This window comes from Caballeronia choica (assembly GCF_001544535.1).
GTDB lineage: Bacteria > Pseudomonadota > Gammaproteobacteria > Burkholderiales > Burkholderiaceae > Caballeronia > Caballeronia choica.
On record NZ_FCON02000040.1, the window covers coordinates 1 to 55,202 of the forward strand.

Genomic DNA, 55,202 nt, shown 5'->3' on the forward strand with positions numbered 1-55,202 from the left:
TGCTTGCTGCATGCTTCAATTCACCGCTTAGCGAACCTGTCGTCGGGCACGAAGTGCCAGGACGGATGAATGACTGCTGTTCCACTCCCTGTAGCGGTGCGACGTGCGCGCCTTTTCTACATGCCAACAACGGGGAAACCTCGCTAACGACACTCCCCCGGTTGGACCACTCCGAGGGAGCGGTCTGGAGGCGACTGGCAAGAATTGGCGTTGGAAAGCTGCTTTCTTTGCTTACTTTCTTTGCAGCAGCAAAGAAAGTGAGTCCCGCCCCGGACAGGGGCAGAGCAAATAAACCGCAAAGAAAACAAGTTCCAAAGAAGCGCATCAACATCAAACGGTGTAAACAACAACCCCACCCCCAAGCGCCAGCGCCCTACCCTGCCACTACATCGATAAGCTCCATCTCCTTGCTGGTCATCAGCTTCTCGATGTCCATCAAGATCAGCATGCGTCCATCGACAGTACCGAGCCCGGTGAGGTATTCCGTCGTGAGCGTTGCGCCAAACTCCGGCGCCGGCATGACCTGCTCGGCAGTCAGCGTCAGCACATCCGAAACCCCATCCACCACCATCCCCACCACCCGATGCGCGACGTTCAAAATGATCACAACCGTCTGGTTGTCATACTCGACGCGACCCAGGTTGAACTTGATCCGCATATCGACAATCGGCACGATGATGCCGCGCAAATTGATCACGCCCTTGATGAACGACGGCGCATTCGCGATGCGTGTAACGTTGTCGTAGCCGCGAATCTCCTGCACCTTGAGGATGTCGATGCCGTATTCTTCGGCGCCAAGCGTGAAGACGAGAAACTCCTGCCCCGCGGCTTCGGCGTGCTGCGCATCGCGACGCTGCGACGCGGCGGAATGAATGGATTGAATGTCTGCTGCCACATGAGCCCCCGGATATTCGTTTGGGTGTTGCGAAAGTTGTTCGTTACGAATGCGTATGCGATCCATGCTGCGCACGCGATTCGCGATTGAGCGCGGCCACGTCCACAATCAACGCGACACGGCCGTCGCCCAGGATCGTCGCGGCGGAAATGCCGTGCACCCTGCGGTAATTGGTTTCGAGGTTCTTCACCACGACCTGCTGCTGGCCCACCAGTTCGTCGATCAACATCGCGAAGCGGCGTCCTTCGGTCTGCATGATCGTGACGATGCCCTGCGTCGGCTCGGTGCGCGCTCCCTCCACCGAGAAGACATCATGCAGCGCGACCAGCGGCAGATATTCGCCGCGCACGCGCACGACGCGCTCGCCGTTGGCGACGGTGTAGATGTCCTCGGCAACCGGCTGCAGCGACTCCATCACGAAGTTGAGCGGCAGGATGAAAATCTCCTCGCCGACCTTCACGGACATGCCATCGAGAATCGCCAGCGTGAGCGGCAGCACGATCTTCGTCGTCGTGCCCCGGCCCTCGCGCGAGCTGATCTCGACGTGTCCGCCCATCGCCTGGATATTGCGCTTCACCACGTCCATGCCGACGCCGCGCCCGGAGATGTCGGTCACTTGTTCTGCGGTCGAGAAGCCAGCCATGAAGATCAGTTGCCAGACTTCCTCGTCGGGCATCGACTCGCTCACCTGCATGCCCTGCTTCTGCGCCTTCGCGAGAATCTTGTCGCGACGCAGGCCCGCGCCGTCGTCGCTGACTTCGATCACGATGTTGCCGCCGTGATGCGCCGCCGACAGCACGAGTTGCCCCGCCGGCGACTTGCCCGCCGCACGGCGCGCTTCCAGCGTTTCGATGCCGTGGTCGAGCGAGTTGCGCACGAGGTGCGTGAGCGGATCGATGATGCGTTCGATCAGGCTCTTGTCCAACTCGGTCGCCTGACCGAACGTGACGAGTTCCACTTCCTTGCCGAGCTTGCCCGCGATGTCGCGAACGAGGCGCGGGAAGCGGCTGAAAACGTAATCCATCGGCATCATGCGGATCGACATCACGGCTTCCTGCAAGTCGCGCGCGTTGCGCTCGAGTTGCGCCATGCCGTTGAAAAGCCGGTCGTGCAGTGCTGGATCGAAGGTGCTGGTGGTTTCCGCGAGCATCGCCTGCGTGATCACCAGTTCGCCGACGAGGTTGATCAGTTGATCGACCTTCTCCACGCCGACGCGAATCGAACTGCCTTCCGCCGATGCCGCTGCGGCAGGGCGTGCTTTTTTCTCCGTGTCGGTCGCCGGCACGCCTGGCTTCGCGGGCGCTTGATCGAGCGCCTGAGCCTGAACCGGCCCCTGAGCGAGGCGGTTCCCGGCAGCGGCTTGCGCCGCCGCCGGTGCCGCTTCTTCTCCCTTGGGCGCTGATACCGCCGCCTCTTGCATCGGGTCATGCCTCGCTGCCGTCACCTCCGCCGCGGCCGGCGCGCTGTCCTCTGCCGGCTCGGCCGCATCCGCTGCGTTCCCCCGCCCGACCGTGATCTGCGACTCGTCGATCACGAAACAGCACACGGCGATGATGTCGTCGGAAGACACATCGGAGTCGAGCCACAACACGAGGTCGCCGCCCGACTTCTTCTCACCGACGATACTGCCCAGATTGCCAAGCTCTTCCGTCAACAGAGCCTGGTCCTTCTCGCCCACCCCCCGTAGCGTAATTTTCAGGTGGGGTCCTGCTTCCGCGCCGACACGGCCGATGTGCCCCGGCGTTGCGTCTTGCGCGGACCCTGCATCCCGGGCCGAACCGGCGACTTCGAACGCGCCGTCCCAGTCGCCGTCGTCTTCGATGATTTCCCGCGCCTGCGTGAGCACATGCGCGGGCGGTGCGTTCGGGCCTTCGTACGCCGGTTCTGCTTCGACGCGCGTGACCCCATCCGGAAAGCGCAGTTCGAGCGCGGGCAGCGCCGAATTCAACGCCTCGCCGCTCTTCAGGCGTTCGAGCTTCGCGCAGATCGCGGCGGCCGCCGCCGCATCCGGCTCGGCGCTCGCGCGATACGCGGCGAGCTGATCCGAGAGCACGTCCTTGGTCGCGAGGAACGTGTCGATCATGTCGCGCCGCAGAACGAGTTCGTTGTTGCGCGCGCGATCGAGCAGCGATTCGAGGATGTGCGTCGTCTCGGTGAGCGCGGTGAAACCGAAGGTCGCCGCGCCGCCCTTGATCGAATGCGCCGCGCGGAAGATCGCCGCGAGGTCTTCGGGATCGGGATTCGCGATGTCGAGCACGAGCAGCAATTGCTCCATTTGCGCGAGCAGTTCGTCGGCTTCGTCGAAGAAGGTTTGATAGAACTGGGTAATGTCGAGTGTCATGCTTGATTCGCCGCAGGAATGCTGGTCAGCCGGCGCCTTGGCTTTACGTCTGGCGCGTTGAGTTTCGTGTCTGGTACGTTCGGTACTACGGTCGTTCGTCGGAATGCTTTAGCCCTGCGGCTCGACTTCCGACAACGCCGCGACGAGTTCCGTCAGGAGGTCCGGGTCGAGCGGCTTTTCGATCCAGCCGGTCGCGCCCGCCGCCCGCGCGGCTTCCTTGAACGGCTCGCCGTCCTCGGTGGTGAGGACGAGGATCGGCGTCGACTTGTACGCGTGATTCGCGCGCAGTTCGGCGATCAGATCGAGACCGCTCTTGCCCGGCATGTGCTGGTCGGTGAGCACGAGATCGAAGCGCTCGGCGAGCGCCGCTTCGAGCCCTTCGATGCCGTCGGCCGCGACGGTCACGCCGTAGCCGGCGATCGTCAGCGTCGCCGAGAGGATCTGCCGCATGGCGGCCGAATCGTCGATTGCCAGAATGTGCTTGATCATGAAAATCTCTTGCTCGTGATGACCGAACGGGTTTGTGCCGTCACTGCTGCGCAGTCGCTACGCGTTGCACCGGCGTGTCGATCGCGGCTTGCTGCAACGGCTTCGGCGCGACCGTTGGCGCGGGCGCCAGCTTGTCGAGCAGCGGCTTGGCGCCCGCGCCCGGTGAGTTTGCCGATGCACCCGGCGACGGTTTGGCGCCCGCTCCGGCGGCGTTGTCGAGGAGCGTGGTCGCGGAGGCGTCGTCGTGCGTCATGGCTGCTTCCGACTTGCGGTTCAACACGATGATGCTGATGCGGCGGTTCTCCGGGTCCAGCGCGTCCTTCTTGTTCAGGTTCTGCGTCGACGCGAGGCCGATCACGCGCAGCACCTTCGCTTCATCCATGCCGCCCGAGATCAGTTCGCGCCGCGACGCGTTCGCGCGATCCGCCGACAGTTCCCAGTTGCTATAGCCCTTTTCGCCGCCCGCGTAGCGCACGGCGTCGGTGTGTCCCTGCACGACGATGCGGTTCGGCACGTCGTTCAACGTCCTGCCGATCTCGCGCAGGATGTCGCGCATGTAAGGCTGCACATTGTCGCTGGAGAGCGCGAACATCGGCCGCTTCTGCGTGTCGACGATCTCGATGCGCAAGCCCTCCTGCGTCGAATCGATGCGGATCTGCTGCCTGAATTGCCTGAGTGTCGGGTTCGCTTCGATCGCCGCCATCAGCTTCACCTGGAGGTCGTGCAGGCGCACTTGCTCGCGCCGTTCGAGTTCGGTCGTCGCGTCCTTCAGCGCCTGCTCGTCGGGACGCATCGACATGCGTCTGGCCGAAATCGTGCCGTCGCTCATGCGGGTCGTGCCCGGCTCCGGACTGGAGATGTCACGCCCGCCGCCCGTCACGATGCTCGAATCCATGCCCGTGCTCTGGCCGCCCAGGATCGCGGCCTTGAGCGGCATGTTGAAATACTCCGCGATGCCGCGCCGCTGCACCGGCGACACCGAACTCAGCAGCCACATCAGCAGGAAGAACGCCATCATCGCGGTCATGAAGTCCGCGTAGGCGAGCTTCCACGCGCCGCCGTGGTGCCCCTTGCGGCGCCCGACCACGCGCTTGATGAAGATCGGACGGTTTTTGTCGTTGCTCATCCCGGTGCCTTTGTGGTCACGCAGCCAGCGGCCGCGTCACTTTCCCTTGACCCGGCGCACGTGCTCTTCCAGTTCGGAGAACGACGGACGCTCGGTGGAGAACAGCACCTTGCGGCCGAACTCGACTGCAATGGCGGGCGCGTAGCCGTTCAGGCTCGCGAGGATCGTCACCTTGATGCACTGGAACATCTTGGTCGACTCGGCGACGCGCTGTTCCGCCACGCTCGCGAGCGGCCCGATCAAACCGTACGACAGCAGAATGCCGAGGAACGTACCGACCAGCGCCTGCGCGATCATCTCGCCGAGGATCGCGGGCGGCTGGTCGGCGGAGGCCATCGTGTGCACGACGCCCATCACGGCCGCGACGATGCCGAACGCCGGCATCGCGTCGCCCACCTTGTGCAGCGCCTGCGCGGGACCTTCGCCTTCGGCGTGATGCGTTTCGATCTCCTCGTCCATCAGGCTTTCGATCTCGAACGCGTTCATGTTGCCGCCGACCATCAGGCGCAAATAGTCCGTGAGGAATTCAATGATGTGGTGGTCCGCGAGGATCTTCGGATACTTGTTGAAGAGCGGGCTTTTCTGGGGATCGTCGATGTCGGATTCGAGCGTCAGCGTGCCTTCCTTGCGCGCCTTCGCGAGCAGCACATAGAGCAGCGCCATCAGCTCCATGTACACGTCCTTGTTGTACTTCGAGCCCTTGAACAGCGTGGGGATGACTCTCAGCGTGGCCTTGATCGTCTTGATGCCGTTGCCGAGGATGAACGCGCCGACGCCCGCGCCCGCGATCATCAGGATTTCGACCGGTTGCACGAGCGCGCCAAGGTGTCCGCCTTCGAGCGCGTAACCGCCGAACACGGACAACAATGTCACGAGTGTTCCCACGAAAATCAGCACAGTCGAGTCCTCACGTTTCGATGCGGCAAACCCGCCGTTAAGTGGTTTACGGCATGGAGCGCGAAAACTTTGGGGGAAAAATCGACGGGTGCGGACGGTCAAACCCGCATGGGCGCGGGTTTGGGAGATGCGGGACGGGCGGGTGCGGAGTGCTCAGGCCGCCAGTTCGGCGTCGCCGGCTTCGCCTGCTTCACCGAAGCGCGCCGAGCGTGCAGCGCTCGCCTTGCGCGTCTTGCCCGCGCGCGACGGCGGCTGGCACAGGCCGCAGATGAAACCCTGCCGCAAGTCGTAGGCATGCGCGACGAAAGGGCCGCCGCAGCGCGTGCAGGTATTGGTCTGCAACATGCCGGAGTCGAAGAAGCGCACCAGCGTCCAGGCGCGCGTGAGGCTCAGGATCGGTTCTTCGCCGTGCAGTTCGTTGTGTTCGAGATACAGCCGGTAGCCCTTCACGATCGACTGGATCGGTTCGCAGCCGCCATGCTGGCTAATGAAGCGGTAGATGCCGTAGAACAGCGACGAATGAATGTTCGGCTGCCAGGTCATGAACCATTCGGTCGAGAACGGCAGCATGCCCTTCGGCGGCGAGACGCCCTTCAGCTCCTTATAGAGGCGAATGAGCCGGTCGCGCGACAGGCTCGTCTCCGCTTCGAGCAGTTGCAGCCGCGCGCCGAGTTCGATCAGCTCGATCGCCAGGGTGATTTCACGGACTTCCGCGACCACGCTCTTTGTCGCCATGTAGACGGCCCTGCCGCGTTCAGCCGATCTGTCCGGCGGGCTGGTTCGCCATCAGGATCGCGGCATGGGTGTGCGCGAGCGCGGCGCTCTTCTCCTTGTCCGCGAGCGAGGACAGGATCGCGTGATCGTCGAAGCGGAAGCGGCACAGCAACTGGCTCGATGCCGCGACCTTCACGACTTGCGCGAGATTCAGCGAGGCGAGGATGTCCGCGAGTTGCTCGGAAAGTCCCATGCGGAACATCGCGCTCGGCCGGTCTTCCTGCAGCAGGCGTTGCGCGAGCAGCAAATACGAGAGGTTCACCTCGCGGATTTCCGCGAGCGTGCTGGCGTTACTGGTCGTCATCTTTTCCCCCGAGTCGATACCGTGGCTGGTCAGGCCCAAGCGGAGAAACGTTTGCTCGAATTCCAGAACTGCAGACGGAATTTCGGCCCCGCTCCTTTAATGTTCAGGCCGATTTTCGTCGAATGAATAGCGGACCGGTATCGGACAAACATTCCGATTTACCGACGGCACCGCGAGTAAATCCATGTAGGAAGAATTCCTACACGCTTCTTATTGGCCTGCTATTGGTGATCTTTGCCGGCGAACTTGCCGGCGTATTTTCCCGATTAACGGCAGCGATCCCCATTGCTGAAGGGAAATTTTGCGCTGGGGCTTTCGACCGTGCGCCGGGCGAACGCCGCCTGCCTTGGCGTGGCGCGAAAAGTGCTGAAGCCTTGCGATGCCCGCGTGAATACAACTGCCTGAAAAAGTCTGGAAGTCCCCCGCGTATTGGCTTTTCGCGCGGGTTCAGCGCTTCGTAACAGCCGGTGTTTCGTCCTGTAACAAGGTTAAGCGATTGAAAAATGACTCGAAATACCGGCCTCGATACCGATAATGAACATAAGGGATAACCCGGTCGATATCCGGGCCGATCTCGGGCGGCGGCAAAACGCTGTCCGTCCGACAGGCATTCGCTGAAGCGCTCGACCGGGGCGTGATTGTGCGATGCCCTCATGAACAGGAGAGTTACGTTATGCGAATCGCACAAATTGCACCGCTGCACGAAGCAGTCCCCCCGAAATTTTATGGCGGCACCGAGCGCGTGGTGTCCTACCTCACCGATGCGCTCGTGGACCTCGGGCACGATGTGACGCTGTTCGCAAGCGGCGACTCCGAAACCCGTGCGACGCTCGAAGCCGCATGGCCGCGCGCGCTGCGCCTCGATCCGTCGATCCGCGACGCCCTCGCGCCGCACATGCTCCTGCTCGAAAGCGTGCGCCAGCGTGCGCATGAATTCGATGTGCTGCACTTTCACCTCGACTACATGCCGTTTCCGCTGTTCTCGCAGCTCGACACGCCGTTCGTCACGACGCTGCACGGCCGCCTCGACCTGCCGGAACTACAGCCGATCTTCAACACGTTCACCAAGGCGCCGGTGATCTCGATCTCCGACTCGCAGCGCCTGCCGCTGCCGCAAGCGGCGTGGCTGAATACGATCTACCACGGTCTGCCGGAAAACCTGCTGACGCCGCAGATTCACAAGAAGCCGGAATATCTCGCGTTCCTCGGTCGTATCTGCCCGGAAAAACGCGCCGATCTCGCCATCAAGATCGCTGCCCAAAGCGGTCTGCCGCTGAAGATCGCCGCCAAGGTGGACAAGGTCGACCAGGAATACTTCAAGTCGACGATCGAGCCGCTGCTGTCGCAGGCGCATGTCGAATTCGTCGGCGAGATCAACGAAGCGCAGAAGCCGGAGTTTTTGTCGGGCGCGAAGGCGCTGCTGTTCCCGATCGACTGGTCGGAGCCGTTCGGCCTGGTGATGATCGAGGCGATGGCTTGCGGGACGCCGGTGATTGCGTTCAATCGCGGTTCGGTGCCGGAGGTGATCGATCATGGCGTGACCGGTTATATCTGCGAAGACGTTCAGGGCGCAGTAGGCGCGCTGCAACGCCTGGATGAGTTGTCGCGGCCGGAAATTCGCGCGCAATTCGAACGTCGCTTCAGCGCGAAGACGATGGCGCAGAATTATGTCGACAGCTATGCGTCGATGCTTCAGGCTGCGAAGCGCCCGATTTTGCGTCAGGTTGCAATGGGTTAATGGCGGATTGAATGCTGTTTAAAATCCGCGTTTTATAAACGCCGCAATTTAAAATGCCGCCCCCATCGGGCGGCATTTTTTATGCAATATCTCATGCGTTTCAGGTCCCGCGATGCGTAGCAAGGTCGCCGCCTCGGCACGTAGCGCCCGTTTCGCGATCCTATCTACGACCAACCTTGGCGCCCCGCTTTTAGCGACTTTTAGCGAACGTAAATCCCATATTCATGGCCCTTCGTCAATCTACCGATCAACAGCAGTGAACCGCGCCGCGACGGGCTTGTGACCACCTCGGCCCCTCCGCCAGCATTCCAGCTATCACGGCCTGTGCGCTCTTTCCTTCCACTCAGAACCAGATGAAAGACGGCCCGCGCCGATTAAACACTCCGATTTAAATCGACCAATAACTTCAAATCCCGATTTGCCAAAGATTAACGCTGCTACCCGCTATCCCGAAAAGATTCCACTCTTTTCAAAGCCAGTTAACCATTGTTGACAAACTCGCGCTACCACCGACATTAAACTTCGCACCCGAATGGACGCGCATTGAGTCCGTCATGTCGAATACCCGGCTTTAATCAATCTTTTTAGGATAGGCAGAATCATGCAATTGGGAAAGCGCCTCGGCGCTGAAATGTTCGGAACGTTCTGGCTCGTGCTCGGTGGCTGCGGAAGCGCCGTGCTCGCGGCTGCATTTCCTCACGTCGGCATCGGCCTCGCGGGCGTCTCGCTCGCGTTCGGCCTGACGGTGCTCACGATGGCCTATGCCATCGGCCATATCTCCGGCTGCCACCTGAATCCGGCGGTCAGCATCGGCCTGACGGTCGCTGGCCGGTTCCCGGCGCGCGACCTCGTGCCGTACATCGTCGCGCAGGTGATCGGCGCGACGCTCGGCGCGTGTGTTCTGTCAGTGATCGCCGGTGGCGCGCCGGGCTTTGACCTCGTCGCCAGCGGTTTCGCGACGAACGGCTTCGGCGAGCACTCGCCGGGTCACTATTCGCTGATCGCGGCGCTCGTCTGCGAAGTCGTGATGACGTTCTTCTTCCTGTTCGTGATCCTCGGCGCGACCGACAGCCGCGCGCCGGCCGGCTTCGCGCCGATCGCCATCGGCCTGTGCCTGACGCTCATTCACCTGATCTCGATTCCGGTGACGAACACGTCGGTGAACCCGGCGCGCTCGTTCGGCCCGGCGCTCTTCGTCGGCGGCGCGGCACTCGAACAACTGTGGCTGTTCTGGGTTGCCCCGATCATCGGCGCGATGATCGCGGGCGTGGTTTATCCGCTGCTCTCGCGCGAAAAGAAGGCGACGTCCTTCGGACGACAAGAAGTCAGCGCAACGCGATAGTTTCGCGAAATCGCACCGAAACGGGCGCCTTGGCGCCCGTTTTTCGTTTCCGGCGCGCACCCGAATATGAATTGGCGGCGACAAATGTAATGCGCGTTTACAACCACGACAGCAAAGCTGGTTAGCGGCTTCGTGTGGAACGCGCTGGAAGCGAGTGCTCACAAGGACTTCGACCCTATCTGGCCGGTCGAGACGCGCGATTCGAAGCCTTACGCAGCGCTTGCACACGGTAACAACTCATCGAAGCATGTAAGACGGCAGGCGCTTAAATTGGACTCATGCGACAGACGTCGCTTTCCAGGAGAAACAACATGAAGCGCATCGTCACCCATCTTCTCGTAGCGACCGGTCTCGCGATTGGCGCTGTCGGCGCCGCTCAGGCGCACACCGATCTCAGCATCGGCCTGTCGCTCGGCGCGCCCGCTTATGCACCGGCTTATGCACCCGCTTATGCGCCTGCGTATGTGCGATCCGCACCGGTTTATGCCCGTCCGGCGCCGGTTTATCGCGCACCGCAATGGCGCCACGATGAACCGCGCTGGGGCGACTATCGCCACGATAACGGCCACTGGAACCGCACCGGCTGGGACCACGGCCGCGACGGAAACAACGGGAACGGTGGCTGGAACCACCGCGGATAAACCCCGCCGCGACATGCGATGAAAACAAAGGGAGCGCCTCGGCGCTCCCTTTGCGTTGGCTAGTCCGGAATCTGCCCCGGCGAGGCCAGTTCGTCCGTGATGCCGAACAGCTTGCGCAGATGGTGCGCCACGCCCGCCTCGAAGTTATTGCCGATGCGCGGCACGCCGGGCAAGCGCTTGATCAGGTCGGGATTCGCATTGTTCATCATGAACGGATGGCCGGCCGTCTCGAGCAGGTCGATGTCGTTCATGTTGTCGCCGAACGCGACGCAGTTGGCCGGCTCGACGTCGAGCCGGTCGAGCACGAAGCGCAGCGCGCGTCCCTTCGACACATCCGCCGTCATCACCTCCAGGCAGTCCGGCAGCGAATAGGTGACGTAGAGCGCGTCGCCGAATTCGCGTTCGAGGTTAGCCGCCGTTTCCTTCAGGTCCTTCGGATCGCCGATGTAGAGCACCTTCGCGACGTCGTGGCCGTCGTGCTCGCGCAGGTCCATCACTTCGTACTGGAAGCCCGAATCCTGATGAAACACCAGCAGTTCGGGCGCGTGGCGGTCGATCAGCCAGGCGTCGTCGGCGAACAGATTGACGATCACGCGCCCCGCCCCGCCCGCCAGGTCGGGCTGCACCAGACGCCGCACCGCGGCCGGGTCGAGGTCGCGCGAGTAGATGCGCGTGTCGTCGGGCGCGTGAACCCGCGCGCCGTTCGACGTGATCAGGTAGGCGTCGATGCCGAGCAGGTCGCGGATGCCGGCGACGTCGCGATAATGCCGCCCCGTCGCGATGACGAAGCGCACCCCGCTCGCTTCGAGCCGGCGAACCGTTTCGACGGTGAATGGATCGACCTGGTGATCGCTGTTGAGAAGCGTGCCGTCGAGATCGGTGGCGATGACTGGGTACATGACTGCCTTGTATCGTTGCGCTGACGCGAAGCCTGCTATTTTAGCCTGCCCGCGCGGGCGAAATCGGCGCCGCACCGGACGCCCGCTTCGCCAGTTGCAACGCACCGGCCGCCGAATCGGCGAGCGGCGCGCGCAGCCGCGCGCGCAAACCGGCCGGCACGAACGGCTCGAATGGCGCGGCCAGTCCGCCGCACAACGCGACGGGCAGCGCCCCAGCGGGATCGAGCGCTGCGACGAGCCTTGCGATCTCCCGTCCCGCGTCGGTGAGCAACGCCGCGGCTGCGGGATGCCGGCAATGCTCGAAGACGCTCGGCGCCAGCGTCGCGTATGCCGTCTGATTGGCTCCGCTCAACCAGACGACCAGCCCGTCGCGATCGACCCCGCCGATGCGTGCGAGCAACGCGTCGGACCACGCGTCGGCGGGCGCCCGGCCGTCCAGCACTTGCTGGAGGTGCACGATCGCCCGCAACCCGAGCCATGCGCCGCTCGCCTCGTCGCCGCTCGGAAAGCCATAGCCGCCTGCGATGCGGCAGGCGCCGCCGGCGTCGAGCACCGCGGCGATGCTGCCCGTGCCGAGCGCGACGATGACGCCCGGCTCGCCGCCGTGCGCGCCGAGGAGCGTCGTGTAGGCGTCGCTTTCGACGGCAAGCGCGCGCACGTCGGGCGTCATCGCGTGAAACTGCGCGAGCCAGCCGGAGTGATTCACGCCCGCGAGCCCGCAGCCGAGCGAACATTCCGCCCAGTGGAAAGGCAACGCCGCTGCCTCGAAAGCGCGGGCGCACGCGGCTTCGATCTCGCGCCACGCGCGCTCGACGCCCAGTCCCAGCCCCGAGGGGCCGCCCGTCGCCCGTGCGAGTTCGAGCCCGTTCGCGTCGGCGAGAACGACGCGCGTGCCGCTTCCGCCGCCGTCGACGCCGATCAGATAGCCGCCTGAGTGAAGTGAATTGGTCATGTCCGCAAGCTTACCGGCGCGGCCTCGCGTCGCCAATTGGCCGAACGGGCTAGCCGAACGGCCGATGTGGCGGCCGCACGCATTCCGCTATGCTGGCGCAGTCGAAAATACGAAGGACCGAGACTATGCAGGCAAAAGAAACGCACGAACCGCATCGCTGCGGCTGGGCGTCGACCGACGCGATGATCCACTATCACGACACCGAATGGGGCGTGCCCGCCCGCGACGATCGCCACCTGTTCGAAATGCTCGTTCTCGAAGGCGCGCAGGCCGGTCTCTCGTGGTCGACGATCCTCAACAAGCGCGAGGGATACCGCGAATTGTTCAAAGGCTTCGACATCGACAAGGTCGCCGCTTTCTCGGAAAACGACGTCGCCCGCCTGATGGGCGACGCCCGCATCGTGCGCAACCGGGCCAAGATCGAGTCGGCGATTCTCAACGCCCAGGCGGTCAAGCGCATCCAGGCGGAACACGGATCGTTCGCTGCGTTCGTGTGGTCGTTCGTCGGCGATACGCCCATCGATACGCCGCGCGAGTCGTATCAGCAGGCACCGGCGTCCACGGCGGAATCCGATGCGCTCAGCCGCGCGCTCAAGCAATACGGCTGCAAATTCGTCGGCACGACCATCTGCTACGCGTTCATGCAGGCAACGGGCATGGTGAACGACCACGAGGCCGGTTGCCTCTCCCGCTCGACCACGAAAGCCGCCCCGAGGACGGCGCGCCGTAAGCCGGTAAAACCGGCGCACGAGACGAATTGATCTTTTCATAAACGGAAATTTTTGCTTTTTAGCAACGTTTCGAGGCAATTTCTCCTTCACCTAGGGTAAATCCCTATTCAGCTCGCTTTTTTTGCAGTGAAGCACGCGCTGTTGCTTATAGTGCAACGCTTCGCCGCATTCTTGCGGCGGTGCACGATCGTTCGCACCGTGTCAGAATTGCGTCGCTCGCGTGCGCTAGCGCACCTTTTTACCGGGCCAAGTCGCTATAACGAACGGTGAGACGGGGCTTTCACAGAGTGCGGAATTCGTCGCGAGCGGTAGGTGGCGCTATCAGACCGTGCGCCAGGGTGGGGAAACCGATGCACCAAGTAGATTCAGGACTCGATACATCACGCACTCTTATGTTGCCGACCGCTCCAAGGCAACGGCGTCGACGTCCGATACTGCAGGTGAAGGTTGCTCGAAATTCAACGATTGGCCGCTGCGCCGGGGCGCAGGGGGAAGACCATGAAAAGCCTGAACTTCCTGACACATCAGGAGATTTTCAACAACGCCGTGCTCCATCTGTTCAGCCAGGGGCAAGCCGCTCTGCTGCCCCACGGCGGCGGTGCGTATCGCGGATATTGCGGTGGCTGTCCGGTTGGCAGCTTGATCAAGCCGCGTGACTACATGACCGCGATGGAGGGCGTGCCCATTCGCTACATCGCGAAGGCGCCCGAAGCCGTGCCGGCGTACATGGATGTCGGTGTCGCGGCGCTCAAGCGCGCGCTGTTGCGCTCGCGCATCAACGTGTTCGATCCGACCACAGTCGAGTTGCTGAGTTGTCTGCAGAACGTGCACGACGTGTTTGGCAAATGGGAATGGCGCGAGCGGCTGGCATCGATCGCTCGTCAATTCGGCCTCTCGGCCGACCTTCTGAAAACCGCTGCCTGAGTGTTGCAGGTGTTGTGATGTTGAGCGCAAGAGACATATACGAGCGCGTAAGTGCTCATCTGCTGAAACAAAGGGCCGTGTCGGAAGACGAAAACGGCTCGTGCCGGCTGCGTAGCGCGCACGGCCGCAAGTGCGCGATCGGCTCGCTCGTTAGCGACGAGGTCTACCATCCGGACATCGAAGGCGTCGGGATTTCGTACTACCGGCACGCGCAGGATGGCGTACTACTGCGCGCGCTGTATGCATCCAACGTGAATGCCTACGATCCGGGCATTGTCGAGTTGCTGTGCGAGCTGGAGCAGGTTCACGACGACGCCGCCGTCGAACAGTGGCCGCATTTGCTCACCGCGCTCGGCAAGCGCCACGCGTTCATCTGAAACGAAAAGCCTGGCCCGAGCAAGAACAAAAAGCAAAACGGCGGTGCGCCCTTTCGGGTCGCACCGCCGTTTTGCTTTGCCGCGGCCGTTTCGGACCGCATCGGGACCGCGGCGAGAAGATGCTTAGTGCATCTTCTTCGGCAGCATCTGGCTGCGCAGACGCTTGCGCAGACGGCTTACGGCCGCTGCCTTCTTGCGCTTGCGAGCCGTCGTCGGCTTTTCGTACGACTGGCGTTCACGCAATTCTGCGATCAGGCCGTTCTTTTCGATCGTGCGACGGAAGCGGCGGATCGCCACGTCGAACGGCTCGTTTTCTTTCAAAACAATAGTGGTCATGGAATTCCTAAATCGCTAAACGTATTTGTGACTGCGGGAGACGGATCTTGCGGCCCGTACCACGCGCCGGCACTCCGATCGTCCGCCCAACACGGCGGACACGAGCAAAGCGGCCACGGAGGCCGGAAAAGAGAGAGTTGGGATTCACCGCCGAAACGGCATGCGCACTCGAGACGAAAATCTGAAATGACGCACTTTGGGCCGCCGGGCGCAGCGCAGAAACACCGCGCCGTCGGGCAAAAATCTCGATTCGGGCGCGATGTTACCAGATCATCTCGCAATCGCCAAGCATCCAACTCCCTGATGCAACTCGATTATTTGGCCGGCGCGCTGGCTTCGTCGAGCGCCGCGATGTCTTCAGCGGAGAGATTCAGGCGCGTCGCGGCAGCCAGGCTTTCGAGTTGCGCGACCGATGTCGCGCTGGCGATCGGCGCCGTCACGCTCGGCCGCGCGATGACCCACGCGAGCGCGACCGTCGCGGGCGTGGTGTCGTTGCGCTTCGCCACGTCGACGAGCGCATCGACGATTCGCAGGCCCCGGTCGTTCAGGTATTTCTCCACGCGCGATCCGCGCGCGGCGTTGCTCGTGTCGTCCTTCGAGCGGTATTTTCCGCTGAGGAAGCCGCTCGCGAGGCTGAAATACGTCACGACGGCAACCTTGTGCGCCTGCGCGACCGGTTCGAGATCCGTCTCGTAGCCTTCGCGATCGTACAAGTTGTACTCGGGCTGGAGGATCTGATACGCCGGCAGGCCCGTGTCGCTGGATACCTTCAGCGCCGCCTCGAGCCGCTCGCCGTTGTAGTTCGACGCGCCGATCACCCGCACCTTGCCCGCCTTGACGAGCTTCTGGTACGCGCCGAGCGTCTCCTCGAACGGAGTCTTGTCGTCGTCGAGATGGGAGAAATAGACGTCGATGTAATCGGTCTTCAGGCGCCGCAGCGAATCGTCGACGGCGGCCGCGATATTCGCCGCCGACAGCCCCGCTCGCGTGCTCAGCATGCCGACCTTGGTCGCGAGCACGATCTTGTCGCGCTTGCCGCTTTCCTTGAACCACTTGCCGATGATCGACTCCGATTCGCCGCCCTTGTGGCCGTCGATCCAGGCGGAATAAACGTCGGCGGTATCGATGAAGTTCAGGCCGTGGTCGACGAAGGCGTCGAGGATGGAAAACGACGTGCGCTCGTCGGCGGTCCAGCCGAAGACATTGCCGCCGAATACGAGCGGCGCGACCTGCAGTTCCGAGGTTCCGATGGGGCGTTTTTGCATGTCTGCTCCGTTTGCAAGTTGGGAAAAATACAGAAGAAGAAGCATACGCCGAGGCCGTATTTGCCGTTGTCCGTGCAACTGAAGCCAAGCGACTGATTTCATTACTTGCGCTTTCAATTCTTTTCAAAGCGCCTTGCACTGCGTTTTAGCGGCACAGGCCTATGCGGGGATAAAGTTTTTCCGCTTGCTGCCGAAAATCAGGAACCGGCGGATGCACGTCGCTTCTGGCGCACAACGCCCCTGCGACTCTGATTCAGGCCAATTACCGGCGGGGCTAAAGTTTCGGGGTGGACTGCCGAAAACCAGGAAAGGCGGCCAGCGCAACTCGTGAAGCGCGACGCTTTAACCGAATTAACGCCAATCGGCGTCTTCACTAACGAGGGACATCATGCTGAACATCAATACCAACATTTACTCGTTGACCGCACAGACGAACCTGAACAGCACGCAGAACATGCTGTCGCAAGCAATCAACCGCCTGTCGTCGGGCAAGCGCGTCAACTCCGCCGCCGACGACGCGGCCGGCCTCGCGATCTCGACGTCGATGACGTCGTCGGTCAATGCGCTGAACCAGGGCGTCTCGAACGCGAACAACGGTGTGTCGATGATTCAGACCGCATCGAGCGCTTTGTCGGCCATCACCAGCAACCTGCAACGCATCCGCCAGCTCGCCGTTCAGGCTTCGGACGCATCGATCGGCACGGACGCCGCCGCCAACCTCGACACGGAAGTGCAGGCGCGTATCACGGAAATCGGCCGTATCGCCAGCCAGACGACGTTCAACGGCATCAAGGTGCTCGACGGCTCGGCCGGCGCGAACCTGAACTTCCAGATCGGTGAATCGTCGGGCCAGCAACTGACCATCGACCTGAGCGGCAAATACGACGCGACCACGCTCGGCCTGACCGGCGACGTCAAGACGGCCACCACGGCGCAATCGATGATGGACACGATCGACACGGCGCTGAAGACGGTGAACACCGCCCAGGCAACGCTCGGTTCCAACCTCAATATTTTCCAGTCGGCGATTTCGCAAACGACCGCTCAATCGACCAACCTGAGCGCCGCAAGCGCGCAGATCACCGACGCGAACTTCGCGCAGGAAACGGCGAACCTGTCGAAGGCTCAGGTTCTGCAACAGGCCGGCATCTCGGTGCTCGCGCAAGCCAACTCGATGCCGCAACAGGTCCTGAAGCTGCTCGGCTAAGCCGGTTGATGACGGCCCGCACGCCTTCCACGGAAACGCGTGCGCGGCCATTCTCGCGGCAAACCGGATTGGAAATGCGCACTGGGAGGCTTGCCTCCCATTGCGCGTTTCGCAAACTCGACGGCATCGTGGCGCAGAAGACGCGCTACCGGCGCATCTGAATACGCATCGACGGACGAAACGGTCTCATGACGACGACAACTTCGAGCACGGCTCTAAGCACCACGCTTGCGCAAGCGGCGCAGTCCATCATCAGCGGGGTGACCAACTCGACGACCAGCACGTCGGACCTGGTGTCCGCGATGGTCACGGCCAAGACGGCCTCGCAGACGACGACGCTCACGAACCGGCAAACGACCGACAACACGACGCTGTCTGCGATCGGCCAGTTGAAGTCGACGCTCTCGGCGCTCCAGACCGCGCTCGCGGGACTCTCGGACGGCTCGGCCGTCTCCTCATTCACCGCGAAAGCGGACGGCACGGGCCTCACGGCCACCACGTCGACCGGCGCCGTCGCAGGCAGCTACGCGATCGACGTCACGCAGGCCGCCACCGCCCAGAAGCTCGTCTCGACCCAGACCGGCATCCAGTCCACCACGCAGCTCGGCACCGGCAACCTGTCGATTTCCGTCGGCTCCGGCACCGCGATGACCGTGGCGATCGGAAGCGGCAACAACACGCTGACCGGCATCGCCTCCGCGATCAATTCGGCGAAGGACAATCCGGGCGTCACGGCGACGGTCGTGAGCGGCACGGACGGCTCGCACCTCGTGCTGACGTCCAACAATACGGGCGCCGCCAACACCATCAAGGTCACGACCGATTCGACGGACGGCCTCGGCTCGCTCGCCTACGACAGCGCCAGTCCCAACAGCAATTACACGGAAAAGACCCCGGCGCAGGACGCGATTTTCTCGGTCGACGGCACGCCTGCCACGAGCGCAAGCAACTCGGTCACGGGCGTCATCACCGGCGTGACGCTCAACCTGAGCGCCGCGGCGAACAACAGCAGCCAGACGCTGACCGTCGCCACCGACAACAGCACGGCGACGACCGCCATCAACGCCTTCGTCACCGCGTATAACTCGTACGTCACCACGGCTTCGTCGCTGTCGAGCTACGACTCGACGCAGAGCGCCGGCAGCCAGGGCGGCCCGCTACTCGGCGACTCCATGCTGAATTCGATCACGAGCTCGCTTGCGTCGACTATCGCCAAGGGCGTGTCGAACGGCAGCACGACGGTGAGCCTGAGCGCGATCGGCGTCGACCTGCAGCCGGACGGCACGCTCAAGGTGGACAGCGACACGCTGTCCAGCGCGCTGACGAACAATCCGTCCGCCGTTTCGACGCTGTTCAATTCGACGACCGGCGTCGGCGCGGTGCTGAACAACAGCATCACGACGTTCCTGCAAACCGGCGGCGTGATCGACACGCGAACCACGGCGCTGAACAACGATCTGGCGGACGTCGCCACGCAGCAGGCGTCGCTTCAGACCTACACGGACCAGCTCACGGACCAGTACAACGCGCAGTTCACCGCGCTGAACACGTTGATGGCGCAGATGCAGAGCAACTCGCAATACCTGACGCAGTTGTTCGGCGGCGAGAAGAGCGCGGGTACGCTCGCAACCAACAAGTAAAACGCAACACGGAATGCCGAACATGAGCCAGCACGACATGATTTCCCAGGCGTGGGACCTTTCCCAGGCGATCGAAGTGGCGGCGGTCGGCGGCAACTGGCCGCTCGCCGCCCGGCTTGCCGAGACGCGCTCGCCGCTGTTGACGGCGCTCGCCGCCGAGCAGTCGCCCGACGCGCTTGCGACGATCCGCAAGATCCAGTCGAGCATTGCAGCGGTAACGCAGGCGGCCGAGATCGCGCAAACGGCGCTGGTCGCGAACCATCGCCGGTCGATGGAGCGTGCGAATGCGGCGGGCCTCTATCAGCAGGCTTCACGCTTCTAAAGTTTCCCCGCCGACTGCCGTTAATACGAGTAAGAACAACAAGAACAACGTGCCGATCGATGGCACGCTGCTTCGCTCTTGGTGCCCGCCTCGGCGGGCATTCTTATTTGTGCGGCCGCCTTCATCGTCTTCAGCGTCCGAGCGTCAGGCCGAGATACGCGCCGTAAAGCACGCCGTTCCCGAGCAGCGCCCACAACACCACGCCATTGCGTCGCGCATTGAAGCGCAGCCACGCCGCCGCCGCGAGCGTGATCAGCACGCCCGTCAACACTTCGATGCGAGGTTCCCAAGGCGTCAGCATGATGCCGATGGCCGGCAGCAGCGTGCCCTGAAACACCATCGCGCCAGTGATGTTGCCGAACGCGAGCGTATCCTTGCCGCGCCGCGCCCAGAGGATGCTGTTCACCTTTTCAGGCAGTTCGGTCGCGATCGGAATGATGATCAGCGAGAGCAGCAGCGCCGATATGCCCAGCACTTGCGACACGCCCTCCACGCCGTGGATGAACCCCTTCGCGCCCCCGACCAGCAGCACGATCCCCACGAAGAATTGCAGCACGATGGTGGCGAGCGTCGTCGGCAGGCCGAGGCGCGAGATGAAGAGGCGCTCGGGCGCCTCGGTGCCGTGTCCGCTATCGACGAGTGCCGCCGATGCCCTGAACGTCGAGATCACATAGACCACATAGACGCAGACAAGACCCGCCGCGAAAAGCGCGCGCACTTGCCACGCGTGGTGCGGCACGAACATCGCGCCGGCCGCGATCACGAAAGCGCACAGGAAGAAGTTGAGGTCGCGCGTGAAGCCAGTGCGCTCGGGCGCGATCACGCCACGCATCCCGCGCGACTTCAGGATCGCAAGCGTCATCAGGCAGGTGGAGAGCGTCGCGAGCATCAGCGGCGCGCCGAGGATCGCGCCGACGCCGATCTCCTCGTTGACCGTCCGGCTCGCCGTGCCGCCGAGCAGCGCGATGATCGGCACTGTCGTTTCCGGCAGCGCGGTGCCGACCGCCGCGAAGAGCGACCCGGTCACGCCTTCGGATATGCCGAGCCGCTCGCCGAGATGTTCGAGCGCGTTCGTGAACAGTTCGGACGCCACGAGAATGACGACGAGCATCAGCGCGAGTTCGAGAAAAAGCAGCGTCATGCGGCACCTCGCGTCGAGGTGAACGTGACAATGACTGCGCTTGGCGGGGAGTGTTTTATGAGTTTTGGGGACACGATGATTCCACGGTCGGACGTCAGCGAACCATGATGCACCGCGCGTCGTCCGACCAGGAACGACGCGATGCATCAATGGTCTCGCCAAACCGGACCGGTCGAACGCGCCACGGCTTGACAGCCGAGGATGTTGACGCGCTCTCCTTCCAAAGCTGGAAGGAAGGCTACTCCCCAAAGACGGGGTGAAGTGTAGCCCGCTGAAAACGATTCGGCAAGGCGCGCGTCCGGGCCGGCGCATAGGGATATGACAATCGGATCGTTGTCGCCGCGGTTGGGCTTCGATAATCTACCGGCGCGGGCGCGCCTTGCATCCGGGACGCGCGCCATCGAAAGAAAACGAATGTAAATATCAATTGACTCAAAAGGTCACGGGAGAACCTATGCGCTTCAAACTGCTCGCGCTCGCCGCACTCGTCGCTACGCCGATGCTCGCGATGTCCAAACCGCTCACCGTCTGCACCGAATCGAGCCCGGACGGCTTCGACGTCGTCCAGTTCAATTCGCTCGTCACGACGAACGCGTCGGCGGACGTGATTTTCAACACGCTCGTCGCTTACGATGAAGCCGCGAAGAAAGTCGCGCCGTCGCTCGCTCAGAAGTGGGACGTGAGCGACGACGGCCTGACCTACACGTTTCACTTGCGCCCGAACGTGGCGTTCCAGACCACCGACTACTTCAAGCCGACGCGCAAGCTCACCGCCGACGACGTCGTGTTCACCTTCGAGCGCATGCTCTCGGACAGCAATCCGTGGCACAAAGTCGCCGGGGCGAGCGGTTTTCCGCATGCGCAGTCGATGGGTCTCGTGAAGCTGATCAAGTCGGTGGGCAAGGTCGACGACAACACCGTCAAGTTCGAACTCAACGAGCCGAACGCGACCTTCGTGCCGATCCTGACGATGGGTTTTGCCTCGATCTATTCGGCCGAATACGCCGATCAGTTGCTGAAGGCGAACAAGCAGGCCGACCTGAACATGAAGCCGGTCGGCACCGGGCCGTTCGTCCTGAAGAGCTACACGAAGGACGCCGTGATCCGCTACGACGTCAATCCGGACTACTGGGGCGCGAAGCCGAAGATCGACCGGCTGATCTACGCGATCACGCCAGACGCTTCGGTGCGCGCGCAGAAGATCAAGGCGGGCGAGTGCCAGATCGCGCTGTCGCCCAAGCCGCAGGACGTCATCGAGGCGAAGAGCGACAAGTCGCTGAAAGTGAGTGAGACGCCCGCGTTCATGACGGCGTTCGTCGCGCTGAACACGCAGAAGAAGCCGCTCGACAATCCGAAGGTCCGTCAGGCGCTGAACGTCGCCTTCGATCGCACGACGTACTTGAAGACCGTCTTCGAGAACACGGCGACGCCGGCCGTCAATCCGTTCCCGCCGAACACATGGAGCTATGACAAGTCGGTGAGCGCCTATCCGTATTCGGCCGACCGGGCGAAGAAGCTCCTCGCCGACGCGGGCTTTCCGAATGGCTTCGACACCACGATCTGGGTGCGTCCGAACGGCAGCGTGCTGAATCCGAATCCGAAGGCCGGCGCCGAATTGCTGCAAGCGGACCTTGCGAAGATCGGCGTCAAGGCGCAGGTGAAGGTGATCGAATGGGGCGAGCTGATCAAGGAAGCGAAACAGGGCCAGCACGACATGTTGTTCATGGGCTGGGCCGGCGACAACGGCGATCCGGATAACTATCTCTCGCCGCTTTTCAGTTGCAACGCGGTGAAGTCCGGGATCAACTTCGCGCGTTACTGCGATCCGCAACTCGACAAGCTGATCGCCGATGGCAAGACGACGCCCGATATCGGCAGGCGCACGAAAGCCTATGTGGAGGCGCAGAAGATCATCCACGACCAGGCGCTGTGGATTCCGCTCGCGTATCCGACAGCCGCCGCGCTCACGCGCGGCAACGTGAGCGGCTATAGCGTGAGCCCTTTCGGGCGACAGAACTTCGCGAGCGTCACGGTGCAGTAAGCGCGAATGGCGTGGTCACGCGGGAGAGAAGCGAACGACGCCATCGTCATCGACGTGACGCTTCAATTCGCCGTCGAGCCACAGCAGATGAAGATGCGCGAGCGCTTCGCCAAGCGCGAATGTCATCTGATGAATATCGAGCTTGCGCTTGAACATCAGCGGCACGATTTCGGCGGCGCTTTGCGGCTTCGTCGCACAGGCTTCGCGCACCTCCGCGAGACGCGCCTTGTGGTGATCGCGTAACTGCCCGATGCGCGTATGCATGCCGCGAAATGGCTTGCCATGCGACGGCAGCACGAGCGTATCGGCGGGCATCGTTTCATAGCGGCCCAGCGATTCCAGGTACAACGCGAGCGGATTGCCTTCCGGCTCGATCCCGAACACCGACACGTTCGTCGAGATGCGCGGCAACACCATGTCGCCGGAAATCAGCAGCTTCGCGTCCGCGCAAAAGAGCGCGCTGTGCTCCGGCGAATGGCCGTAGCCGGACACGATTTCCCATGCGCGGCCGCCGATCGTGAGCGTGTCGCCGTCGCGCAGACGGCGGAATTCCGGCGGGATCGAAGGCACGAGCGACGGGTAGTAGCTGTCGCGCTTCTTCAGCGCGTCGAGCGAGGCTTCGTCGTTCAGGCCGTGCCGCGCAAAATGACGCGCAGCGCGCTCGCCGCCCGCGTTGGAGCCGTCGCCGGCTGCCATCACGCGGCCCATCGCGTATTCGCCGAGCGAAATCCAGAGGCGCACGTTCCAGCGTTGTTTGTCGCCGCCCTGGCAGATCCAGTCGGCGAGCCCGAGGTGATCCGGATGGCAATGCGTGACGATCACGCGCAGCACGGGCATGCCGTCGAGCAGCGTGTCGAAGATGCGCTCCCAGTTGGCGCGGATCGTCTCGCTCGAGATACCGCAATCGACCACCGTCCAGCCACGCTCGCCGTCGATCTCATCGCGCATCAGCCAGAGATTGATGTGATCCAGCGCGAACGGCAGCGGCATGCGCACCCAGAACACGCCGGGCGCCACTTCCATGACGCCGCCGGATTCCGGTAGCGTGTCGGTGAAGACGTAGTCGAGTTGATGTTCGAGGGCGTTCATTCGGGGGATGTCTCCGGGTTGCGGCGCCGTTGCATTTTAGCCAGGTTGACGATAACGTAAACGTACATATTAACTTCCGTAGAACAATCGCGCTGCAACCCGGCGCTCTGCGATGGATCAGCACACGCAATATACGATCACCGAACTGGCGCGCGAATTCGAAATCACGCCGCGCGCCATTCGCTTCTACGAAGACCAGGGCCTGCTCGCACCGACGCGCGAAGGCTCGGGCGGCCTGCGTCGCGTGTATTCGTCGCGGGATCGCACGCGGCTCAAGCTCACGCTGCGCGGCAAGCGGCTCGGCTTTACGCTGTCGGAGATTCGCGCACTGCTCGATCTCTACGACTCGCCGACCGGCACCGTCTCGCAACTTCATGCGTTTCTCGACACGATCGCCGCGCATCGCAAGGTGCTGGAGCGGCAACTGGAGGACCTGAACGCGACCCTCGCCGAACTCGCGGAGTACGAGCAGCAGGGTCGCGCACTGCTTTCAGCGAGCGCAGAAAAGCGCGCGCGCAAGTCGAAGGCCGCATGATGGATCACACGAACTTCGCGGCGGGCATTAAGCGTGGCCGGGATGCGAAGCAAACCGGCGACACCCCACGACGTGCAGGGTCGACATGAACCACTTCCCCAAGCTGCTCTCGTCGCAAGTCGCCTTCGACATCGCGCAGACGATGCTCGAAGGGTTCGACCGTCACTACCGCGTGTTTCGCGATGCCGCGATCAAGGCCAAGACGCTGTTCGAAACGTACAACTGGCTCGCGCTGCAACAGCTTGCGCGTGAGCGCATCGCGTCGTACGACGATCGCGTCGACGAGTGCGTGATGCTGCTCGAAGACGAATACGACGCGGAAAACATCGACGCCGAAATCTGGCAGCAGATCAAGCTGCACTATATCGGGCTGCTCACGTCGCACCGGCAGCCGGAGTGCGCCGAGACCTTCTTCAACTCGGTGTGCTGCAAGATCCTGCATCGCTCGTACTTCAACAACGATTTCATCTTCGTGCGCCCGGCCCTCTCGACCGAATACATCGAGAACGGCGAACCGGCCGCGAAGCCAACCTATCGCGCGTATTACCCGGCGAAGGACGGGCTCGCCGCGACGCTGGAACGCATCGTCACCAACTTTCAGTTGAACGCGCCATTCGAAGACCTCGAACGCGACGTGCAGTGCGTGATGCAGTCGATGGCCGAAGTCTCCGGCGACTTCAAGGCGGCGCCGAATTTCCAGATCCACATTCTTTCGTCGCTGTTCTTTCGCAACAAGGCCGCGTATATCGTCGGGCGCATCATCAATGCCGACAGCGTCGTGCCGTTCGCGGTGCCCGTGCGCCATACGCAGCCGGGCCTGCTCGCACTCGATGCCGTGCTGCTCACCCGCGAGCAGTTGCTGATCATCTTCAGCTTCGCGCACTCGTATTTTCTCGTCGACATGGAGGTGCCGTCGGCATACGTGCAGTTCCTGCGCTCGATCATGCAGGGCAAGCCGAAGGCGGAAATCTATACATCCGTTGGCTTGCAGAAGCAGGGCAAGAACCTCTTCTATCGCGACCTGCTGCATCATCTCTCGCATTCGAGCGATCAGTTCATCATCGCGCCCGGCATCAAGGGGCTGGTGATGATCGTGTTCACGCTGCCGTCGTTTCCGTACGTGTTCAAGATGATCAAGGACTACTTCCCGCCGCCGAAGGACACGACGAGAAAGAAGATCCAGGACAAGTATCTGCTCGTCAAGCGCCATGACCGGCTGGGGCGCATGGCCGACACGCTCGAATATTCGAGCGTCGCGTTGCCGATCGCGCGGCTCGATCACGCGCTGATTCGTGAACTGGAGAAAGAGGCGCCATCGATGATCGAATACGAGGGCGACAACCTCGTGATCAAGCATCTGTATATCGAGCGCCGCATGGTGCCGTTGAATCTGTTCCTGCAGAACGCCAGCGACGCCGATATCGACCACGGCATCAGGGAATATGGCGAAGCGATCAAGGAACTGATGCAGGCCAACATCTTCCCCGGCGACATGCTCTACAAGAACTTCGGCGTGACGCGCCATGGCCGCGTGGTGTTCTACGACTACGACGAAATCGAGTACCTGACGGACTGCAACGTGCGCAAGGTGCCCGCGCCGCGCTACGAGGAAGACGAGATGTCCGGCGAGCCGTGGTACACGGTTGGCCCGCACGACATCTTTCCCGAAACCTACGGCACGTTCCTGCTCGGCGACCCGCGCGTGCGCGAAGCGTTCATGCGCCATCACGCCGATTTCTTCGATCCCGCGCTCTGGCAAAGGAACAAGGACCAACTGCTGCGCGGCGAACTCGCCGACTTCTTTCCCTACGACCGTTCCGCCCGATTCTGCATCCGCTATCCGGAGCGCTTCGAGCAGGACCCGAACGCAATCGCATCCACACGCGCACGCGCTGCGTGACGAAGGCGGACTCAAACCACATCATGAATACGACTGACGACAACACCAACGCACACAACCCGCTCGCGCACCTGTTCGACAACAACGCGGCATGGGTCGAGCGCAAGCTCGGCCACGATCCCGAATACTTCTCGCGGCTCGCGCATCAACAGGCGCCGGAGTATCTGTGGATCGGCTGTTCCGATTCGCGCGTGCCGGCCAACCAGATCATCGGACTGCCGCCGGGCGAGGTCTTCGTGCACAGAAACATCGCGAACGTGGTGGTGCACTCGGACCTCAACTGCCTGTCGGTGATCCAGTTCGCCGTCGATCTGCTCAAGGTCAAGCACATCATGGTGGTCGGCCACTATGGATGCTCGGGCGTCGCCGCGGCGCTCGTGAGCCGCCGCGTCGGTCTCGCGGACAACTGGCTGCGCCACGTCGAGGACGTGCGCGACAAGCACGCGCACCTGCTCGACGAATGGCCGATGGGCAGCGCGCGGCATCGCAGGCTGGTCGAACTCAATACCATCGAGCAGACCGTGAACGTGTGCCGCACGACCATCGTGAACGATGCGTGGGCGCGCGGCCAGGAGCTCACCGTGCACGGCTGGGCGTATGGCGTGCACGACGGCCGCGTGCGCAACCTGGGCATGATGATCCACGCGACCGAGCAGATCGAATCGACGTACCAGTCATGCATCGCAGCGCTTGCACGAGGCGGCGCGCATTCCGTGGAGAACGACGTGCTCGCGTCCGATGCCGCGCGTCTCGGAGATATTCCCGCCATTGTCGAAGGCGTCATCAAGGAGTTAAAACATGAGTGAGACAAATCGTGATCCGGTGGTCATCGTATCGGCGGCGCGCACGCCGATGGCCGCTTTCCAGGGCGACTTCGCGTCGATGACGGCGCCCGAGCTGGGCGCGGTCGCCATTGCGGCGGCGCGCGAGCGCAGCGGCCTCTCGCCTGAGCAGATCGAAGAAGTGGTGTTCGGCTGCGTGCTGCCCGCGGGCCAGGGTCAGGCGCCCGCGCGGCAAGCCGCGCTTGGCGCCAAGCTGCCGCTCTCGACGGGCAGCACCACCGTCAACAAGATGTGCGGCTCCGGCATGCGCGCGGCGATGTTCGCGCACGACATGCTGCTGGCCGGCTCGGTCGAGGTGATGGTCGCGGGCGGCATGGAGAGCATGACCAACGCACCCTACCTGCTGCCGAAGGCGCGCGCCGGGATGCGCATGGGCCACGGCCAGGTGCTCGACCACATGTTCCTCGACGGCCTCGAAGACGCCTACGAAAAGGGCCGGCTGATGGGCACGTTCGCGGAACAGTGCGCTTCGTCGTATGCGTTCTCGCGCGAAGCGCAGGACGCGTTCGCGATCGAATCGCTGCGGCGTGCGAAGCGCGCAAACGAAGACGGCTCGTTCAAGTGGGAGATCGCGCCCGTCACGGTGCAGGGGCGCAAGGGCGATACGGTGATCGATCGCGACGAGCAGCCGTTCAAGGCCAACCTCGACAAGATCTCGACGCTCAAGCCCGCGTTCGCGAAGGACGGTACGGTGACGGCGGCGAATTCGTCGTCGATATCCGACGGCGCCGCCGCGCTCGTGATGATGCGCGAATCGACAGCGAGCCGCCTCGGCGTGACGCCGCTTGCGCGCGTCGCGGGGCACAGCACGTTCGCGCAGCAGCCCGCGCTCTTCACCACCGCACCGGTCGGCGCGATCCGCAAGCTGTTCGAGAAGAACGGCTGGCGCGCGAACGAAGTCGATCTGTACGAGATCAACGAAGCATTCGCCGTCGTGACGATGGCCGCGATGCGCGAGCACGACCTGCCGCACGACAAGGTCAACGTGCACGGCGGCGCGTGCGCGCTGGGGCATCCGATCGGCGCGTCGGGTGCGCGGATTCTCGTCACGCTGATCGGCGCGCTGAAACAGCGCGGGTTGAAGCGCGGTGTCGCGAGTCTGTGCATCGGCGGTGGGGAGGCGACGGCGATGGGGGTGGAACTTCTGTAGTTTTTTTTGCGAATCCGGGAAGGCAATTCGTATCTACGATGTAGATACGAATGCTTGATATTTCCGCAGGGCGTATCTACAATGAATCTACATTCGTGGAGATGACCCAATGGTACTGTCGATTCAAAAATGGGGTAACAGTGCGGCGGTGCGCCTGCCCACCACGTTGCTCGAGCAACTCAAGGTCGCCTTGGGCGACAAGCTCACCGTCGACGTGCGCCCGGAGGGCCTCATGCTCAAACCGGCGCGGCACGCCTATACGCTAGAGGAGTTGCTCGCGCAGTGCGATCCGAAGGCTCCGATGCCGGCGGACCTGACCGCGTGGAACAGCGCCGTGCCGGTCGGTCGTGAAGCATGGTGAGGCGTGTCAAGTTTGATCGGGGCGACATCGTGCGCGTGAATCTGAATCCCACGGCAGGCCGCGAACAGCAGGGCGACTTTCGCCCTGCGCTGGTTTTGTCGCCCGCCGCATTCAACTCGCTCGGCGTCGCGCTGGTCGCGCCGATCACGCAGGGTGGCGAGTTCGCGCGATTCGCCGGCTTTGCGGTGCCGCTGTCCGGTTCCGGCACCGAAACGCAAGGCGTTGCGCTGGTGAACATGATTCGTACGCTGGATCTCGAGGCGCGCGGCGCAAAGACGATAGAGCGCGCACCGGTCGAAGTCGTGGACGACGCGCTCGCTCGTCTGCAAACCATTCTGGACTGACGGGCACGCGCCAATCTCTCGGCGTGGACGGCGGAGCCCCGCCCTTGCCCGGTGAAACGCAGGAAGGGACCAAGCATGAAAACTGTATTGATCGTCGGCGCGTCGCGTGGCATCGGTCACGAGTTTGCGCGCAGATATTGCCGCGACGGCTGGCGCGTGCTCGCCACCGCGCGCGACAAGACCTCACTCCACGCACTCGATGCGATGGGCGCGCAAACTTTCTCGCTCGATGTCACGCAACCCGAGCAGGTCACGGCGCTCGGCTGGCAACTCGATGGCGAGATGCTCGATGTCGCGATCATCGTGTCGGGTGTGTACGGCCCGCGCACGGAAGGCGTCGAGCCGGTCAGCGCCGAGGACTTCGACGACGTGATGCGCACCAACGTGCACGGCCCGATGCAGTTGATCCCCGTGCTGCTGCCGCTCACCGATGCGGCGAAAGGCGTGCTCGCCGTGCTGTCGAGCAGGATGGGCAGCATCGGCACGGCAAGCGGCACGACGGGCTGGCTTTATCGCGCGAGCAAGGCGGCGCTGAATTCGGTGCTCAAGGTGGCATCGCTGGAAACGCGCCACTCCGCGTGCATCGCGCTGCATCCGGGCTGGGTGCGCACGGAGATGGGCGGCTCGTCGGCGGCGATCGACGTCGCGCACAGCGTGTCGGGCATGCGCGCGGTGATCGCCGAAGCGGGTGCGATGCGCGATCAGTTCAACGGCAGTTTCGTGCAGTACGACGGCACGAAGCTCGACTGGTGACCCAAACAAAACTTAGAGAGGACCACGCGTGACTTACCAGGTACATGGCGTTTCCGCGTCGGGCAACTGCTACAAGGTCAGGCTCGCGCTCGAACAACTGAATCTGCCATACGTTTGGCATGAAGTCGACATGATGAACGGCGCCACGCACACGGATGCGTTTCGCAAGCTCAATCCGAACGGCAAGGTGCCGGTGCTGCAAATCGACGACACCACCTGTCTTGCCGAATCCGACGCGATCCTCTGCTATCTCGCCGAGGGCACGCCGCTGCTGCCGGCGGATCGCCTCGCGCGGGCGCAAGTGCTGCAATGGATGTTCTTCGAGCAATACAGCCACGAGCCGAACGTCGCGGTGGCGCGCTTCATCCTGCAGTTCCTGAAGCAAGCGGACGACCCGCGTCTGCCGGAAAAAACGGCGGGGTCATATCGCGCGCTCGATGTGATGGAATCGCATCTCGCGACGCGCACGTTTTTCGTCGGCGAGCGCTACACCGTCGCCGATATCGCGCTTTACGCGTACACGCACGTCGCCGATGAGGCGAATCTCGACCTGTCGCGCTATCCGGCGATCCGCGCCTGGCTCGCCCGCGTGCGCGAACAACCGCGCCATGTCGAAATGCCGGGCGTCGATCAATGAAACCGGTTGAATGCCCGTGCGGCGGCGCATCGCCGGAGCGTCGCACGAGCGATCGCGCGCCGCTCTACGCTGAATGTTGCGGCCGGTTCATCGAAGACGGCGCACTGCCCGCCAACGCGATGGAACTGATGCGTTCGCGCTACACCGCCTACGTGCTCGGCAATACGCCTTACCTGCGCATGACGTGGGCTGAAAACACCTGTCCCGCCGATCTCGACGCATCCGGCGATACAGGCACGCGCTGGCTCGGCTTGCAGATCAAACGCCACGTCCGGCTCGACGAACATCACGCGGAAGTCGAGTTCGTCGCACGTTATAAAACCGGCGGGCGCGCGCATCGCCTACATGAAACGAGCCGATTCATTCGCAATGCGCAACATCGCTGGTTATACGTCGACGGCGAAATAAAATCATAAATAAGCGCTACAAACGAAACGATCGGAACTAATTCCCTGAATATGAGCTTTCATTAAGCGAGTAGTTACAGGGGTTCCTCTAATTGTTCACATGCTTTTTGTCCGGTTACTCTTCTCCTACGCTAGGTGTCCTTGCAAGCGACGCCTGAAACGTCTGTATTGAAGCCAATTGTCGTGTCTGTTCAGGGCATGACTCCCGGAACCCCGCCGTCATACTGTTCCCGAAGGTGAACAGGGAGATCGGTTTGTGACTTCAATTCGGGCCACACCGTATCTTTTTCTCCCTCAACGGCTGGAGTTCAATCGGATGGGAATCAAAACCTGGTTGGTCGGATGCAGCTTTTTGTGCGCCTTCGGGACGTTGCAGTCCGTCGCGCACGCCGAACCGATCGGGGGCACGCGCCAGTCTGAAGGACTTCAGGCTCCTGCTTTCGGGCAGATCCCCAGCGCCGCCGATGCCACCCTTCCCGCCGTCGACAATGGCCTGAACGAAACCGTCATCCGCATCCCGGAAGACGACATCACGCTCCAGACCACGGTTTTCAAGCCGAACGGCGCCGGCCCCTTCCCGATGATCGTGTTCAATCACGGCAAGCTGCCCGGCGACGCGCACGATCAGCCGCGCAATCGCCCGCTCGCCCTCGCCCGCGAATTCGTTCGGCACGGCTACGTCGTCGTGGTGCCGAATCGCCGCGGCTTCGCGGAATCGGGCGGCAACTATGCCGGCAACGGCTGCAACGTCGAAGCGAACGGCTATGCGCAAGCGCGCGACGTCGCCGCGACCGTCGCCTACATGAGCGAGCAGCCGTACATCGACAAGACGCATATCGTCGTCGGCGGCACGTCGCACGGCGGGCTGACGGCCATCGCCTACGGCGCGCACGACGCTGCCTCCGCACCCGGCGTGCGGGGCCTGATCAACTTTTCCGGCGGCCTGCGCCAGGACGAGTGCGCGGGCTGGCAGAAAAACCTGACCAACGCATTCGGCGCCTACGGCGAAAACGTGCGTTTGCCGTCGCTGTGGTTCTACGGCGAGAACGATTCCGTCTGGCAGGGCGGACTCGCCGGCCAGATGTACACCGCATTCACCGAACACGGCGCCAAGGCGCAGATGGTCGACTTCGGCGCGTACAAGAACGACGCGCACCGGCTGGTCGGCGACCGTGACGGCGTGCAGATCTGGTGGCCGCAAGTGAAGGCGTTCCTCGCGCAAATCGGCATGCCGACCGCGGTGCAGTACCAAGTCTCCGAGCCGCAGGCGCCGAAAGCGACCGGCTACGCGAGTCTCGACGCGGTCACGGCGGTCCCTTTCCTCGATGAAGGCGGCCGCGCCGGTTATCGCAACTTCCTGCACCAGTATTCGAGCCGCGCGTTCGCCGTATCGAATTCGGGCGCGTGGTCGTGGGCCGAAGGCGGCGACGACCCGATGTCGGTTGCGCTCGCGAGCTGCCAGAAGCAAAGCAGCGATCCGTGCCGGCTGTATGCGGTCAACGAAGACGTCGTCTGGCGCGATGCCAGCGGCGACACGCAGACTGCATCGCGCTAAACGCGTCCTCACTTCGAATTTTTATCGCGCCGGCCTCGAGCCGGCGCTTTTGTATCTTCACGCGCCAGAAGGCACGACAAGCGGCCGCGTTGGGCGAAGTTAGGCGCGAAGTCGGGCGCAATGACGCCCTCGCCGCCGGCTTCACGACAAGTCCGCCGACCGGCCAACCGCGCCGGAATCGAATTAAATTCCGAATTTAGAGATAATCGGTATCTCGTCGTCCACCTTGCGAAGACCTATCCATGACCGATGCGCTGAACCTGCAACGCCTCAAGTTCACTGTCGAAGGGCACGTGGCCCGCGTGACGCTCGACCGCCCCGACGTGCGCAACGCGTTCGACGACGCGACGATCGTCGAACTGACCGCCGCCTTTCGCGCGCTCGACGACGACGCCAGCGTGCGCGCGGTCGTCCTCGCGGCGAATGGCCCGGCGTTCTGCGCGGGTGCCGACCTGAACTGGATGAAGCGCATGGCGGGTTATTCGGACACCGAGAACCGCGCCGACGCGCTCGGCCTCGCGACGATGCTGAACACGATCTACACGTGCCGCAAGCCCGTGATCGCCCGCGTGCAGGGCGACGCCTACGCGGGCGGCATGGGCCTGGTCGCCGCGTGCGACATCGCGATCAGCGCGGACACCGCGAACTTCTGCCTGTCGGAAGCGAAACTCGGCCTGATGCCCGCCACGATCGCGCCGTATGTGATCCGCGCGATGGGCGCGCGCGCGGCGCATCGCTATTTCGTCACCGCCGAGCGTTTCAACGCGGACGAAGCGCTGCGCATCGGTTTCGTGCATCAGGTCGTTTCGGCGGATCAGCTCGACGCGAGCGTCGAGGCGGTCGCGGCATCGATTGTCGCGAACAGCCCGAACGCGGTGCGCGAATGCAAGCAACTGGTGGTTGACCTGGCGGAGAAGACGATCGACGAAAACCTGATCGCCGATACCGCCGATCGCATCGCGCGCATTCGTTCGTCCGATGAAGGACGCGACGGCGTGCGCAGTTTCCTGGAGAAGCGCAAGCCGTCGTGGCTTGCGTGACGTATCGGGCGTGCGCGCTCGCGCATGTCATGGAGTTGCCTTGAATACAGAAGCCAATCAGGACTGGGTCGCGCGATCGCTCGCCGCCGTGTGGCATCCGTGCACCCAGATGAAGCATCACGAGCGCCTGCCGCTCATTCCGGTCGCGCGCGGCAAGGGCGCGTGGCTCTATGACCATGAAGGGCGCCGCTATCTCGATGGCATCAGTTCGTGGTGGGTGAATCTGTTCGGCCACGCGAACGCCGACATTAACGCGGCGCTGAAGGATCAGCTCGACACGCTGGAACACGCGATGCTCGCCGGCTGCACGCATGAACCGGCCGTGCTGCTCGCGGAGCGGCTATCCGCGCTGACGCAGCACACGCTCGGCCACGCGTTCTTTGCATCCGATGGCGCGTCGGCGGTCGAGATCGCGCTGAAGATGAGCTTTCACACTTGGCGCAATCGCGGGCAAGCGCAGAAAAGCGAGTTCGTGTGCCTCGCGAACAGCTATCACGGAGAAACGATCGGCGCGCTCGGCGTAACCGATGTCGCGCTGTTCAAGGACGCCTACGATCCGCTGATCCGTCACGCGCATGTGGTTACATCGCCGGATGCGCGGAAAGGCGCCGATGCCGTTCAGAATGCGCTCGCCGACATGCGCGCGCTCTTCGAAGCGCGCTCGCACTATCTCGCGGCGGTGATCGTCGAACCGCTCGTGCAGTGCGCGGCCGGCATGGCGATGCACGATCCTTCGTACCTGACGCAACTCCGCGCGCTGTGCGACGAATTCAACGTGCACCTGATCGCCGATGAAATCGCGGTCGGCTGCGGGCGCACCGGCACTTTCTTCGCGTGCGAACAGGCTGCGATCTGGCCGGATTTCGTATGCTTGTCGAAGGGCATCAGCGGCGGCTATTTGCCGCTGTCGATCGTGCTTACGCGCGACGAAATCTACGGCGCCTTCTACGACGACGACCTCACGCGCGGATTCCTGCACTCGCATTCGTACACCGGCAATCCGCTCGCGTGCCGCGCGGCGCTCGCCACGCTCGACCTGTTCAAAAGCGCGGACGTGTTCAACGAGAACCGTCGCAAGTCGTCGCTGTTGGGCCGCGCGTTGCAACCTTTGGCCGATCATCCGAACGTGCGCAACTTGCGCGAACGCGGCACGATCTTCGCGTTCGATGCCGCCATCGAAGACCCCGCGCAAGCCCGCACCTTCTCGCGGCGCTTCTTCGAAAACGCCTTGAAACAAGAGCTTTTATTGCGCCCGATCGGCACGACCGTGTACCTGATGCCGCCGTACATTCTCAACGACGAAGAACTCATGCTGCTCGCCGAACGCACACGCGCGACCTTCGAAGCAACGCTCGCGGAGGCCGCATGAGCCACACCTCGGATGCCCTCTTCGACACGCTGAAACAAGGCCTCGCCGACATCGACCAGCGCGGCTTGCGCCGCCGTCGCCGCATCGCGGACACCGCATGCGCGGCGCACATGACCGTGGACGGACGCGCGATCATCGGCTTCGCGAGCAACGATTATCTCGGCCTCGCCGCGCATGAAACGCTGCGCGCCGCGCTCGCCGAAGGCGCGCGTCGCTACGGCGCGGGCAGCGGCGGTTCGCATCTGCTCGGCGGACACTCGCGCGCCCATGCTCAACTCGAAGACGAACTCGCCGCGTTCTCGGGCGGCTTCGTCGACAACCCGCGTGCGCTTTACTTCAGCACCGGCTACATGGCGAACCTCGCGGTGATGTCGACGCTCGCCGGTCGCGGCACGCTGGTCTTCTCCGACGCGCTGAACCACGCGTCGCTGATCGATGGCGTCAGGCTTTCGCGCGCCGACGTGCAGATCTATCCGCACGCGGACGTCGAAGCGCTCGACGCGATGCTCGATGCGTCGTCGGACGAAGCGGCCACGAAGGTGATCGTCACCGATACCGTGTTCAGCATGGACGGCGATATCGCCCCGCTCGCGCGTCTCGTCGAACTGGCGGAACGCTACGGCGCGTGGCTCGTCGTCGACGATGCGCACGGCTTTGGCGTGCTGGGTCCGCAAGGACGCGGCGCGCTCGCGCACGCGGCGCTGCGTTCGCCGCATCTCGTCTATGTCGGCACGCTCGGCAAGGCGGCGGGTGTCGCGGGCGCGTTCGTCGTCGCGCATGAAACCGTGGTCGAATGGCTCGTGCAGCGCGCGCGTCCGTACATCTTCACGACGGCATCGCCGCCAGCGGTCGCGCATGCGGTGTCGGCGAGCATCGCGCTGATCGCGAGCGACGAAGGCGACGCGCGCCGCCAGCATCTCGGCGCGCTGATCGAGACCACCCGCGCAATGCTCAGGCGCACGCGCTGGCTGCCGGTCGATTCGCACACGGCAGTGCAGCCGCTCGTGATCGGCGGCAACGAGGAGACGCTCGCGCTCGCCGCCGCGCTCGATTCGAAGGGCCTGTGGGTTCCCGCAATCCGTCCGCCGACCGTGCCTGCGGGCACGTCGCGTTTGCGCATCTCGCTGTCGGCGGCGCATAGCGTTGAGGACCTCGCGCTGCTCGGCAACGCGTTGTCCACGTTGAGCGAGCAACAATCATGAACGCGCCGGTCTCCTTCTTCGTCACCGGCACCGATACCGAGATCGGCAAGACGCTGGTCTCGGCAGCGCTTCTGCATGGGTTCGCGCAGCAGGGGCTGCGCGCCGCCGCGATGAAACCGATCGCGGCCGGCGCGTTCGAGCGCGACGGCATCTGGCACAACGAAGACGCCGATCAGCTCGACGCCGCCGCGAACGTCCAGCTTCCGCCCGACGTCCGCACGCCGTATCTGTTGAAAGAACCGATCGCGCCACATATCGCCGCCGCACGCGAGAACGTCTCTCTCGATATCTCGCGCATCGTCGACGCCCACAAGCTCGCTATAACGCAGGCCGATGTCGTCGTCGTGGAAGGCGTCGGCGGCTTTCGCGTGCCGCTCACCGAGGTGCATGACACCGCCGATCTCGCGTTCGCGCTGGACCTGCCGGTCGTGCTCGTCGTCGGCATGCGGCTCGGCTGCATCAGTCATGCGCTGCTCACGGCCGAAGCGATTGCGGCGCGTGGCCTTCGGCTCGCGGGCTGGGTCGCGAATCGTGTCGATCCCGACATGCTCTATCCCGGCGAGAACATCGAAGCGATCCAGGTCAGGCTCGACAGTCAGTACAACGCGCCGCTCCTCGGCACGATCCCGCATCTCGCGCCGCCCGATGCAGGCCAGGCGGCGACCCATATCGATTCGGCCCTGCTGTTGCAGACGCTTCGCGCGGCGACACAGGTCAATGATTCACGTTTTATCGCAAAGGATTGATCACATGACGCAAGCACAAGCTGTCGAGACTTCGATTCAGGCCGGTTCGCAAACGCAAGAGCAGACGCAAGCCCGCTGGCGCGTGGCCGATGTCGTCGCGCTCTACGAACTGCCGTTCAACGACCTGCTCTATCGCGCACAGACCGTGCATCGCGAGCACTTCGATCCGAACACGGTGCAACTCTCGACGCTACTCTCGATCAAGACGGGCGGCTGCGAGGAAGACTGCGCGTATTGTCCGCAGTCGGTGCATCACGACACGGGGTTGAAGGCCGACAAGCTGATGGCCGTCGATGACGTGCTCAAGGCCGCGCAAATCGCGAAGTCGAACGGCGCGACGCGCTTCTGCATGGGCGCCGCGTGGCGCAATCCGAAGGATCGTCACCTCGAACCGATCAAGGACATGATTCGTGGCGTGAAGGCGATGGGGCTCGAAACATGCGTGACGCTCGGCATGCTCGAAGCGCATCAGGCGGAAGGCTTGCGCGACGCGGGCCTCGACTACTACAACCATAACCTCGATACGTCGCCCGAGTTCTACGGCCAGATCATCTCGACGCGCACGTACCAGGATCGCCTGGACACGCTCGAACGCGTGCGCGACGTGGGCATCAACGTGTGCTGCGGCGGGATCGTCGGCATGGGTGAATCGCGGCGCGAGCGCGCGGGCCTGATCACGCAACTGGCGAACCTGGACCCGTATCCGGAGTCGGTGCCAATCAACAATCTCGTACAGGTCGAAGGCACGCCGCTCACCGGCACCGCGCCGCTCGATCCGTTTGAGTTCGTGCGCACGATCGCGGTCGCACGCATCACGATGCCGGGCGCGATGGTGCGCCTGTCGGCGGGTCGCGAGCAGATGGACGAAGCGTTGCAGGCGCTGTGTTTCGCGGCCGGCGCGAATTCGATTTTTTACGGCGACCAGTTGCTCACCACGAGCAATCCGCAAGCCGAAGCCGACCGCAAGTTGCTCGATCGGCTCGGCATTCGCGCCGAGGCTTCGCAGCAGGTTGAAGAGGCGCAGGCGTGCGATACGAAGTGTGGGCACGCGCAGATCAACTGAAGCGCGAACCTTGACGAAAAAGCCCGCGCCGCGGGCTTTTTCACGTCCGCGCGAAGCACCTCACCGCTTGTCCACAACGACCTGATCAAACGTCCCGCCGTCGGCAAAGTGCGCTTGCTGCGCCTTCTGCCAACTGCCGAACACCTGCTCGACCGTGAACGTCTTCAGCGGCTTGAACTCGCTCGCGTGCTTCGCCAGCACCTCGGCGTTGCGCGGCCGCAAATGATGCTGCGCGATGATCTCCTGTGCGGCGGGCGTGTACAGATAGTCGAGATACGCTGTTGCAAGCTTGCGCGTGCCGCGCTTGTCCACGACCTTGTCGACGATCGTCACCGGCGGCTCGGCGAGCAGGCTCATCGACGGATAGACCGCATCGAAATCCTTGCCGCCAGCGCCGGTATCGATCAGCGCCACTTCGTTCTCGAACGTGACCAGCACGTCGCCGATGCCGCGCTGGGTGAAGGTCGTCGTCGCGCCTCGTCCGCCGGTGTCGAGCACCGGCACGTTCTTGAAGATCGCTTTTTCGAAGTCCTGCGCCTGGGCGTCGGTTGCGCCCTGCTGCTTCTTGTAGCCCCACGCCGCGAGATACGTGTAGCGTCCGTTGCCCGAGGTCTTCGGGTTCGCGATCACCACCTGCACGCCGGGACGCGCGAGATCGCTCCAGTCCTTGATGTTCTTCGGATTGCCATGACGCACGAGGAACACCATCGTGGTCGTGTAGGGCGCGCTGTTGTCGGGCAACCGGGTGCGCCAGTTCGCGGGCACGAGTTGCCCGTGTTCGGCGAGCAAGTCGATATCGTTCGGCTGGTTCATCGTGACGACGTCGGCCTGCAATCCCTGCATCACCGAAAGCGCCTGCGCGCTCGATGCGCCATGCGACTGGCGGATCGATACCGTCTCGCCGGACTTCTTCTGGTAGTCGGCGACGAACGCCGTGTTGATGTCCTTGTAGAGTTCGCGCGTGACATCGTAGGAAACGTTGAGCAGCGATGTGTCCGCGTGGGCGAACCCGGCAGCCAGTCCAAGCGCCAGCGTGAGCGCCGTCTTCAATCCCGCCATGTCTTCTCCCGTTATCGAATGCAAAAAAGGCCGCGTGAAAGCGGCCGTCTGGCGGGATTCTATCGAAACACGCGACTCATCCGTACGCGTGCAGTTCGAGCGAATCCGCCGGAAGATCGCGGGCATCGCCGAAACGCAGCGGTGCCGCGAGGTGAGTCAGTGTATCGACGAAATACTTCGCGCGCGGCCACGGCCCGAATCCCGCTGCGGTGTTGATATGGCCCGCGTCGCCGAGATTCACGAACGCGCTGTCGAAACGCCGCGCGAGTTCGCGCGCGTGCTCGACCGGCATCCACGGATCGCTCTCGCTCGCGACGAGAATCGACGGCACGTCGAGGCGCCCGGCATCGAACGCGCCGGCGAAGCGGAACTTCTCCGGGCTCGCCGGCGCGACGAACAATACGCCCACGACATCGACATCCGCGCCGATGTCACCGCGCGACAACGCATGCGCCGTCGCTAGACACCCGAAACTATGCGCAGCGATCACGACCGGCCCGCGCTCGCGGGCGAGCAGCGCGCGCACGGCGTTTGCCCAGGTGTCGAGGTGTGGTGCGTCCCAGTCGTCCTGCACGACCCGCGCCGCCTTCGGATATTGCCGCTCCAGCCACGTCTGCCAGTGCGCGCCTTCGCTGCCGTGCAAGCCGGGCACGGTGACGAGCCGCGGCGGCCAGCCAGACCTGCAAGTTTTCATATCGACCTCGCTGCCAGCATCGGGCCGGCGTCTTTCATGAAGCATTCTCCGGTGCCACTCCATGCAGACGAACCAATATTTCGTCATTTGTTTATGTAGAAGCCCTCTCGACACTTCGCCGCGCCGCGCGCAAGGGCGAACGAGACCGTAAAATGAACACACATTCCCATGGAGGCCGTATGTCTGATATGCCTGGTGTGTCCACCGATCAACCGACCGCATCGGACCGTTCGAGAACGCTGCGCACGCTCCAGCCGTTCCACCTCGCCTTCCCGGTCACGAGCCTCGACAACGCGCGCGCGTTCTATGGCGAGTTGCTCGGCTGTCCGGAAGGGCGCAGTTCGCCGGAGTGGATCGATTTCGATTTCTTCGGCCATCAACTGGTCGCGCATCTCTCGCCCGATGAAGTGCGGCCGCCCGCGAAGAATGCCGTCGATGGCGACGCCGTGCCGGTGCGCCACTTCGGCGTCGTGCTGTCGATGGACGAATGGCATGCGCTCGCCGAGCGTCTGCAGGGCGTCGGCACGAAGTTCGTCATCGAGCCGCATATCCGCTTCAAGGGCGAAGTCGGCGAGCAGGCGACGATGTTCTTCCTCGATCCATGCGGCAACGCGCTTGAATTCAAGGCGTTCAAGGATATCGGCAGCCTCTTTGCAAAGTGACGATGAAGATCATTTTTCATGAGACGGGCGCTGATGTATCGCTATGGCTCGACGAACTTTCGCGTGCATTGCCGGAGGCTGAGCTACGCGAGTGGCAACCCGGCGACACCGCGCCCGCCGATTACGCGATCGTCTGGCGCGCGCCGCGCGAGTTGTTCGCGAACCGGCCGGACCTGAAGGCAGTGTTCAATCTCGGCGCGGGCGTCGATGCGATTCTCGATGTCGAACGCCGGGAGCCCGGCACGCTGCCGCCGAACGCGAAGCTCGTGCGGCTCGAAGACACCGGCATGGCGCAGCAGATGGTCGAGTACGCGACCCACGCGGTGCTGCGCTACATGCGCCGTTTCGACGAATACGATTTGCTGCAAGGCGAAGGCCGCTGGGAAAAGCTCAAGGCGCATCGGCGTGAGAGTTTTACGGTCGGTGTGCTTGGGCTTGGCGTGCTGGGCACGGAGGTCGCGCGGGCGCTTGACAGGTTGCGCGTTCCCGTGCGCGGTTTCAGCCGCAGCGAGAAGCGGATCGAAGGCGTCGAGACCTATGCGGGCGAAGCGCAATTCGATGCCTTTCTCGACGGCGTCAAGGTGCTGATCAACCTGCTGCCCCATACGCCGGACACGGAAGGCATCCTCAACCGCACCACGTTCGCGAAGCTCGCGCGCGGCGCGTATCTGGTGAACCTCGCGCGGGGCGCGCATCTCGTGGATGAGGACTTGCTGCTTGCCCTCGAAAGTGGGCAGATCGCTGCGGCGACACTCGATGTATTTCATACCGAGCCGCTGGCCAGGGATCATCCGTTCTGGCGCACGCCGCGCGTGACGATCACGCCGCACATTTCCGCTGAGACGCTGCGCGAGGAAAGCATCGTGCAGATCGCGTGGAAGGTGAAGGCGCTGGAGCGCGGGGAACCGATCAGCGGTATCGTTGATCTGGAACGTGGGTATTGAATGTCGCTGGCAACAGCGAAGAAAACCGGAGACAAGACCATGACCCCGACCAAGGTAAAGATCGTGGAAGTCGGTCCCCGCGACGGCCTGCAAAACGAAAAGAACTTCGTCGCAACCGAAACCAAGGTCGAACTCGTGAACCGGCTCTCGCAAGCCGGCTTGCAAAACGTCGAGTCCGCCTCGTTCGTATCGCCGAAATGGGTCCCGCAAATGGCCGACGGCGCCGCTGTCATGGAAGGCATCGACCGCCGCCACGGCACGATCTATTCCGTGCTCACGCCGAACATGCGCGGCTTCGAAGCCGCCCTGCAAGCCCACGCCGACGAAGTCGTGATCTTCGGCGCAGCCAGCGAAGCGTTCTCGCAAAAGAACATCAACTGCAGCATCGCGGAAAGCATCGCGCGCTTCGAACCGGTCGCGAAAGCCGCGAAGGAAGCCGGCGTGCGCCTGCGCGGCAGCATCTCATGTTCGCTCGGCTGCCCGTATCAGGGCGAGGTGCCGGTTGCATCGGTGGTCGATGTCGTCGAGCGGATGAAAGCACTCGGCTGCGACGAGATCGACATCGCCGACACCATCGGCGTCGGCACGCCGACGCGCACGCGTGAAGTGCTCGCGGCCGCATCGAAGGTGTTTCCGCGCGAACACCTCTCCGGCCACTTTCACGATACCTACGGACAAGCCGTCGCGAACATCTATGCGGCGCTCCAGGAAGGGATCGAGATCTATCACGCGTCAGTGGCCGGGCTCGGCGGCTGTCCTTACGCGAAGGGCGCGACCGGCAACGTCGCGACGGAGGACGTCGTGTACCTGATGAACGGACTCGGCATCGAGACGGGCATCGACCTCGACCAGTTGATCGAGATCGGTGACTTTATTTCGCGCGCGATCGGCAAGCCGAGTTCATCGCGTGCCGGCCGTGCCTTGCTCGCAAAGAAACGCGACGGCGTGACGCCCTGCGTCTGAATCATCTGGAAAGGAAAAAATGAACGACATGCATAACATCGACGCGCTCCCCGAGTCCGCCAGGCGCGTCGCGCGGCTGTTGCAGGAACGCGGGCATCCGCACCCCATCGTGATGCTGCCGGAAACCGGCAAGACGTCGGCCGAAGCGGCCGCCGGACTCGGCTGCTCGGTCGCGCAGATCGCGAAGTCGATCCTGTTCCGGCGCCGCGAAGACGACGCGCCCGTGCTCGTGATCGCGAGCGGCGTGAACCGCGTCGATGAGAAGAAGGTCGCGGCGCGCGTCGGCGAACTGGCGCGTGCCGACGCGAAGTTCGTGCGCGAGAAGACCGGTTATGCGATCGGCGGCGTGTGTCCGATCGGTCACGCGACCGAGCCCGTCACGCTGATCGATGAAGACCTGCTCGCGCTCGACAGCCTCTGGGCCGCCGCCGGTCATCCGCATGCAGTCTTCAACCTGTCGCCGCAGGAACTCGTGTCGCTGACGGGCGCGCCCGTCGCCGATGTCGCGTTGCGCGAGACGGCATGATCGTGGAGGCGGATGACGTGCCGTCGCCGTGCATCGACGTGTGCTGGATGAATCCGGCCACGGGTTTCTGCGATGGGTGTCTGCGCACGATCGACGAAATCGCGAACTGGTCTTCGCTGGACGCTTCGCAAAAGCGCGCGGTGCTGTTGCGTACCGAGAGCCGTCGCAAGGGCGCGCGCGTCGTCATGATCGGCGAGCGCATCGAAGCGACGCTTGCGTTGCCGCCCGATTCGATCAAGTCGTTCGCCACGCTCGTCAACGACATGAACCCGCTGCATCACGACGACGCCTACGCCAGGGCGAGCCGCTTCGGCTCGCTGATCGCATCGGGCACGCAGCCCACCGCGCATCTGATGGCGATGCTCGCCACGCATTTCTCGCAGTATGCGCAGCCGCTCGGACTCGAGTTCGGCCTCAAGCTCACGCGCGCGGTCAAGGCGAACGATGTCCTTGCGATGAGCTGGCACGTCACCGGCGCGAAGTGGAAAGCGAGCCTCAACGGCGACCTCGTCACGCTCGAAGGCGAGGCGCGCAATCAACACGGCGAGACCGTGCTGAAGGCAAGCGCGACGATTGTCGTGATGCCGAAGGAGCCGGCTGCATGATCCGCTTCCCTGCATCGATGCGAGTGTTCGAGCGCGGCTGGCTCTCGTCGAACAACGTGCTCTTCATCGATGACGAACGCACCGCGCTCGTCGATAGCGGCTACGCGTCGCACGCGGCGCAGACGCGCACACTCGTGCAACACGCACTGGGCGCGCGCCCGCTCGATCTCGTCGTCAACACGCATCTCCATTCGGACCACTGCGGCGGGAACGCGCTGCTGCAACGCGCCTACGATTGCGACACGTTGATCCCGGCGAGCGAAGCCAATGCCGTGCGCAACTGGGACGAAGACGCCTTGACCTTCCGCGCAACGGGCCAGTCGTGCGAGCGCTTCGATTTCACCGGCACGATCGAGCCCGGCTCAAGCTTGCGGCTGGGCGGCCTCGACTGGTCCGTGCTCGGTGCCCCCGGCCACGATCCGCACTCGCTGATGCTCTATTGCGCCGAAGAACGCGTGCTCATCAGCGCCGATGCATTGTGGGAGAAGGGCTTTGGCGTGATCTTTCCGGAACTGGAAGGCGAAAGCGGATTCGCCGAGCAACGCGCCGTGCTCGACCTGATCGCGACGCTCGATGTCCGCGCGGTCATTCCGGGTCACGGCGCGCCGTTCACCGACGTATCGCATGCACTCGAAGTCGCTTCGTCTCGGCTCGACTATCTGCGTGCCGATCCCGCGCGCAACGCGAAGAATGCGTTGAAGGTGCTGATCGTGTTCAAGCTGATGGAAGTGCGCTCGATGTCGTTCGACGCTCTACGGCACATGACCGATTCGGCGCGTGCGATGCGGTCGGCTGCCGACCTGCTCGCTACATCGAGCAAGAGAAGCGCGGTGTTGAAACAGTGCGTGGATGAGCTGGCGCGCAGTGGCGCAGTGCGGGTCGACGGCGAGACGCTACTCGCTGCGTGACGAAAGGAGAGCCACAAAAAGAAAGCCGCTTGTCAGCTACGGCAAGCGGCGTAATTTAAGACGTGATCAGCGTCGATTGCATCGTAACGCGAGGCTGAATAGCGTGCATCGGTGCTTTCCCTACAAAATTTTAACGGCCACATGTACGGGACATAACCGGTCCAGCGCACGCTCAACGTTCGCTTGTTTCGAAGAACGATAATACTTCTTCAAGTAACGCCTGAGGTTCTTCTTCAGCAATATAGTGGCCGCAAGGCAGCGCGCGACCGCTCACATCGCGCGCGACGCGCCGCCATTCATCGAGCGGCTTGAAGCAGCGTTCGATCACGCCCTCCGCGCCCCACAGCACGCGTAACGGACACGCGATCTTGCGCCCGCGTTCGAGATCGGCGCGATCGTGTTCGAGATCGATCGACGCCGACGCGCGGTAGTCCTCGCACATCGCATACACCGCACCGGGCGACGCGAGCGCATCGCGATACGCCTGCAACGCATGTGGCGCGAACGGCTTGAGTCCCGCATGACGGCTGCCCATCACGCGCTCGAGGTAGGCGTTCGTGTTCCCGCCGATCAGCAACTCCGGCAACGGCGACGGCTGGATCAGGAAGAACCAGTGGAAATAAGTCGTCGCAAATTCGCGGTTGGTCGCTTCGTACATCGCGAGCGTCGGCGCGATGTCGAGCAGCATCAGCCGATCGACCGCGTCAGGAAAATCCAGCGCCATGCGATGCGCGACGCGCGCGCCGCGATCGTGCGCGCAGACGAGAAAGCGCTCGAAGCCGAAATGGCGCATCACCGCCACCTGGTCGGCGGCCATCGCGCGTTTCGAATAAGGTGTGTGCTCGGCATCGCTCCTCGGTTTCGCCGACGCCCCGTAGCCGCGCAGGTCGGTCGCGATCACGGTGAAATGCTGCGCGAGTATCGGTGCGCATTTGTGCCAGATCTCGTGCGTCTGCGGATGCCCATGCAGCAACAACAGCGGCGGCCCGCTGCCGCCCTTCATCCCGAAAATATCGACGCCCGCGGCGCCGACGCGAAACGGCTGGTAGTTCTCAAAGGGCATGGTGGCGCTCTCGTCGTGATGGGTGCGGATCATTGTATGCGTCGCCGATGACGCCCGACGCTTGCTGGAAGCGACTTTCGCGGAAACCGAGGAGTTCTTCGGGATTGTCCCGAGCACCGCGCACGCGGCGAATCCTCTATAATAGAACGATCGTTCGATTATGTAATCGCGACTGTCGGGAAGCGCTGCCCGTTTCTCGAAATTATTTTTGCGGTCGATCGCGAAGCGCCAATCGTAGAATTCCCCGATCGCGCACCGCACGTCATTTCAGGAGATTCACGCCATGGCATTACCCGCCGTCCTGCAACATCTCGCGCTGCCTGTCGTCGCCTCGCCGATGTTCATCGTCAGCTATCCCGAACTCGTGCTCGCGCAGTGCAAGGCGGGCGTCGTCGGGTCGTTTCCGGCGCTGAACGCGCGCCCCGCCGAATTGCTCGACGAATGGCTCACGCAAATCCAGGCGTCGCTCGCCGAGCACAAGGCGGCGAACCCGGATGCCGTCATCGGCCCGATCGCGGTGAACCAGATCGTGCATCAGTCGAACGCGCGGCTCGAACAGGATGTGCGCGTGTGCGTCGAACACAAGGTGCCGGTTTTCATCACGAGCCTGCGCGCGCCGGTCAGGGAAATGATCGACGCCGTGCACAGCTACGGCGGCATCGTGCTGCACGACGTGATCAACATCCGCCATGCGCAGAAGGCGCTGGAAGCGGGCGTCGATGGCCTGATCCTGGTTGCGGCCGGCGCCGGCGGCCACGCGGGCACGACCTCGCCCTTCGCGCTCGTCGGCGAAGTGCGGCGCATCTTCGACGGGCCGATCGTGCTGTCGGGGTCGATTGCGAACGGCGGCTCGATCCTCGCCGCGCAGGCGATGGGCGCGGACCTCGCCTACATGGGCACGCGCTTCATCGCGACGCGCGAGGCGCACGCGCACGAGAGCTACAAGAACGCGATCATCGATTCGAACGCCGCCGACATCATCTACACGAACCTCTTCACCGGCGTGCACGGGAACTACATCCGCCAAAGCATCGTGGAGGCAGGGCTCGATCCCGACGCGTTGCCGGAATCGGACAAGACCGCGATGAATTTCGGCGACGGGTCGAGCAAGGCGAAGGCGTGGAAGGACATCTGGGGCGCGGGACAGGGTGTCGGGCTGATGCACGACGTGCCGAGCGTCGGCGAACTGGTCGCGCGGCTGAAGCAGGAGTATGAGGAGGCGAAGGCGCGTATCGGCGTGGCCTGAGTATCGCGTGGCGCCGTGAGTGGCGTCATCAGCGGCGTCATGAAAAACACCGCGTTCCGGTCGCCCGGAACGCGGTGTTTTCGCATGCGCGTCGCGTGCGCGGCGCTCAGAACTTCGCGCGCAGGCCCACGCCGTACGTATTGCCCGACGACATGCTCGTGTACTTGTCGTTCAGGTACGCGGCGTAGACGTCCGTGCGCTTGGAAAGCGGGTAGTCGTAGCCGAGCGCCCAGCTCTTGTGCGTCTGGTCCAGGCCGCCGTTGCTGCGCGAGTAGGCGTACGACGCCATCACGAGGCCCGGTCCGAGCGGCACCGTGACGCCGCCCTGCCCCGTGTTCACATGGAAGCTGCCCTCTTCGATGTCGTTCTTCGTGTACATGTACTGGGCGAAGAACTTCACGAACTTCAGGTCGTACGAGACGCCGGCCTGCCCGACGCTCTGGCTCTTGTAGCCCGCGACCAGCGACGTCAAATCGCCCGGCGTGTTGTTGAAGTTGACGTACTGGTAGACGCCGGTCGCCGCGAACGGGCCGTGGAAATACAGGAACTGCGCACTGTATTTCTTCGAGCGGCCGTCGCCCGCCTGGTTGCCGAAGCTGTACATCGCGCTGCCGGAGAGGCCGCTGAAATCAGGCGTCGTGTACTGCACGGAGTTGTTCCAGCCCGAATCGCCGACGACGCCCTGATCGGTCGTGTAGGTCGGGAACGTGCCCTGGCCGAGGAAGACGTGATACACCATCGGCGAGAAGACGTACGAGTCGACGAACGGGTTGAAGAGAATCGTCGATACGAAGAGTTGCGTCGTCAGGCGGCCGGCCGTGAACGTGCCGTACGGCGCCTGGATGCCGACGTAGGCGTTACGGGCGAAGAACGTGTCGCCGGTGAAGCGGCCGAACTGGCCGTTCTGCGCGCGGAAGAAACTTTCGAGAGTGAAGATCGCCTTGTAGCCGTTGCCGAGGTCTTCAGCGCCCTTGAAGCCCCAGTAGGACGTCGACATGCCGCCGCCGCTCACGTTCCACGCGCGATCGCCGCCGGGGAACTTGGTGGCGCCCACCCATTCGTCGACCTGTCCGTAGAGCTGAACACTCGATTGCGCTTGTGCCGACCCCGCGGCGAGCATGCCGAACGTGGCGGCGATTGCGGTGGCCTTGACCGTTGCCTTAAGCGCACGGTTGACGGTTGGCTTCATGAACTCTCCTGTCGTTTGTCAAAAGTTAAAGCGTTGGCGGGCAAGACTCATGACTTGCCTCGTCAGACCGGCGTAATAGATGGGTTTCCGCTGGGCGTGCGGCCTTGCTGGAGCGGGGACCATCTTTACGGATCATTTTTCCGGCCAAAAATGTTTTTGGTTATTGCTGGTATAGCGGTTCGGATACTTCACGCACGTTGCGACAGGAAACCTCATCGATGCGTTGGCCGTCCCGACGCACTGGACGCGCGGCGACGCAAGCTCGGCGCGGCTGCAAGCGAAACGAAGGATCGGAAAACAGGCGTGAACGCGCGCAGGCCGAATTGTCGGTGCGCGGAAAAAAGAGGGGAATTGCTGCGAGGGTTATTGCACGCAACTGTGGCGCGCTTACGTCACAGACGAGAGGGGTCTGGACGCGGACTTATTTTTTTGTTCAGCACAAGATCGACGGCCGACCGGCGCGCTGCTTTAGTTCCGATAGTTCGGGTTCGATTGCACGCGAGCTTCGTCGCTCGAACGGCCCGGAGGACGCGGAACGTTGCGCTCCTCGTTATAACGGGTGATGTCCGCGCGAATCGATCCGGCGCCTCGCAATGGCGCGCTTTGCTCGGCGTGGGGCACGCCGCGCACTTCGGCGCTGATCGGCGTGAGGCCGTCCTTCGCACCGATCTGCAGGTAACGCAGCGACTGCGCATTGCGCGTGAAGTCGCGATTCGCCGCGGGTTGCTCGCCCGGGCCGCCCGCTCTTAACCACACGCCGTCCGGCTGACCGGCGAGCGCAAGCGAAGCCGCCACCGCGATCGATCCGATCGCGGTGGCAATGAAACATCGAGTAGTCTTGCGGAAGCCTTTGAGCGCCATGTCAGTACTGCAGGTTGTCCGACGTATTCGGCTTGCGGCGGCGAACGAATCGTGCGGATGGCAAGCGACCGGTCGATGGTCGGAGCGTCTGGATGCGTTGCAACGACCCAGCGCATCCATGCCAACCGGTCTACGGACAATTTATGGCCCCGCGCCTCGGGAGTCGAGCCAAAAAGTGTTAGACCTGCTCAATGGTTGTAACACCATGTTACTACTCGGTTTTTTGCCGTTTTTGCGGTGCGCTGAAATGCGCAATCATGTGACGAGACGGCTCAAAATTCGCTGGCTCGAAAATTGTGCGACGGGCATATTGGCGCATGGCGGATCGAAGACGTTCCATGCCGGGTGATCATTAATCGATCATTTAAATGAATTTGCCTCTTGAATCATAATCGGGCGAAAATACTGGTTTTCCTGACTTGACGTTTCATCGCGCATGGAAATCAGCGTGAAATGCAAGCGACGCCAGGTCTTTTCGCAACCCATGCACATTCGAGTGCGAGATTTTTGATGGCGCGCCCAAAACTTCTTCCCGACAACTTCACGCTCGCCCTCGTGGGCACCGTCATCGTCGCCAGTCTCCTGCCTTGCCGGGGCACGGTCGCCGTCGGCTTCAACTGGCTCACCAACGTCGCCATCGGGCTTCTGTTCTTCCTGCACGGCGCAAAACTCTCGCGCGAAGCCATCATCTCGGGTGCCACGCACTGGCGGCTGCACCTCGTCGTGCTGCTGAGCACCTTCGTGATGTTCCCGCTCCTCGGCCTCGCGCTGAAGCCCGTTCTCACGCCGCTCGTCACGCCCCAGCTCTACATGGGCATTCTCTTCCTGTGCACGCTGCCCTCCACGGTGCAATCGTCGATCGCGTTCACGTCCATGGCCAAGGGCAACGTGCCCGCCGCGGTCTGCAGCGCATCGGCCTCGAGCCTGCTCGGCATTTTCATCACGCCCCTGCTCGTCGGGCTCGTGGTGAGCAACCACGGCGCAACGACCGGTTCGCCGTGGCACACGGTCGGCAATATCGTGCTGCAACTGCTCGTGCCGTTCATCGCCGGCCAGTTGCTGCGCCCGGCCATCGGCAGATGGATCGACCGCAACCGCAGCGTGCTGAAGTTCGTCGACCAGGGCTCGATCCTGCTCGTGGTCTACGTGGCGTTCAGCGAAGCGGTCAACGAAGGCATCTGGCATTCGATGTCGCTCGGGACGCTGGCGGGGCTCCTCGTCGCCAATATCGTGTTGCTCGCGCTCGCGATTTTCGCGACGGCATTCGCCAGCAAGCGGCTGGGCTTCAGCCGCGCCGACCAGATCACGATCATTTTTTGCGGCTCGAAGAAAAGTCTCGCGTCGGGCATTCCGATGGCCAAGGTGATCTTCGCGTCGCATACGGTCGGCGCGGTCGTGCTGCCGCTGATGCTGTTCCACCAGATCCAGTTGATGGTCTGCGCCGTGCTGGCCCAACGCTGGGGCGCCCGCCGCACGGCCGCCGAGAAGGTGCGCGAGCACGAAGGCGCTGCCCCGGCGGTGCGCCGTTGAGCGACGCGACGTCGCGAATCATGGTGTAAACGCATCCCGCCCTCCCAATCCTTAAAGCCGCCTCGTGCGGCTTTTTCGTTATTTGAGCCTGCGGGCGATGCGCTGTCGATTCGTCCGTTCGACATAGGCCCGCAGCACGAAACAGGAAACACCGTGCGCCGGGCCTATATCTTCAGGCCGACTGGCGGCCGGGCATGTCGCTTGCCACACTTGTCTTCAATCAACGCGACACGGCACGCCGACAGGGAGAAGCACCATGCAGACCACGACCATCGAACGCAGCCTTCGAGGGGCGCCATGCCGACGGTCATGAACCGGCCGACCGGCGCCACTTCCGCCGAATTGACGTCCTTCCTGCGCGAGTTGCACTTCGAGCGCGGCTCGGCGGCGCAGACGGCAGCGGCGCTGCGCGCGCTGATCGACGCCGGCCTCGACCGCCTTCCGCTGCCGGGAAGCGGCGCGACGCTCGAGCGATGGCGGATGCTCGCCGCGGTGGCGGCGTTCGACCTGGCGCTCGTCAAGCTGTTCGAAGGGCACACAGACGCGCTCGCGATCCTCGCCGAACTCGACGGCCAGAACAGCGACAAAGGCAACGCCTGGGGCGTCTGGGCCGCCGAGCCGCCAACGGCCCGCCTCGGCGCGACGGCCGCAGAAGGCGACAGCATCGCGTTGCACGGTACGAAAGCCTGGTGCTCGGGCGCGGCCTTCGTCACCCACGCGCTGGTGACGGCATGGAACGAGCGCGACGAGCCGATCCTCGCGGCGGTCGATCTGCGCCAGCCGGGCGTTCGCGTGACCGACGAAGGATGGGTGGCGGTGGGCATGAACGCCTGCGCGAGTGTCGACGTCCACTTCGACAACGCCAGCGCCGTGCGCATCGGCGCGCCCCGTGCGTATCTGCAGCGGCCCGGCTTCTGGCAGGGCGGCGGCGGCATCGCGGCGTGCTGGTTCGGAGCGGCGTCGGCCATCGGCGAATTCGTGAGACGCGACGCCGCGCGGCGTGCGGACCCGCACAAGCTCGCTCACCTCGGCGCGATCGACGCAGCGCTCACGAGCGCCGCGAGCCTGTTGCGCGAGAGCGCGGCGCGCATCGACCGCGAACCGCACGCCGACGCCATGCCGGTAGCGCTCCGTGCGCGGCTCGTGGTGGAGCGCGCGGCGCTGAGCGTCGTCGAGCATGCGGGGCGCGCGCTCGGCGCCGCGCCGCTTTGCCGCGACGCGCATTTCGCCCGCCTGATGGCGGATCTTCCCGTGTTCATCCGGCAAAGCCACGCCGAGCGCGACCAGGCTGCACTCGCGGAGCGCATCGTCAACGAGGAGCGCGGACCATGGGAACTCTAATCATGAACGACAGGAAACGCGCATTCGCCAGCACCGGTACGTCCGAAGCCACTTGGCAGGGCTGGGCGCGACTCGCCACGCTGCCGGAAGTCGAGCCGTCGGTGCTCGTGCCGGCGGGCGGGCGAGCAGTCGTCGTGGCGCCGCATCCGGACGACGAAGTGCTCGGCACCGGCGGACTGCTCGCGCGCTTGTCGGCGCTCGGGCGCAAGGTGCTGATCATCGCCGTGACGGACGGGACGGCCAGCCATCCGGGCTCGCCCATCTGGCCGGTCACGCGCCTCGCCGACATCCGGCCGCAGGAAACGCGCGAAGCACTGCAACGCCTGCATATGCGGTACGTCCGGATCGTGCGCCTCGGGCTGCCCGATGGCGGAGGCGACCGCTTCGAGACGCATGTGAGCGCGGCGCTCGCCGAGCACCTGCGTCCCGGCGACGTCGTCTTCGGTACGTGGCGTCACGACGGCCATCCCGATCACGAGGCGGTCGGGCGAGCGGTGTCGTCGATGGCGGGGCGGCTCGACCTGCCGTTCGTCGAGATTCCGGTCTGGACGTGGCATTGGGCGTCGCCCGAAGACTCGCGCGTGCCGTGGAGCCGCGCACGCCGCATCGTCCTCGACACCGACACGCACGCGCGCAAGCTCCACGCGGTCGAGGCGTTTCGCAGCCAGCTCGAACCCGACTCCGCGACCGGACGCGCGGCGATCCTGCCCGAGCATGTGCTCGCGCGCCTGACGCGGCCCTATGAAGTGGTCCTGATATGACGCGCGAACCCGACGCCCGGCAATATTTCAGCGGGCTATACGAACGCAGCGACGATCCGTGGCTGCTGCGCGAGCGTTGGTACGAGCGGCGCAAGCGGGCGTTGACGCTCGCGATGCTGCCCGACGAACGCTATGCGCGGGCCTACGAACCTGGTTGCGCGAACGGTGAACTGTCGGCGGCGCTCGCGGCGCGCTGCGACGCACTGCTCGCCGCCGATCTCAACCCGGACGCCGTTGAGCTGGCACGCCGCCGTGTTGCGCATCTGGGCAACGTGCAGGTCGAGCAGCGCGCGATCCCCGACGACTGGCCCGACGGCCGCTTCGACCTGATCGTCGTGAGTGAGCTTGCCTACTATCTGGACGAAGGCCAGTTGTCGCGGCTTTGTGGGCGCCTCACCGAATCGCTCGCACCGGGCGGGACGATTCTCGCTTGTCACTGGCGGCAGCCGATCGAAGGCTGGCCCCACTCCGGCGATTTCGTTCACGACGAACTGAACGCCACACTGCCGTTCGCGCGCTTGTCGCACTATCAGGATGACGATATGGAGCTCGACGTCTGGTCGTCGAACGCAGACTCGGTGCATCGCCGCGAGGCAAAATAGCCCGTTGTTCAGGCCGTTTTACTAAACAACATTTACCCAACAAAACCCATACAGGACAAGCCTCTACTGGTTTTCTCTAGGTCCGTGATCGGTTGGGACGCGCGATTTTTACTATACAATCGCCGCAAAGAAGCGAACCCACCGCGCATCGATAAACACGACGCGGAACGATCAATCAGGCGTACACAGAGAACACCACGATGGGCACCACCATTCGCGATGTCGCGCGTGCGGCCAGCGTCTCGATCGGCACCGTTTCGAGAGCGCTGAAAAACCAGCCGGGCTTGTCCGAGGCAACGCGCGTGCGCGTGGTCGAAGTGGCGCAACAACTCGGCTACGACTCCGCGCAACTGCGCACGCGCATCCGGCGCGTCACTTTTCTGCTGCACCGGCAGCACAACAACTTCGCCGTCAGTCCGTTTTTTTCGCACGTCCTGAACGGCTTCGAACAGGCGTGCCGCGAGCGGCGGCTCGTGCCCTCCGTGCTGACAGCCGGCCCGACGCAGGATCTCGCGCAGCAGATGCGCCTGCACGCGCCGGATGCCATCGCGGTCGCGGGCTTCGTCGAGCCGGAACTGCTCGCGCATCTGCACTCGCTCAACCGCCCGACCATACTGATCGACCTGCGCGCGCCCGGTTTCCGCTCGGTCAATATCGACAACATCCGCGGCGCCGCGCTCGCCATGCAGCATCTGTTCGCGCTCGGGCGGCGGCGCGTCGCGTTCATCGGCGGATCGCTCGCGCATCACAGCATCTCGCAGCGCGCGCTCGGCTATCGGCTGGCGTATTTCGAGGCGGGTCTGCTCTTCGATCCGATGCTCGAAATCAACACGCAACCCGGCATCGCCGCCGATCTGGCCGCCGCCGACGCGATGGAGCGCCTGATCGCCCAAGCGCGCGCCCAGGCACGCACGCAATCGAATCCGCTCCCCGACGCCGTTTTCGCCTATAACGATGCAGCGGCCCTCGCAGCGATGCGCGTCTGTCTTGCGCACGGCTTGCGGGTGCCGCAGGACATCGCGTTCGTCGGTTTCGACGATATTCCGGCCGCCGCGCAGAGTACGCCGCCGCTTTCGACGGTGACGGTCGACAAGGAAGCGCTCGGCCGCCGCGGCGTGGACCTGCTGCTCGAAGACAGCCCGAACACACTCGACCCGGCCGACACGCTGGTGCCGGTAAATTTCATCCCTCGCGCGAGCTCCGGCTCGACCACGACATGAACTCGACCGCCTCACCCGCCGCAACTGCGCCCACGCCCAACGCGGCGAACACGCCGATAGCGCCGATCGCTCCGGCTTCGTCCAGCGGCCCGATCGACTTCCGCAGCCGCGACTTCCTGCTCTCGCACGTGCGCGACACGCTCGCGTTCTACGCGCCGACCGCGCGTGATCCGTCGGGCGGCTTCTTCCACTTCTTCAAGGACGACGGCCGCGTCTACGACCGCACCACGCGCCACCTCGTCAGCAGCACGCGCTTCGTCTTCAATTACGCGATGGCCTATCGCCACTTCGGCGACATCGCGCATCAGGACGACGCCCGCCACGCGTTCAAATTCCTGCGCGACGCCCACTGGGACGCCGTGAACGAAGGCTACGACTGGGAAATCGAATGGCGCGACGGCGCGAAGCGCACGCTCGACGGCACGCGCCATTGCTACGGACTCGCTTTCGTGCTGCTCGCGTGCGCGCATGCGTCGATGGCGGGCATCGAGGAAGCGACGCCGATGATCGGCGAAACGTTCCATCTGCTGGAGCGCCGTTTCTGGGACGCCGAAGCCGGCCTTTACGCCGACGAAGCCACGCCCGACTGGCAGCTTTCCGACTATCGCGGCCAGAACGCCAACATGCACGCGACTGAGGCGCTGCTCGCCGCGTTCGAGGCGACCGGCCACGTCATCTATCTGGATCGCGCCGAGAAGATCGCGGGCAACATCACGCTGCGACAGGCGAAGCTGTCGAGTGGGCTGGTTTGGGAGCATTTCCGCCCGGACTGGTCGATCGACTGGCATTACAACGAGTCCGACAGTTCGAACATCTTCCGTCCGTGGGGTTTCCAGCCCGGCCATCAGACGGAGTGGGCGAAGCTGCTGCTGATTCTGGAGCGTCATCGCGCGTTGCCGTGGCTTGCGCCGCGCGCCATCGAACTCTTCGACGCCGCCTTCAACCGCGCCTGGGACAGCCGCCACGGCGGTCTCTACTACGGCTTCGGCCCCGACGACACCATCTGCGACCACGACAAATACTTCTGGGTGCAGGCGGAAAGCTTCGCCGCCGCCGCGCTGCTCGGCGCGCGCACGGGCCGCGAGCGCTTCTGGGATTCCTACGACGAGCTTTGGCGCTATAGCTGGGACCATTTCGTCGATCACGAATACGGCGCGTGGTACCGCATCCTCACGTGCGACAACCGCAAGTACGGCGACGAAAAAAGCCCCGCCGGCAAGACCGACTACCACACGATGGGCGCGTGCTACGAGGTGCTGAACGCCCTCCCCGCGCCCGACAAAACAGAACGGTGAGACAAATGGCAGCAGAACAGCAGACTCTTCCGACCTTCGTGTCAGCCGGCGACATCCTCACCGACATGATCCGCACCGACGCGTCGACGTGGCTTTCGCGTCCGGGCGGCGCCGGCTGGAACGTCGCGCGGGCGGTCGCGCGCCTCGGCCTGCCGACGGCCTGCGCCGGCTCGCTTGGCGTCGACAACTTTTCCGACGACCTGTGGGAAGCGAGTGTCGCCGCCGGTCTCGACATGCGCTTCATGCAGCGCGTCGAGCGTTTGCCGCTGCTCGCGATCGTCCACAAGACGCAGCCGCCGACCTATTACTTCATGGGCGAGAACGGCGCGGATCTCGCGTTCGATCCGTCGAAGCTGCC

General features: G+C 63.6%; 58 protein-coding genes and 1 riboswitch (1 of these 59 running past the window's edge). Of the genes, 40 read left to right on the forward strand and 18 right to left on the reverse strand.

Features of this window, described 5'->3' with window-relative positions:
- Positions 1-373: 373 nt before the first annotated feature.
- The 7 genes from cheW to flhD all read right to left on the reverse strand — a co-directional run bounded on the left by cheW (position 374) and on the right by flhD (position 6,826).
- Positions 374-970 carry a chemotaxis protein CheW gene (gene cheW / locus AWB68_RS18750; protein WP_235028406.1) on the reverse strand — a complete coding sequence of 199 codons (597 nt, stop codon included), beginning with the start codon at positions 968-970 and terminating at the stop codon, positions 374-376.
- On the reverse strand, positions 939-3,236 hold the full coding sequence (cheA, locus tag AWB68_RS18755) for a chemotaxis protein CheA (protein WP_087645849.1): 2,298 nt from the start codon (positions 3,234-3,236) through the stop codon (positions 939-941). The genes cheW and cheA overlap by 32 nt, the downstream gene beginning before the upstream one ends.
- Before the next feature lie 108 nt (positions 3,237-3,344).
- Entirely contained in the window at positions 3,345-3,725 is a 381-nt protein-coding gene (locus tag AWB68_RS18760; protein ID WP_087645850.1) for a response regulator, read from the reverse strand.
- 40 nt (positions 3,726-3,765) lie between these two features.
- On the reverse strand, positions 3,766-4,851 hold the full coding sequence (motB, locus tag AWB68_RS18765) for a flagellar motor protein MotB (protein ID WP_087645851.1): 1,086 nt from the start codon (positions 4,849-4,851) through the stop codon (positions 3,766-3,768).
- A 36-nt stretch (positions 4,852-4,887) separates the two neighbouring features.
- Complete coding sequence (gene motA, locus AWB68_RS18770; RefSeq protein ID WP_087645852.1) at positions 4,888-5,748, reverse strand: flagellar motor stator protein MotA; 861 nt, start codon at positions 5,746-5,748, stop codon at positions 4,888-4,890.
- Between the two features lie 153 nt (positions 5,749-5,901).
- The gene (gene flhC / locus AWB68_RS18775; protein WP_087645853.1) at positions 5,902-6,483 is read right to left on the reverse strand and encodes a flagellar transcriptional regulator FlhC; all 582 of its coding nucleotides are present in this window, start codon (positions 6,481-6,483) and stop codon (positions 5,902-5,904) included.
- Positions 6,484-6,502: 19 nt separating this feature from the next.
- Complete coding sequence (gene flhD, locus AWB68_RS18780; RefSeq protein ID WP_087645899.1) at positions 6,503-6,826, reverse strand: flagellar transcriptional regulator FlhD; 324 nt, start codon at positions 6,824-6,826, stop codon at positions 6,503-6,505.
- Positions 6,827-6,948: 122 nt separating this feature from the next.
- Between flhD and AWB68_RS46600 the strand changes: the two genes are divergently transcribed.
- From AWB68_RS46600 to AWB68_RS18795, 4 genes are all read left to right on the forward strand, one after another.
- Complete coding sequence (locus tag AWB68_RS46600) at positions 6,949-7,287, forward strand: hypothetical protein (RefSeq protein WP_125482968.1); 339 nt, start codon at positions 6,949-6,951, stop codon at positions 7,285-7,287.
- A gap of 212 nt (positions 7,288-7,499) precedes the next feature.
- Complete coding sequence (locus AWB68_RS18785; RefSeq protein ID WP_087645854.1) at positions 7,500-8,564, forward strand: glycosyltransferase family 4 protein; 1,065 nt, start codon at positions 7,500-7,502, stop codon at positions 8,562-8,564.
- Between the two features lie 601 nt (positions 8,565-9,165).
- Positions 9,166-9,906, forward strand: a complete 741-nt coding sequence (gene aqpZ, locus AWB68_RS18790) for an aquaporin Z (protein ID WP_087645855.1) — start codon at positions 9,166-9,168, stop codon at positions 9,904-9,906.
- A gap of 311 nt (positions 9,907-10,217) precedes the next feature.
- Positions 10,218-10,547 carry a PXPV repeat protein gene (locus tag AWB68_RS18795; protein WP_087645856.1) on the forward strand — a complete coding sequence of 110 codons (330 nt, stop codon included), beginning with the start codon at positions 10,218-10,220 and terminating at the stop codon, positions 10,545-10,547.
- Between the two features lie 59 nt (positions 10,548-10,606).
- Here the strand turns inward: AWB68_RS18795 and AWB68_RS18800 are convergent, their stop codons facing one another.
- Complete coding sequence (locus tag AWB68_RS18800; RefSeq protein ID WP_087645857.1) at positions 10,607-11,446, reverse strand: Cof-type HAD-IIB family hydrolase; 840 nt, start codon at positions 11,444-11,446, stop codon at positions 10,607-10,609.
- A gap of 40 nt (positions 11,447-11,486) precedes the next feature.
- Complete coding sequence (locus AWB68_RS18805; RefSeq protein WP_087645858.1) at positions 11,487-12,398, reverse strand: glucosamine kinase nucleotide-binding domain-containing protein; 912 nt, start codon at positions 12,396-12,398, stop codon at positions 11,487-11,489.
- 125 nt (positions 12,399-12,523) lie between these two features.
- Here AWB68_RS18805 and AWB68_RS18810 point away from each other — a divergent pair, with 125 nt between their 5' ends.
- The 3 genes from AWB68_RS18810 to AWB68_RS18820 all read left to right on the forward strand — a co-directional run bounded on the left by AWB68_RS18810 (position 12,524) and on the right by AWB68_RS18820 (position 14,430).
- Positions 12,524-13,159, forward strand: coding sequence for a DNA-3-methyladenine glycosylase I (locus AWB68_RS18810; RefSeq protein ID WP_125482969.1), 636 nt, complete (start codon positions 12,524-12,526; stop codon positions 13,157-13,159).
- A 468-nt stretch (positions 13,160-13,627) separates the two neighbouring features.
- Positions 13,628-14,053 carry a hypothetical protein gene (locus tag AWB68_RS18815; protein WP_087645859.1) on the forward strand — a complete coding sequence of 142 codons (426 nt, stop codon included), beginning with the start codon at positions 13,628-13,630 and terminating at the stop codon, positions 14,051-14,053.
- Between the two features lie 77 nt (positions 14,054-14,130).
- A complete protein-coding gene (locus AWB68_RS18820; RefSeq protein WP_235028407.1) occupies positions 14,131-14,430 on the forward strand; it encodes a hypothetical protein in 300 nt (99 codons plus the stop codon).
- A 123-nt stretch (positions 14,431-14,553) separates the two neighbouring features.
- On the opposite strand, the gene rpsU is transcribed toward AWB68_RS18820, so the two are convergent.
- Complete coding sequence (gene rpsU, locus AWB68_RS18825) at positions 14,554-14,766, reverse strand: 30S ribosomal protein S21 (protein WP_035942296.1); 213 nt, start codon at positions 14,764-14,766, stop codon at positions 14,554-14,556.
- Positions 14,767-15,080: 314 nt separating this feature from the next.
- Entirely contained in the window at positions 15,081-16,031 is a 951-nt protein-coding gene (locus AWB68_RS18830) for an aldo/keto reductase (RefSeq protein ID WP_087645861.1), read from the reverse strand.
- Positions 16,032-16,419: 388 nt separating this feature from the next.
- Between AWB68_RS18830 and AWB68_RS18835 the strand changes: the two genes are divergently transcribed.
- From AWB68_RS18835 to AWB68_RS18845, 3 genes are all read left to right on the forward strand, one after another.
- Positions 16,420-17,238, forward strand: a complete 819-nt coding sequence (locus AWB68_RS18835; RefSeq protein ID WP_087645862.1) for a flagellin N-terminal helical domain-containing protein — start codon at positions 16,420-16,422, stop codon at positions 17,236-17,238.
- A gap of 188 nt (positions 17,239-17,426) precedes the next feature.
- Complete coding sequence (gene fliD, locus AWB68_RS18840) at positions 17,427-18,878, forward strand: flagellar filament capping protein FliD (protein ID WP_087645863.1); 1,452 nt, start codon at positions 17,427-17,429, stop codon at positions 18,876-18,878.
- 22 nt (positions 18,879-18,900) lie between these two features.
- Complete coding sequence (locus AWB68_RS18845; RefSeq protein ID WP_235028408.1) at positions 18,901-19,200, forward strand: flagellar protein FliT; 300 nt, start codon at positions 18,901-18,903, stop codon at positions 19,198-19,200.
- Between the two features lie 130 nt (positions 19,201-19,330).
- Here AWB68_RS18845 and AWB68_RS18850 read toward each other — a convergent pair whose 3' ends face one another.
- A complete protein-coding gene (locus tag AWB68_RS18850; protein ID WP_087645865.1) occupies positions 19,331-20,341 on the reverse strand; it encodes a sodium:calcium antiporter in 1,011 nt (336 codons plus the stop codon).
- Between the two features lie 89 nt (positions 20,342-20,430).
- Positions 20,431-20,600, reverse strand: a riboswitch (yybP-ykoY riboswitch).
- Positions 20,601-20,795: 195 nt separating this feature from the next.
- Here AWB68_RS18850 and AWB68_RS18855 point away from each other — a divergent pair.
- A complete protein-coding gene (locus tag AWB68_RS18855) occupies positions 20,796-22,382 on the forward strand; it encodes an ABC transporter substrate-binding protein (protein WP_087645866.1) in 1,587 nt (528 codons plus the stop codon).
- A gap of 15 nt (positions 22,383-22,397) precedes the next feature.
- Here the strand turns inward: AWB68_RS18855 and AWB68_RS18860 are convergent, their stop codons facing one another.
- Entirely contained in the window at positions 22,398-23,471 is a 1,074-nt protein-coding gene (locus AWB68_RS18860) for an MBL fold metallo-hydrolase (RefSeq protein WP_087645867.1), read from the reverse strand.
- A gap of 112 nt (positions 23,472-23,583) precedes the next feature.
- Between AWB68_RS18860 and AWB68_RS18865 the strand changes: the two genes are divergently transcribed.
- From AWB68_RS18865 to bioB, 15 genes are all read left to right on the forward strand, one after another.
- The gene (locus AWB68_RS18865) at positions 23,584-24,006 is read left to right on the forward strand and encodes a MerR family transcriptional regulator (RefSeq protein ID WP_087645868.1); all 423 of its coding nucleotides are present in this window, start codon (positions 23,584-23,586) and stop codon (positions 24,004-24,006) included.
- An 85-nt stretch (positions 24,007-24,091) separates the two neighbouring features.
- Positions 24,092-25,906: a bifunctional isocitrate dehydrogenase kinase/phosphatase gene (aceK, locus tag AWB68_RS18870; RefSeq protein ID WP_087645869.1), complete on the forward strand. Its 1,815-nt coding sequence runs from the start codon at positions 24,092-24,094 to the stop codon at positions 25,904-25,906.
- 23 nt (positions 25,907-25,929) lie between these two features.
- The gene (can, locus tag AWB68_RS18875) at positions 25,930-26,712 is read left to right on the forward strand and encodes a carbonate dehydratase (RefSeq protein WP_087645901.1); all 783 of its coding nucleotides are present in this window, start codon (positions 25,930-25,932) and stop codon (positions 26,710-26,712) included.
- Entirely contained in the window at positions 26,705-27,898 is a 1,194-nt protein-coding gene (locus tag AWB68_RS18880) for an acetyl-CoA C-acetyltransferase (protein ID WP_087645870.1), read from the forward strand. The genes can and AWB68_RS18880 overlap by 8 nt, the downstream gene beginning before the upstream one ends.
- 109 nt (positions 27,899-28,007) lie before the next feature.
- Positions 28,008-28,259 (forward strand): AbrB/MazE/SpoVT family DNA-binding domain-containing protein, encoded by a 252-nt coding sequence (locus AWB68_RS18885; protein ID WP_087645871.1) that lies wholly within the window; start codon positions 28,008-28,010, stop codon positions 28,257-28,259.
- Positions 28,253-28,603: a type II toxin-antitoxin system ChpB family toxin gene (locus AWB68_RS18890; protein ID WP_087645872.1), complete on the forward strand. Its 351-nt coding sequence runs from the start codon at positions 28,253-28,255 to the stop codon at positions 28,601-28,603. Before AWB68_RS18885 ends, AWB68_RS18890 begins: the two co-directional genes overlap by 7 nt.
- Positions 28,604-28,678: 75 nt before the next feature.
- Entirely contained in the window at positions 28,679-29,356 is a 678-nt protein-coding gene (locus AWB68_RS18895) for an SDR family oxidoreductase (protein ID WP_087645873.1), read from the forward strand.
- Positions 29,357-29,384: 28 nt separating this feature from the next.
- On the forward strand, positions 29,385-29,993 hold the full coding sequence (locus AWB68_RS18900) for a glutathione S-transferase family protein (RefSeq protein ID WP_087645874.1): 609 nt from the start codon (positions 29,385-29,387) through the stop codon (positions 29,991-29,993).
- Positions 29,990-30,409: a YchJ family protein gene (locus AWB68_RS18905; RefSeq protein WP_087645875.1), complete on the forward strand. Its 420-nt coding sequence runs from the start codon at positions 29,990-29,992 to the stop codon at positions 30,407-30,409. The genes AWB68_RS18900 and AWB68_RS18905 overlap by 4 nt, the downstream gene beginning before the upstream one ends.
- Before the next feature lie 307 nt (positions 30,410-30,716).
- The gene (locus AWB68_RS18910; RefSeq protein ID WP_087645876.1) at positions 30,717-31,955 is read left to right on the forward strand and encodes a dienelactone hydrolase family protein; all 1,239 of its coding nucleotides are present in this window, start codon (positions 30,717-30,719) and stop codon (positions 31,953-31,955) included.
- A 242-nt stretch (positions 31,956-32,197) separates the two neighbouring features.
- The gene (locus AWB68_RS18915) at positions 32,198-32,995 is read left to right on the forward strand and encodes an enoyl-CoA hydratase/isomerase family protein (RefSeq protein ID WP_087645877.1); all 798 of its coding nucleotides are present in this window, start codon (positions 32,198-32,200) and stop codon (positions 32,993-32,995) included.
- Positions 32,996-33,035: 40 nt separating this feature from the next.
- On the forward strand, positions 33,036-34,364 hold the full coding sequence (gene bioA / locus AWB68_RS18920) for an adenosylmethionine--8-amino-7-oxononanoate transaminase (RefSeq protein WP_087645878.1): 1,329 nt from the start codon (positions 33,036-33,038) through the stop codon (positions 34,362-34,364).
- Positions 34,361-35,566 (forward strand): 8-amino-7-oxononanoate synthase, encoded by a 1,206-nt coding sequence (bioF, locus tag AWB68_RS18925; RefSeq protein ID WP_087645879.1) that lies wholly within the window; start codon positions 34,361-34,363, stop codon positions 35,564-35,566. The genes bioA and bioF overlap by 4 nt, the downstream gene beginning before the upstream one ends.
- The gene (bioD, locus tag AWB68_RS18930) at positions 35,563-36,312 is read left to right on the forward strand and encodes a dethiobiotin synthase (protein WP_087645880.1); all 750 of its coding nucleotides are present in this window, start codon (positions 35,563-35,565) and stop codon (positions 36,310-36,312) included. The genes bioF and bioD overlap by 4 nt, the downstream gene beginning before the upstream one ends.
- Positions 36,313-36,316: 4 nt before the next feature.
- Entirely contained in the window at positions 36,317-37,375 is a 1,059-nt protein-coding gene (gene bioB, locus AWB68_RS18935) for a biotin synthase BioB (protein ID WP_125482970.1), read from the forward strand.
- Between the two features lie 60 nt (positions 37,376-37,435).
- Here the strand turns inward: bioB and AWB68_RS18940 are convergent, their stop codons facing one another.
- Positions 37,436-38,434, reverse strand: coding sequence for a sulfate ABC transporter substrate-binding protein (locus tag AWB68_RS18940; RefSeq protein ID WP_087645881.1), 999 nt, complete (start codon positions 38,432-38,434; stop codon positions 37,436-37,438).
- 76 nt (positions 38,435-38,510) lie between these two features.
- Positions 38,511-39,128 (reverse strand): RBBP9/YdeN family alpha/beta hydrolase, encoded by a 618-nt coding sequence (locus AWB68_RS18945; RefSeq protein WP_087645903.1) that lies wholly within the window; start codon positions 39,126-39,128, stop codon positions 38,511-38,513.
- A gap of 188 nt (positions 39,129-39,316) precedes the next feature.
- Between AWB68_RS18945 and AWB68_RS18950 the strand changes: the two genes are divergently transcribed.
- Genes AWB68_RS18950 through AWB68_RS18975 form a run of 6 tightly spaced genes read left to right on the forward strand, consistent with a single transcriptional unit; the run spans position 39,317 to position 43,736 of the window.
- Positions 39,317-39,790, forward strand: coding sequence for a VOC family protein (locus AWB68_RS18950; RefSeq protein WP_087645882.1), 474 nt, complete (start codon positions 39,317-39,319; stop codon positions 39,788-39,790).
- A gap of 2 nt (positions 39,791-39,792) precedes the next feature.
- The gene (locus AWB68_RS18955) at positions 39,793-40,734 is read left to right on the forward strand and encodes a 2-hydroxyacid dehydrogenase (RefSeq protein ID WP_087645883.1); all 942 of its coding nucleotides are present in this window, start codon (positions 39,793-39,795) and stop codon (positions 40,732-40,734) included.
- A gap of 39 nt (positions 40,735-40,773) precedes the next feature.
- Positions 40,774-41,697 carry a hydroxymethylglutaryl-CoA lyase gene (locus AWB68_RS18960; RefSeq protein ID WP_087645904.1) on the forward strand — a complete coding sequence of 308 codons (924 nt, stop codon included), beginning with the start codon at positions 40,774-40,776 and terminating at the stop codon, positions 41,695-41,697.
- Positions 41,698-41,716: 19 nt separating this feature from the next.
- Positions 41,717-42,223 (forward strand): YbaK/EbsC family protein, encoded by a 507-nt coding sequence (locus AWB68_RS18965; RefSeq protein ID WP_087645884.1) that lies wholly within the window; start codon positions 41,717-41,719, stop codon positions 42,221-42,223.
- Positions 42,224-42,270: 47 nt separating this feature from the next.
- Positions 42,271-42,828 carry a DUF1289 domain-containing protein gene (locus tag AWB68_RS18970; protein WP_235028410.1) on the forward strand — a complete coding sequence of 186 codons (558 nt, stop codon included), beginning with the start codon at positions 42,271-42,273 and terminating at the stop codon, positions 42,826-42,828.
- Positions 42,825-43,736 carry an MBL fold metallo-hydrolase gene (locus tag AWB68_RS18975; RefSeq protein WP_087645886.1) on the forward strand — a complete coding sequence of 304 codons (912 nt, stop codon included), beginning with the start codon at positions 42,825-42,827 and terminating at the stop codon, positions 43,734-43,736. Before AWB68_RS18970 ends, AWB68_RS18975 begins: the two co-directional genes overlap by 4 nt.
- 172 nt (positions 43,737-43,908) lie before the next feature.
- Here the strand turns inward: AWB68_RS18975 and AWB68_RS18980 are convergent, their stop codons facing one another.
- Positions 43,909-44,799 (reverse strand): alpha/beta fold hydrolase, encoded by an 891-nt coding sequence (locus tag AWB68_RS18980; protein ID WP_200828734.1) that lies wholly within the window; start codon positions 44,797-44,799, stop codon positions 43,909-43,911.
- Between the two features lie 283 nt (positions 44,800-45,082).
- Between AWB68_RS18980 and AWB68_RS18985 the strand changes: the two genes are divergently transcribed.
- Positions 45,083-46,045 carry an NAD(P)H-dependent flavin oxidoreductase gene (locus AWB68_RS18985; RefSeq protein WP_087645887.1) on the forward strand — a complete coding sequence of 321 codons (963 nt, stop codon included), beginning with the start codon at positions 45,083-45,085 and terminating at the stop codon, positions 46,043-46,045.
- Positions 46,046-46,151: 106 nt separating this feature from the next.
- Here the strand turns inward: AWB68_RS18985 and AWB68_RS18990 are convergent, their stop codons facing one another.
- Both AWB68_RS18990 and AWB68_RS18995 read right to left on the reverse strand, forming a co-directional pair.
- Positions 46,152-47,234, reverse strand: coding sequence for a porin (locus tag AWB68_RS18990; RefSeq protein WP_087645888.1), 1,083 nt, complete (start codon positions 47,232-47,234; stop codon positions 46,152-46,154).
- Between the two features lie 468 nt (positions 47,235-47,702).
- On the reverse strand, positions 47,703-48,095 hold the full coding sequence (locus AWB68_RS18995; protein WP_087645889.1) for a hypothetical protein: 393 nt from the start codon (positions 48,093-48,095) through the stop codon (positions 47,703-47,705).
- A gap of 510 nt (positions 48,096-48,605) precedes the next feature.
- Here AWB68_RS18995 and AWB68_RS19000 point away from each other — a divergent pair.
- From AWB68_RS19000 to AWB68_RS19030, 7 genes are all read left to right on the forward strand, one after another.
- Positions 48,606-49,625, forward strand: coding sequence for a bile acid:sodium symporter family protein (locus tag AWB68_RS19000; protein WP_087645906.1), 1,020 nt, complete (start codon positions 48,606-48,608; stop codon positions 49,623-49,625).
- A gap of 297 nt (positions 49,626-49,922) precedes the next feature.
- The gene (locus AWB68_RS19005; protein ID WP_087645890.1) at positions 49,923-50,966 is read left to right on the forward strand and encodes an acyl-CoA dehydrogenase family protein; all 1,044 of its coding nucleotides are present in this window, start codon (positions 49,923-49,925) and stop codon (positions 50,964-50,966) included.
- Complete coding sequence (locus AWB68_RS19010; protein WP_087645891.1) at positions 50,954-51,727, forward strand: PIG-L deacetylase family protein; 774 nt, start codon at positions 50,954-50,956, stop codon at positions 51,725-51,727. The genes AWB68_RS19005 and AWB68_RS19010 overlap by 13 nt, the downstream gene beginning before the upstream one ends.
- Positions 51,724-52,329: a class I SAM-dependent methyltransferase gene (locus AWB68_RS19015; RefSeq protein ID WP_087645892.1), complete on the forward strand. Its 606-nt coding sequence runs from the start codon at positions 51,724-51,726 to the stop codon at positions 52,327-52,329. The genes AWB68_RS19010 and AWB68_RS19015 overlap by 4 nt, the downstream gene beginning before the upstream one ends.
- 200 nt (positions 52,330-52,529) lie before the next feature.
- Positions 52,530-53,549, forward strand: a complete 1,020-nt coding sequence (locus AWB68_RS19020) for a LacI family DNA-binding transcriptional regulator (protein WP_087645893.1) — start codon at positions 52,530-52,532, stop codon at positions 53,547-53,549.
- Positions 53,546-54,844: an AGE family epimerase/isomerase gene (locus tag AWB68_RS19025; protein ID WP_235028409.1), complete on the forward strand. Its 1,299-nt coding sequence runs from the start codon at positions 53,546-53,548 to the stop codon at positions 54,842-54,844. The genes AWB68_RS19020 and AWB68_RS19025 overlap by 4 nt, the downstream gene beginning before the upstream one ends.
- A gap of 5 nt (positions 54,845-54,849) precedes the next feature.
- A protein-coding gene (locus AWB68_RS19030) for a carbohydrate kinase family protein (protein ID WP_087645894.1) crosses the window boundary here: on the forward strand, positions 54,850-55,202 show its start. It continues 562 nt past the right edge of the window; 353 of the gene's 915 nt are visible here — the first part of the coding sequence; its start codon is at positions 54,850-54,852; its stop codon lies off the right edge, out of view.

Coding starts and splice junctions, on each gene's coding strand:
- cheA (WP_087645849.1), bottom strand. CDS start 3,236: ATGACACTCGACATTACCCAGTTCTATCAAACCTTCTTCGACGAAGCC.
- AWB68_RS18760 (WP_087645850.1), bottom strand. CDS start 3,725: ATGATCAAGCACATTCTGGCAATCGACGATTCGGCCGCCATGCGGCAG.
- motB (WP_087645851.1), bottom strand. CDS start 4,851: ATGAGCAACGACAAAAACCGTCCGATCTTCATCAAGCGCGTGGTCGGG.
- flhC (WP_087645853.1), bottom strand. CDS start 6,483: ATGGCGACAAAGAGCGTGGTCGCGGAAGTCCGTGAAATCACCCTGGCG.
- flhD (WP_087645899.1), bottom strand. CDS start 6,826: ATGACGACCAGTAACGCCAGCACGCTCGCGGAAATCCGCGAGGTGAAC.
- AWB68_RS46600 (WP_125482968.1), top strand. CDS start 6,949: ATGAATAGCGGACCGGTATCGGACAAACATTCCGATTTACCGACGGCA.
- AWB68_RS18785 (WP_087645854.1), top strand. CDS start 7,500: ATGCGAATCGCACAAATTGCACCGCTGCACGAAGCAGTCCCCCCGAAA.
- aqpZ (WP_087645855.1), top strand. CDS start 9,166: ATGCAATTGGGAAAGCGCCTCGGCGCTGAAATGTTCGGAACGTTCTGG.
- AWB68_RS18795 (WP_087645856.1), top strand. CDS start 10,218: ATGAAGCGCATCGTCACCCATCTTCTCGTAGCGACCGGTCTCGCGATT.
- AWB68_RS18800 (WP_087645857.1), bottom strand. CDS start 11,446: ATGTACCCAGTCATCGCCACCGATCTCGACGGCACGCTTCTCAACAGC.
- AWB68_RS18805 (WP_087645858.1), bottom strand. CDS start 12,398: ATGACCAATTCACTTCACTCAGGCGGCTATCTGATCGGCGTCGACGGC.
- AWB68_RS18810 (WP_125482969.1), top strand. CDS start 12,524: ATGCAGGCAAAAGAAACGCACGAACCGCATCGCTGCGGCTGGGCGTCG.
- AWB68_RS18815 (WP_087645859.1), top strand. CDS start 13,628: ATGAAAAGCCTGAACTTCCTGACACATCAGGAGATTTTCAACAACGCC.
- rpsU (WP_035942296.1), bottom strand. CDS start 14,766: ATGACCACTATTGTTTTGAAAGAAAACGAGCCGTTCGACGTGGCGATC.
- AWB68_RS18830 (WP_087645861.1), bottom strand. CDS start 16,031: ATGCAAAAACGCCCCATCGGAACCTCGGAACTGCAGGTCGCGCCGCTC.
- AWB68_RS18835 (WP_087645862.1), top strand. CDS start 16,420: ATGCTGAACATCAATACCAACATTTACTCGTTGACCGCACAGACGAAC.
- fliD (WP_087645863.1), top strand. CDS start 17,427: ATGACGACGACAACTTCGAGCACGGCTCTAAGCACCACGCTTGCGCAA.
- AWB68_RS18845 (WP_235028408.1), top strand. CDS start 18,901: ATGAGCCAGCACGACATGATTTCCCAGGCGTGGGACCTTTCCCAGGCG.
- AWB68_RS18850 (WP_087645865.1), bottom strand. CDS start 20,341: ATGACGCTGCTTTTTCTCGAACTCGCGCTGATGCTCGTCGTCATTCTC.
- AWB68_RS18855 (WP_087645866.1), top strand. CDS start 20,796: ATGCGCTTCAAACTGCTCGCGCTCGCCGCACTCGTCGCTACGCCGATG.
- AWB68_RS18860 (WP_087645867.1), bottom strand. CDS start 23,471: ATGAACGCCCTCGAACATCAACTCGACTACGTCTTCACCGACACGCTA.
- AWB68_RS18865 (WP_087645868.1), top strand. CDS start 23,584: ATGGATCAGCACACGCAATATACGATCACCGAACTGGCGCGCGAATTC.
- aceK (WP_087645869.1), top strand. CDS start 24,092: ATGAACCACTTCCCCAAGCTGCTCTCGTCGCAAGTCGCCTTCGACATC.
- can (WP_087645901.1), top strand. CDS start 25,930: ATGAATACGACTGACGACAACACCAACGCACACAACCCGCTCGCGCAC.
- AWB68_RS18880 (WP_087645870.1), top strand. CDS start 26,705: ATGAGTGAGACAAATCGTGATCCGGTGGTCATCGTATCGGCGGCGCGC.
- AWB68_RS18885 (WP_087645871.1), top strand. CDS start 28,008: ATGGTACTGTCGATTCAAAAATGGGGTAACAGTGCGGCGGTGCGCCTG.
- AWB68_RS18890 (WP_087645872.1), top strand. CDS start 28,253: ATGGTGAGGCGTGTCAAGTTTGATCGGGGCGACATCGTGCGCGTGAAT.
- AWB68_RS18895 (WP_087645873.1), top strand. CDS start 28,679: ATGAAAACTGTATTGATCGTCGGCGCGTCGCGTGGCATCGGTCACGAG.
- AWB68_RS18905 (WP_087645875.1), top strand. CDS start 29,990: ATGAAACCGGTTGAATGCCCGTGCGGCGGCGCATCGCCGGAGCGTCGC.
- AWB68_RS18910 (WP_087645876.1), top strand. CDS start 30,717: ATGGGAATCAAAACCTGGTTGGTCGGATGCAGCTTTTTGTGCGCCTTC.
- AWB68_RS18915 (WP_087645877.1), top strand. CDS start 32,198: ATGACCGATGCGCTGAACCTGCAACGCCTCAAGTTCACTGTCGAAGGG.
- bioF (WP_087645879.1), top strand. CDS start 34,361: ATGAGCCACACCTCGGATGCCCTCTTCGACACGCTGAAACAAGGCCTC.
- bioD (WP_087645880.1), top strand. CDS start 35,563: ATGAACGCGCCGGTCTCCTTCTTCGTCACCGGCACCGATACCGAGATC.
- bioB (WP_125482970.1), top strand. CDS start 36,317: ATGACGCAAGCACAAGCTGTCGAGACTTCGATTCAGGCCGGTTCGCAA.
- AWB68_RS18940 (WP_087645881.1), bottom strand. CDS start 38,434: ATGGCGGGATTGAAGACGGCGCTCACGCTGGCGCTTGGACTGGCTGCC.
- AWB68_RS18945 (WP_087645903.1), bottom strand. CDS start 39,128: ATGAAAACTTGCAGGTCTGGCTGGCCGCCGCGGCTCGTCACCGTGCCC.
- AWB68_RS18950 (WP_087645882.1), top strand. CDS start 39,317: ATGCCTGGTGTGTCCACCGATCAACCGACCGCATCGGACCGTTCGAGA.
- AWB68_RS18955 (WP_087645883.1), top strand. CDS start 39,793: ATGAAGATCATTTTTCATGAGACGGGCGCTGATGTATCGCTATGGCTC.
- AWB68_RS18960 (WP_087645904.1), top strand. CDS start 40,774: ATGACCCCGACCAAGGTAAAGATCGTGGAAGTCGGTCCCCGCGACGGC.
- AWB68_RS18965 (WP_087645884.1), top strand. CDS start 41,717: ATGAACGACATGCATAACATCGACGCGCTCCCCGAGTCCGCCAGGCGC.
- AWB68_RS18970 (WP_235028410.1), top strand. CDS start 42,271: ATGAATCCGGCCACGGGTTTCTGCGATGGGTGTCTGCGCACGATCGAC.
- AWB68_RS18975 (WP_087645886.1), top strand. CDS start 42,825: ATGATCCGCTTCCCTGCATCGATGCGAGTGTTCGAGCGCGGCTGGCTC.
- AWB68_RS18980 (WP_200828734.1), bottom strand. CDS start 44,799: ATGCCCTTTGAGAACTACCAGCCGTTTCGCGTCGGCGCCGCGGGCGTC.
- AWB68_RS18985 (WP_087645887.1), top strand. CDS start 45,083: ATGGCATTACCCGCCGTCCTGCAACATCTCGCGCTGCCTGTCGTCGCC.
- AWB68_RS18990 (WP_087645888.1), bottom strand. CDS start 47,234: ATGAAGCCAACCGTCAACCGTGCGCTTAAGGCAACGGTCAAGGCCACC.
- AWB68_RS18995 (WP_087645889.1), bottom strand. CDS start 48,095: ATGGCGCTCAAAGGCTTCCGCAAGACTACTCGATGTTTCATTGCCACC.
- AWB68_RS19000 (WP_087645906.1), top strand. CDS start 48,606: ATGGCGCGCCCAAAACTTCTTCCCGACAACTTCACGCTCGCCCTCGTG.
- AWB68_RS19005 (WP_087645890.1), top strand. CDS start 49,923: ATGCCGACGGTCATGAACCGGCCGACCGGCGCCACTTCCGCCGAATTG.
- AWB68_RS19010 (WP_087645891.1), top strand. CDS start 50,954: ATGGGAACTCTAATCATGAACGACAGGAAACGCGCATTCGCCAGCACC.
- AWB68_RS19015 (WP_087645892.1), top strand. CDS start 51,724: ATGACGCGCGAACCCGACGCCCGGCAATATTTCAGCGGGCTATACGAA.
- AWB68_RS19020 (WP_087645893.1), top strand. CDS start 52,530: ATGGGCACCACCATTCGCGATGTCGCGCGTGCGGCCAGCGTCTCGATC.
- AWB68_RS19025 (WP_235028409.1), top strand. CDS start 53,546: ATGAACTCGACCGCCTCACCCGCCGCAACTGCGCCCACGCCCAACGCG.